We start from the raw sequence: 41,776 nt of genomic DNA, 5'->3' as shown, positions 1-41,776 counted from the left end.
GGTATCCGGCGCCCGGCCGTCCCGGCCCGGCGCCCGGCCGTCCCGGCCTGGTATCCGGCGCCCGGCCGTCCCGGCCTGGTATCCGGCGCCCGGCCGTCCCGGCCTGGTATCCGGCGCCCGGCCGTCCCGGCCCGGTATCCGGTGCCCGGCCGTCCCGGCCCGGTGCCCGGTGCCCGGCCGTCCCGGCCCGTGCCGGTGGCGCCCCCGGCGGCGCCGCCCGCGCGGACGTAGCCGCCGGGGACGGACGGCGGACGTCAGGGGAAGGAGACGACCGTCGACGGCACCGTCGACGTCCCCGAGGTCGGCGCCCCGGTGTCGTTGATGACGCGCGCGTACTGCCCGTTGCCGCCGAGGGAGACGACCAGCAGGCCGTGGAAGCGCACCCCGGGGCGGACGGGGGCGGCGAAGCCGTGGTGCTGCACGATCGTCGGGTCGACGTTGTAGTAGCAGTAGCTGCCCATGCCCCAGCCCTCGTGCGTGGTGACGTCGTCGCCGACGCGGTAGGCGGCGTAGCCCCGGATCGAGCCGTTCTGAACGGCGGCCTGGTTCGGGGCGTCGTACGCCTTCTCGTTCTGGAAGAAGACCGTACGGCCGCGCTGGCCGAACCACTGCACGTCGTACTTGTTGAAGTGCTCCACGAACAGGCCGGTGGCCAGGACGTCGTCGCCGTTGACGACCAGGCCGTAGTCGGCGCGGTTGGTCTCCCAGCCGACGCCCTCGCCGTGGTCGGCGCGCCAGAGCCAGGTGTGGTCGATGATCGTGTGCCGGCTGTTGACGACCATGCTGGTGGTGGCCTTGCCGGGGCCCGCGCCGCCGATGCGGACGAAGACGTCCTGGACGGTGATCGGGTTGGCCGAGTGGTCCCGAGAGGAGCCGCTCGGGCCGATCTCCACCAGGGTCGGGGAGTTGACCGGCCCGGCGTCCACGAGGAAGCCGGCCAGGCGCACCCCGTCCACGTCGGCGACCCGCAGCGCGGTGACGCCGTTGTCGGGGATGATCGTCGCGTACCCCAGGCCCAGCACGACCGTGCCCGCGTCGTTCACCTGGATCGGCTGGTCGACGTGGTAGATCCCCGGCGTCAGCAGCAGGTGCAGGCCCTGCGCGAGCGCCTGGTTGAGGGTGGCGGCGGAGACGCCCGGCTTGGCGACGTAGAACTGGTCCAGCGACAGCGAGGTGCCGCGCGGCGTGCCGTTGCCCCAGGTCACCCCGCGGGCGTCGGTCCGCTTCTCCGGCAGGAAGACGCGGTACTCGCTGCCGTTCAGGTACAGGAACGGCTTCTCGCGGGAGACGGGAGTGGTGGCGAGGGTGGTGTAGGGCGGGTCGGGGAAGCTCTGCGCGGGGGCGCCCTCGACGCCCGAGAACACCATGTTCCACACGGCGTTGAGCCAGCTGCCGACCACGCTGTCACGGGTGTACCACTGCTGCTGGGAGTACGGGCCGACCTGCCCGTCGATGCGGCTGTCGGCGATGTAGCCGCCGCTCGCCCAGCCGTAGCCGTCGGGCGCGAGGTTGAGCCCGCCGCGCACGTGCATCCGGCGGAACGGGGCCGCCTGGGAGACCGCCCAGCGGTTGGTGCCGTTCACCGGGACGAGGGCGAGGTTCTCCGCCGAACGCCAGAAGTTCTGCGTGGCGTTGCCGTTGAACCAGCCGGCGTCGACCGTGACGTCGCCGTTGATCGTCGTGTCGTCGGGGGACAGGCCGAGACCGGCGATCGAGGTGTAGAAGCCGATCTGGGCGTTGAGGCCGTGGTAGGTGCCGGGCTTGAACAACAGGGCGTAGCGGCCGGTGCCGAACTGCGCCGACTCCTGCTGCCGGAAGATCTCGTCCAGTCTGGCCTGGATGCCGGGTGTGGACGGGTCGAAGACGATGACGTTCGGACCGAGGTCGCCGCCGCCGGGGAGGGCACGCGGAGACGGGCGGGCGGCGCCGCGGGAGGGGGCCGCGGCGGACGCGGGGGTGGCCAGTCCGGCCAGCACGGGGGCGGCGGCCGCGGCGCCGAGGACGGTGCGGCGGCGCACCGCCGAGCGCTCGGGAGTGGGGGGACCTGCGGGGACAGGGGACATGGGGGCGACTCTCTCCTTGTTCGGGAAATGAACGGGATGGAGGTGGGGGGAGCGCTCTCTTGGCGTGAATGCTTCATCCGTGTGAACCAGGCGTCAAGACCTGTGGCAGGAGTACCTGTTGCGTCGCCTGATGTTGCGTCACATACGCCGCAAACGTCGTGTTCTGCGGCTCTTCCGTCGCTATGGGGCCGCGTCCGTGTCCGAGCAGTGCGTTCAAGAGATGGGGGAAAGCGTGCGCTGCTCCTCTGACTTCCGCGCCCTCGCGCCCGCCGCGGAGGGGCCGCCCCAGGGGAAAGTTCCGCCGCGTCCCGGTGCGGGCGCCGAGCCGCTGGTCGCCCGCGCACCGCACCCGGCGCGCGGAAGCCGGCCCCGCCGGGTCCCGGCCCCCGGGCTTCCGTCGGCTCCGCCAGGTCCCGGCCTCCCGGCCCCTGCCAGCCCCCCGGCCTCTGTCGGCCCTCGCCAGGTCCCGGCTCCTGCCAGCCCTCCGCCAGGTCCCCCCGGGCCCGCGCGGGCGGGCAGGGCGCGGGTGCGGCCGGGCAGGGCGCGAGGGCGGCCGGGAGAGCGCTCTACCCGGTGACCGCCTCCTCCCCGTAGGCTGCGGGCATGAGCAGACAGGCCCCGACCCTGGAGGACGTCGCCCGGGAGGCCGGGGTCTCCCGGGCCACCGTCTCCCGGGTCGTCAACGGCGTGCGCAACGTCGACCCCGCCATCCAGGACCTGGTCCGCCGGGCCATCGAACGGACCGGGTACGCCCCCAACCAGGCCGCCCGGTCCCTGGTGACCCGGCGCACCACGACGGTGGCCCTGGTCGTCTCGGGCGCGGGCGACACCTCGGACGCCGAGCAGCACGCCTTCGCCACCCGGGTGTTCGCCGACCCTTTCTTCGGCCGGGTGGTCGGCGGTGTGGTCGGGCACCTGCGGCCGCGGTCGATGCACCCGGTGCTGATGTTCGCCGAGACGCCCGAGGCCCGGCGGGAGGTCGTGACGTATCTGCGCCAGGGCGGCGCGGACGGCGCGCTGGTGGTCTCCACGCACTCCGACGACCCGCTGCCCGCGCTGCTCGCCGAGGCCCGGCTGCCGGCGGTGCTGTTCGCCCGTCCCGGGCGTCCGCTGCCGCTCAGCTACGTCGACCTCGCGCACCGGGACGGTGGCCGGCTCGCGGCCGGGCGGCTGCTCGCCCGGGGCTGCCGGCGCGTCGTCACCGTCGCCGGGCCGCTGGCGGTCCCGGCGAGCCAGGAGCGCCTCGCCGGGTTCCGCGACACCCTGGCCCGGCACGGACACCCGGACGTGCCCGTCGCCGAGGGCGGCTTCACGGTGGACAGCGGCATGGCGGCGATGACCGCGCTGCTGGCCGGACACCCCGACCTGGACGGGGTGTTCACCGCCAACGACCTGATGGCCCAGGGCGCGGTGCAGGTGCTGCGCGACCACGGGCGCCGGGTGCCGCAGGACGTCGCCGTCGTCGGCTTCGACGACTCCAGCGCGGCCGTCTCCTGCCGGCCCCGGCTGACCACCGTGCGCCAGCCGGTGGAGGACATGGCGGCGACGATGGCCCGCCTGCTCGACGAGCACATCCGGGGCGCCCGCACCGAGCCCACATCGGTGATCTTCGACCCGGAACTGGTCGTGCGCGACTCGGCCTAGTGCCGCGGCAGGCGAGGTTCGCCCGTGGCGGAGCGGCGGCCGGTGTGTGCTCTCGGCGGGCCGGCCGGAAGCCCTCGTACGGGACGTACTCGGGCTTCCGGCCGGTGCGGCGAGAGTGGGTGCCCGGCGTCGCGACGGGGCGAACGTCGCCTGCCGCGGCACTAGGAGCGGAGGTCAGGCGCCCCCTGGCCGGGGCCCGAAACCTGGCCGAGACCCAACCGTTGCACAACGCCCGTCCGGCCCGTCCCGCCCGGGCCCGGATCATCGGCCCAGGTCACAGCCGGTGCGAGCGCCGCACCCGCGGGTCCGGCCGCCGCGCGCGGCCGCCGTACGGGGCAAGAGACCGTGCCGCACATCTTGACGGCCCTTTCTCTTGAGGTTTAACTCACGTCCTAAATTAAGTCATGAGGGGGTTCGGGGCGTGAACGCGAACGGGCGTCACGCGCCATGGGCCGTCCCTCGGTCTTCTCGACTCCCGGAAGGGACCCCAGGAGCCATGCGCAGCATCCGAGCCGCGGCCGTAGGCGCCGTCACCCTGTCTCTCGCTCTCGCCGCCTCGGCCTGCGGAGGCGGTTCCGCCTCGGGCGGCGGGTCGAACGACTCGCCCAGGACACTGACCTACTGGGCGTCGAACCAGGGCGCCAGCATCGAGGTCGACAAGAAGGTCCTCCAGCCCGAGCTCGACAAGTTCGAGAAGCAGACCGGCATCAAGGTGGAGCTGGAGGTGGTGCCCTGGTCGGACCTGCTCAACCGGATCCTCACCGCCACCACCTCCGGCCAGGGCCCGGACGTGCTGAACATCGGCAACACCTGGAGCGCCTCCCTCCAGGCCACCGGCGCGCTGCTGCCCTGGGACGACAAGAACTTCGACAAGATCGGCGGCAGGGACCGCTTCGTGGAGTCCGCCCTCGGCTCCACCGGCGTCCAGAGCCAGGACCCGGCCGCCGTGCCGCTGTACTCGATGGCGTACGCGCTCTACTACAACAAGAAGATGTTCGCCGACGCGGGCGTCACCCGGCCGCCGGCCACCTGGGACGAGATGGTCGAGACCGGCCGGAAGATCTCCAGGGACGGCAAGTGGGCCCTGGGCGCCGAGGGGTCGAACCTGTCCACCAACATCCACCAGGTCTTCGTCCTCGCCAAGCAGCACGGCGCCGACTTCTTCACCGCCGACGGCAAGCCCGACTTCACCTCCGACGGCGCGGTCGCGGCCGTGAAGCAGTACGTCGACCTGATGGCCCAGGACAAGATCGTCGCGCCCGGCAACGCCGAGTACGCGCAGAACCAGTCGCTGAGCGACTTCGCCAAGGACAAGACGGCGATGGTGCTCTGGCAGACCGCCTCCGCCACCTTCGCCTCGATGGGCATGAAGGAGGACGAGTGGGGCGTCGCCCCGGCCCCCGTCCAGTCCGGCACGCCCGGCACCGGCACGAGCACCAACTCCATGGTGGCCGGCATCAACATGGCGGTGTTCAAGAACACCGACAACGTCGACGGCGCCACCGAGTTCGTGAAGTTCATGACCAGCGACGCCGAGCAGAAGATCCTCAACAAGGCCTACGGCTCCATCCCGCCGGTCAAGGCGGCCCAGACCGACCCGGCGTTCAACACCCCGGCCACGGCCGTCCTGCGTGAGACCCTCGCCACCAGCGCCGCCGCGCTGCCCCAGGTCCCGGACGAGTCCCAGTTCGAGACGGCCGTCGGTACGGCGGTCAAGGAGCTGTTCGCCGAGGCCGCGGCCGGCCGGCCGGTGACCGCCGAGTCGGTGAGGGCGAAGCTCGCCAAGGCCCAGCAGCAGATGCCGACGAAGTGAGCACGGACACCCCCATGACGACCACCACCGCCTCGGCACGGCCCGGTGAGCGGACGGTCGGCAAGAGCTCCCCCGGTGCGGCGCGCGGCCCCCGCCGCCGCACCGGGCGGATCCGCCGGATCGGCCTGCCCTACCTGCTGCTGCTGCCCGCCCTGGTCCTGGAACTCCTCGTCCACCTGGTGCCGATGGTCATCGGCATCGCGATGAGCTTCAAGGAACTCACCCAGTTCTACATCCGGGACTGGAGCCTCGCCCCCTGGACCGGCGTCGACAACTACCGCCTGTCGGTGGACTTCGACGCCCCCGTCGGCCGGGCGCTGCTCGACTCGTTCCTCGTCACCTGCGGCTTCACGGTCCTGTCCGTCGGCCTGTGCTGGTTCATCGGCACGGCCGCCGCGATCTGCATGCAGGACGCCTTCCGCGGCCGGGGCCTGCTGCGCGCGCTGTTCCTGGTGCCGTACGCGCTGCCCGTGTACGCCGCCGTCATCACCTGGGCGTTCATGTTCCAGCACGACAACGGCCTGGTGAACCACGTCCTGCACGACCAGCTCGGCCTCACCGACCAGCCCTCCTTCTGGCTCATCGGCGACAACAGCTTCATCGCGCTGCTCGTCGTCTCGGTCTGGAAGGGCTGGCCGTTCGCCTTCCTGATCGTGATGGCCGGCCTGCAGAACATCCCCAAGGACCTGTACGAGGCGGCGGCCCTGGACGGCGCCGGCGTCTGGCAGCAGATCCGCCGCATCACCCTGCCGTCGCTGCGCCCGGTCAACCAGGTGCTGGTGCTGGTGCTGTTCCTGTGGACGTTCAACGACTTCAACACGCCCTACGTCCTGTTCGGCAAGGCGGCCCCGGCCGCCGCCGACCTGATCTCCATCCACATCTACCAGTCGTCGTTCGTCACCTGGAACTTCGGCACCGGCTCCGCCATGTCGGTCCTGCTGCTGCTCTTCCTGCTCGTGGTGACGGGCGTGTACCTGCTGCTGACGTCCCGCGGCCGGAGGTCCCCCCATGCCTAGGTCCCCGATGGCGGCCCCCCGCTCCTTCCTGTGGACCCGCCGGGTCTTCCTGACCCTGCTCGCCGGGTTCGTGCTGCTGCCGGTGTACGTCATGGTCTCCAGCTCGCTGAAGCCGCTGGAGGACGTCTCCAGCAGCTTCCGCTGGCTGCCCAGCGAACTGACCCTCCGCCCGTACGTCGACATCTGGTCGACGGTCCCGCTCGCCAAGTACTTCGTGAACTCGCTGATCGTGGCCGGCGCGGCGACGGTCTGCTCGGTGGTGATCGCGGTGTTCGCCGCCTACGCGGTCAGCCGCTACGACTTCCCCGGCAAGCGGGTCTTCTCGGTCACCGTGCTGTCGACGCAGATGTTCCCGGGCATCCTCTTCCTGCTCCCGCTGTTCCTGCTCTACGTCAACATCGGCAACGCCACCGGCATCGCCCTGTTCGGCTCGCGCGGCGGTCTGATCCTCACCTACCTCACGTTCTCGCTGCCGTTCTCGATCTGGATGCTGATCGGCTACTTCGACTCGGTGCCGCGCGACCTGGACGAGGCGGCGCTGGTGGACGGCTGCGGCCCGCTGCGGGCCCTGGTGCGGGTCGTGGTGCCCGCCGCGATCCCCGGCATCGTCGCGGTCGCCGTCTACGCGTTCATGACCGCCTGGGGCGAGGTGCTGTTCGCCTCGGTGATGACCAACGACACCACCCGCACCCTGGCGGTCGGCCTCCAGGGCTACTCCACGCTCAACGACGTGTACTGGAACCAGATCATGGCCGCCTCGCTCGTGGTGAGCGTCCCCGTGGTCGCGGGCTTCCTGCTGCTCCAGCGCTACCTCGTCGCCGGGCTGACGGCCGGAGCCGTCAAGTGACCCACCCTCCTGTCTCCGAAGGGACTTCCGTGACCATCGACCTCGCCGCACTCCCGCACGACTTCCTGTGGGGCACGGCCACCTCGGCGTACCAGATCGAGGGAGCCGTGGCGGAGGACGGCCGCTCGCCGTCGATCTGGGACACCTTCTCGCACCTCCCGGGCAAGATCGACAACGACGACCACGGCGACCTCGCCTGCGACCACTACCACCGCTGGCGGGAGGACATCGACCTGATGCGGCGGCTGGGCACCAACGCCTACCGCCTGTCGATCGCCTGGCCGCGGGTCGTCCCCGGCGGCGACGGCCCGGTCAACCCCAAGGGCCTGGCCTTCTACGACGAACTGATCGACGCCCTGCTGGAAGCGGGCATCACCCCGTCCGTCACCCTCTACCACTGGGACCTGCCGCAGGTGCTCCAGGACCGCGGCGGCTGGCCGGAGCGGGAGACGGCCGAGCACTTCGCGGCGTACGCGGCCGTGGTGGCCGAGCGCCTCGGCGACCGCGTGACGCACTGGGCGACGCTCAACGAGCCCCTGTGCTCGGCCTGGATCGGCCACCTGGAGGGCACGATGGCCCCCGGCTGGACGGACCTGACGGCGGCGGTCCGCGCCTCCTACCACCTGCTCCTCGCGCACGGCCTGGGCATGCAGGCCATCCGGGCGGCCGCCCCGCACGCCCAGGTGGGCATCGTCAACAACCTCTCCACGGTCCACGCCGCCACGGACCGCCCGGAGGACGTGGCGGCGGCCCACCGCATGGACGGCCACACCAACCGCTGGTGGCTGGACCCGGTGCACGGCCGCGGCTTCCCGCAGGACATGCGCGAGGTCTACGGGGTGGACCTGCCGGAGCAGCCGGGCGACGCGGCGGTCATCGGGGGCGAGCTGGACTGGCTGGGCCTGAACTACTACTTCCCGCAGACGGTCGCCGACGACCCCTCCGCCCCCGCCCCGTTCGTCCGCACCGTGCGCCGCGACGGCGTCCCGCGCACCGGCATGGACTGGGAGATCGACGCGAGCGGCATCGAGGCCCTGCTGCTCCGCCTGACCTCGGAGTACGGCCCGCGCCGGCTGTACGTCACGGAGAACGGCTCCTCCTTCCCGGACGTGGTCCGCCCGGACGGGACGGTCGACGACCCCGAGCGCCGGGCCTATCTGGAGGGGCACCTGGCGGCGTGCGCCTCGGCGGCCCGCAAGGGGGCCCCGCTCGCCGGGTACTTCGCCTGGTCGCTCCTGGACAACTTCGAGTGGGCGTACGGCTACGCCAAGCGGTTCGGTCTGGTCCACGTCGACTACGCGACCCAGCTCCGCACGATCAAGGGCTCGGGCCACCGGTACGCGGAGATCGTCCGCGACCACCTCGGCCGGGTGCGCAAGGCCGCGTAAGGCGGCCGCGGGGGGCGTACGACCCCGTGGTGGGCGCGAGCGGGGGAGTCCGCGCCCACCACGGCTGCACGGCTCGTAATGTCAGGTACGCGACAGCCAGGCCTCGCGCAACGGCACCGACTAAACCCCCTTCTGCACCGAGACGGCCGGCACGGGCGGCCCGGTCACCGCCCCCACGTACCCGCAGGAGGTGACGGCCCGCTACGTCCGCATGCGCGGCGTCGAGCGGGCCACCCCCCGGGGCTACTCCGTGTTCTCCTTCCGGGTCCACGGCGGCGAACGGCCCCCGCGTCCACGACCCGCACCAACCTGGCCCTGCACCACCCGGCGTACGCGAGCTCCTGCCCGCACGCGGGCAACTCCCCGGCGTTCGTGACGGACGGCGGCCGGCCGCGGCCGGCCTCAAGGCCGACGCCACCCGCCGGTCCGGCGACTGGAACGCCGACCGGTGGCTCGCGGTCGACCTCGGCGCCTCCTCGGCGATCGGCACGGTCGACCTGTACGGGGAGGCGGCGTACGCGGTCGACTACGAGCTCCAGGTCTCCGACCCGCGATCCGGTCCACGCTGCGCCCATGGCGGCACTGGGGGCAGCAGGAACAAGCAGAAGAGCCCGGAGATGTCGTGGTGACACAACGGCCCCGCGGCCCAGCGGAGACTCAGAGCAACGAAAGAACGCCCCGCCGCGCGGTGCGAAGGCCGCGGCGGGGCGATGGGGTGCTGAGCCCGGTGGATCCGTCAGACGTCGTACAGGTTGACGGTGACTGACCCCTCGTCGGTGGAGATGGTGTAGCTGCCGGAGCCGTCGACCGGCACGCAGCCGTCGGCGAGGACGTCGTCTTCGTTGATGCCGGTGTCGTCCTCGCCGACGAAGGCGCACACCTGGGTGACGGGGTGGTCGACGTACCTCGTCGTGTAGGGGCCGTCATCGGGGTAGCGCGGGAGGGTGGGGGTGTTGAGGTCCACGTCCGGGTGCTCCCACAGTGCGGTCTGCCGGCCCCAGGGCGCCTCGAGCCAGATCCTGCCGTAGGGCTCGGGCAGGTCGTTGTTGTCCCGTTCCTTGGGGTTGGAGAAGTCGATCGAGTACAGGACGAGTCCAGGTGCCGCCGCCTGTGCGGAGGTGGCCGCCCCGCCGAGCAGCATGAGTGCTGCCGAGGCAACGGCCGCCAGTCGACCCGCGGACTTGTGACGCATACGTCTCCCCTTTCGCTTTGCGTAGTCACTCAACTACCAAGAGCGACTTTAGGGGTGAGCGGCGTCCGATCGTCGGGGACGAGGACCAAACCGCTCAACGGACTGACACGGGTGCTCACCTCGCCTGCCCTGGCCGCCGCGGGCCGTGTGCGCCCGCTCGGTTGCAGCGCGGGAACTCGCACCACTTCTCCTGCACGCTGCCATGCGCTCGGAGGCGCAGTGCCAAGTCGGTGAGCAGGCCGGTTTCCGTTGCCCGTGCGGGGCTGTTCAGCACGTCGCCACGACCGACCCCCACCTGGTCGCACGCCTCACGGGCGAACTCCACGAGCTGCTCGCCCTCCCCCCATGACGAGGGTGACTACGCCTCGGCAGTCGCCGAACTCGGCATGGAGATCGGTCCGCCCGAGCCGTTCTCCCACGGCGCCTGGTTGCAGTCGCTGGCGACAAGGTTGTCCAGCACCTGATCCCGGGGGGAAGGCCGTGGCCGGACGCAGTGCGTCGTTGGCTGGTTTCCTCGGGCCTCCTTGTTCCCCGCCCGGTCCCCCTTGGATCATGTGCACCGTTGTTGCCCGCGTCCTGTGCCCGCGAGTGCGGTGCGGGGCAGGCACACGGAAGGGCCTCAGCGGTACGCGAACGGAACGGGGGGTTGCAGTGCTGCGCGGACGTCGAGCCGGTCTGCAGAGAGCCGGTGTCCTATGAGGCATCGTCTGCAAGTGATGCTTCAGATCCTGCTGGCGCTGGTCGCCTGCCTGCTGGGCATCGCCACCAACTACGCCACCAGCACGGATGACGCGCCCTGGGTGCTGGAGTTCATCCGGCGGGGGTCCGTGCCGGCCATCGGACTGCTGATCGTCGCGATGGTGATCGGGCAAGTCGTCGTGTACCGGCTGGAGAATCCGGCGCCCGAGCCGACGGAGTGGCCCCGTGACCGGATCCCGTACCCGGGGCTGGACGCCTACAGCGAGGAGGAGGCGCCCGTCTACTTCGGCCGGGAGGCGCAGGCCGCCGAGCTGACGCGCAGGCTGCACGCCCCCGCGCCCGGTCCGGTCGACCGGTTCCTGTTGCTGACCGGCGCGTCCGGCAGTGGCAAGTCCTCGCTCGTACGGGCCGGGGTGCTGCCCCGATTGCGCCGACGTCGGTGGACGATCGTGCCGGCGTTCTCGCCGGGGTCGAATCCACTGCACGCCCTGGCCGCTTCGCTGGCGGTGGCCGGTGGGGGCCGGGAGCCGGCCGGCACGGTGCTGCGACGGTTGCGGCACGGGCCGGACAGTCTCGGGGCGGAGATCGCACGTCTGCGCGGCGGGCAGTTCCAGCGGGTGCTGCTGGTCATCGACCAGTTCGAAGAACTCGTCACCCTCGCGAGCGAGCGGGAGCAGGCCCAGTTCTTGGCGACGCTGCACGCGTGCCTGCGGCAGGAACCTTCTGTCCGCGTCCTGGCCACCTGCCGGGTGGACCTGCTGGGGCGGCTGCTCGGCACCGGTCACGCGCAGCTCCTCCAGCACCCGGTCGCCCTCGGTACGTTGAACAGGGCACAGCTCGCACGCGTGGTCGAGCGGCCGGCCGATCTGGTGGGCATGTCGTTCGCTCCCGGTCTCGTGGAAACGATCCTGAACGACACCGGCACGGACGACGCGCTCCCCCTTCTCGCCTATCTCCTCCAGGAGCTGTACTTCGCCTGCGGGCCCGGCGGCACGGTGACGGAGGAGACGTACCGGCAGCTCGGAGGCGTGGCGGGGGCGCTGGCGCGGCAGGCCGACAGTACCGTGGCGGCGCTTGGCACCCCGGACGGCATCGACTTCGCGCTGCGGGTCCTGCTGAAGTTCGTCACGCTGGAGGAGCGGGATCTCGCCCGCCGTCCCGTACGGCTCGCGGAACTGACCGACCGGGAACGGCATGTGGTGGACGCGTTCATCGACGCGCGCCTCATCCGCTCCGACGCCCCGGAAGGAGCGGCGGGGGACACGTACGCCGAGGTCACGCATGAGGCACTGTTCCGCCAGTGGGCGCCTCTGCGTCAGGAGGTCGAGGCGCGGGCGGAACGGCTGCGGGAGCGGGCCGAGCTGGAGAGGTGGGCTGCGGACTGGGAGCGGTCCGGTCACAGCGTGGATTACCTCCTCACCGGGGAACGGCTCGCCGTCGCGCAGAGATGGCTGGTGGCGCTGGAGGAGGCCGGGCAGGCGTCGGCGCCCGCCCGTGCGCTCGTCGACGCCTCTCAGCGCCGGGACCTGGCCTTCCTCAGCCGTGTCTCGGACAGCATCGGCCACCAGGTGCTCACCGGTACGGAGATGGAGCCCGAGCGTGCGCTGCTCCTTTCCCTGGCCGCGCTCGGTGAGTGTGCCCCGACACCGGCGGCGCGGCGCGGCCTGATGGCGGCGCTGGCCGCGGGCCACGCTCGTATCCGGCTGGACGGGCATACCGACACGGTCCGCGACATCGCCTGGTCCGCCGACGGCCGGTTGCTGGCCTCCGCGTCCAGAGACGGTACTGCCCGTGTGTACGACGCGGCGTCGGGGCGTCAGCTGTCCGTCCTGCCGTGCGACGGAGCCATGGTCGAATCGGTGTCCTTCTCTCCTGATGCGACCCGCCTGGCAACCGCCGGCCGTGACCAGGTCGTACGCGTCTGGGACGTCGCGTCCGGTGAACCGGTCCGGCAGCTCACCGGCGCCGGAGACATCGGCCGACAGGTGGCGTGGTCGCCGGACGGGTCGCGGGTCGCCGCCACGTTCAAGGACCGGGCGGTACGGGTCTGGGAGGCCGGCTCGGGGCGTCTCGTGCAGGAGCTGCGCGGCCACACGGGCGACGTCTGGGGCGTGGCGTGGTCGCCGGACGGCTCGTGGCTGGCCACCGCGTCGCACGACCGGACGGCGATCGTCTGGGACGTGGGGACCGGGGCGGCCGCGACCACTCTGACCGGGCACACGGAGTTCGTCGAGGGTATCGCGTGGTCGCCGGACGGCGAGTGCCTGGCCACCGGGTCCGGTGACCACACCGCCCGGATCTGGGACGCCCGTACCGGGACCTTGCGGCTGCTGCTGCGCGGTCACACCGACTACGTGTGGAACCCCGCCTTCTCGCCGGACGGCCGGCTGCTCGCCACCCCCTCCTCCGACCGGACGGTCCGCATCGTCCGTACCGAGGACGCGAAGGAGGTGGCGGTGTTGCGCGGGCACACCGACACGGTGTGGACCGTCGTGTGGTCGCCGTCGGGCACCCGGCTCGCCACCGCGTCGACGGACGGTACCGGCCGGGTGTGGGACCTCCATCCACAGGGCGCCGAGTCCGTCCTGGTGCAGGGGCACGACGGGCCGGTGAACCAGGCCGTGTGGTCCGGCGACGGCACCCGGCTCGCCACCGCCTCGGACGACGGAACCATGCGGGTGTGGCGCGCGCAGGACGGTGCGCACACGGGACCGGTGACCATGCCCGGCGAACGCGTGTGGAGCGTGGCCTGGGCTCCGCACGGCGACCGTCTCGCCCTCAGTACGGCGGACGGCCTGTTGCGTGTTCTCGACGGTGCGGGCGGCACGGTCTTCGACCTGCGGGGTGAACCCGTCGAGGGCTGCTCGTGGTCTCCGGATGCCCGGCGGATCGCTACCGGCGGGCACGACGGCACCGTGCGCGTTCTGTCTGCCGTGAACGGCACGGAGCTCCGCACGCTGACCGGGCATCAGGATTGGGTGGGGCGTGTGGTCTGGTCTCCGAGCGGCGGGAAGCTGGCCAGTTGCTCCGACGACCGCACCTGCCGTCTGTGGGACACCTCCGACGGCGCTCAGCTGACCGTGCTCCGGGGCCACGGCAACTACGTGGAGGACGTGGCCTGGTCGCCCGACGAGACACGTGTGGCCACGGCGTCCGGTGACTGGACGGCCGCTGTGTGGGATGCGGCGACGGGGCGCCGTATCGACGTGTTGACGGGCCACGAAGGGCGGGTCCGCACCATCGCCTGGTCCCCGGACGGCCGTCGCATCGCGACCGGGTCGGACGACCGGACGGTACGGCTCTGGTCGGCGAGCACGCACGAGGAGCGTGCCGTCATCGGCGTGCACCGAGCCAAGGTGACCTCGGTGGCGTGGTCCCCGGACGGCTCGCTGCTCCTCACGGCCTCCGCCGACGGGACCGCGCGGGTGTGGCCGGCGGACCCGGACTACGACCGGCTGGAGGCGCGGGCGCGTGGGCGGGTCTTCCGCACCCTGGACGCGGAGGAGCGGCGGCAGCACTTGCTGCCGCCCGATCCTTCGAGTCAGTAACGCTGCTCGACCGTACGGTCGTCGGTGCGCACGAGGTAGTCGTCCGGGTCGAGGCCCATCGCCTTGCGCTCGGGCGACGCCCAGTACATCGCGTTGCGCTCAGCGAAGGTCTCGGGACCTTCGTAGGAGACCAGCCAGACGAACTGGTTGCGCTCCCGGTCCACCCAGGCCCCGCCGATCTCGAAACCCAGAGCCAGCCGCAACGGCACGATGTCGCTGCGCCACCGCTCCACCCACTCGTCGAGCAGCCCGTCCCGGACGGTGTACGTACGCAGCTGCGTGGTCCTTGGCATCGAGCGCGCTCCCGCTGTCGGGTCGAAGCAACCGGTGAGCTGACCGGAGGTCTCTTCAGCCTGGCAGTGCGGACCTCCGAGCGGCCCGCCCAACGGTATGCCATGAGGCAAGTGCGTAACCAGCGCTTCCGACTGAGCTGCGCGCAGCCATGTCGCGGGTCAGCGTGTGGGGGCCCGCTGACCTTGGGCCGCGCGCTCGGTGGGGTCATTTCACTGGAGGGCGGGTCACTCTCACGGACGCCCACACCGTCTTGCCGGGGCCGCGGCGGCGGTCGATGACGCCCCATCCGTCGGCCAGGGCGGCGACGAGCAGGAGGCCGCGGCCGGACTCGGCGTCGGGGGCCGTGGGGATGGTGATGACGGGCCGGCGTTCAGCGCGGGTGTCGGAGACCTCCAGGCGCAGCCGCTCGCCGTCCGCCTCGGCGGCCGGCCGGACATGGAAGTCCCGGCCGGGCACCCGCCCGTGCCGTACGGCGTTGGCGCACAGCTCGGCGGTGATCAGCGTCAACCTCTCGTTGACGTCGCTGTCGTAGGCGTGGCCCCAGGAGTCCAGGCAGTGCGAGACGAACAGCCGGGCCAGGCGGGCGCCCCGCGGGGTGGAGGTGAAGGACATGGCGAACTCTGTGGCGTCCGTAGGACCAGGGGGAGGGAAGAGCGAGGAGTGCATGGGCTCAGCGTTGCGACCGTGCCCGGCTCGCCACCAGCAGGGAAGCTTTTACGGCGGGGTGCTGTACGACAGGGAGGGCGCCGGTACGCGGTGCGGGGGAAGCGGTGCAGAGTCGGGAAACGGATACGGTACGTGTCCCTAAGGTGAGCGAAGAGTGAGGTGGTGCGCCGTACGGCCGGCTTCTGTACCGGTGTCTCGGCGTGGACGGGTGAGGTGAGATGACACCGTTGACGGGGAACGGCGAGAACGAGACGGGCATCCTGCGGTGCTTCGGGCAGCAGGTGCGGCTGCTGCGGACGAGCCGGGGGCTGACGCGGGCGGAGCTGGGTGTGAAGCTCGGGTACGGCGAGGACATGGTCGCGTCGGTGGAGCTGGGGCGGCGCATCCCGAGGCCGGAGTTCATCGAGCGGGCCGACACGGTGCTGGAGGCCGGCGGTCTGCTGACGGTGATGAAGGAGGAGGTGGCGCGGGCGCGGTACCCCGCCTTCTTCCGGGATGCGGCGAGGTTGGAGGCGGAGGCGGTTGAGCTGCATGTGTATGCCAGCAAGGCCGTGCCGGGTCTGTTGCAGACAGACGAGTACGCGCGGGCGGTCTGCGAGATGTGGTTGCCTCTGCTGGACCCTGAGACCGTCGACCAGCGTGTGGGCTACCGTCTCGCTCGCCAAGTGATCTTTGACTGTCAGCCGTCCCCCACGATCAGCTTCGTCATCGAGGAGCATGTGCTGCGTAGGCCCCTCGGTGGTCATGCGGTCATGCGGGGCCAGTTGGAGGAAGTGCTGCTGCGCGCGCAACAGAGGAACGTGGTCGTTCAGGTCATGCCGATCGGATGCGTGGAACACGCGGCCCTGGACGGGCCGTTCACGCTCTACGAGACGCACAAGGGCCAGCGGCTTGCGTACGTTGAGGCACGCAACGACAGCCGACTCTTCAGCGAGCGGAGGTCGGTGCGCGAGTACGAGGAGCAGTACGGCATCCTTCGTGCTCAGGCCCTGACCCCACGCGAGTCCCTAGGGCTCCTCAAAAAGATGCTGGGAGAGCTATGAACGCGGAAGAAGCGACACACGGTGAGACCAATCTGCCCTGGCGTACCAGCAGTTACAGCACGGGGTCGGGGGGTGAGTGCGTCGAGGTCGCACTTACGGATGTCGGCGTGCACGTGCGTGACACGAAGTGTGTGGCCCGGTGTGGGCCTGTGCTGAGGGTTGGTCCGGTGGCGTGGTCTGCGCTGCTTGGGGCGGTGTGAGCTTGTTGTCGTGTGAGCCCGCCCGCCTGATCGCCAGGCGGGCGGGCTGAACGGCAGGTCCTGGCAGCCGGTCGGCGTTGCCGGGCCGCTGGAGCCGGGGCGTTACCAGACGACCGGCTCCGACACCCGCCCGGCCTCGGCGGCCCCTCTGGCCATCACCTTGGCAGCAATCCGGTCAGCAACCCCGCAGGCAGCTCCGCGAGCAACCCCGCAAGCAGCCGCCCCCGCCGCCCTCCGAACCCTGACCACCCGCCCGACCCGCGAGGTCCGCCACAGCCACCGCACGTCCCGCCCGAACGACCACACCAGCGATCCCAGCGCCAGCCCCACCACCACCGCGTTCGCCTCCCACGGCATCAGCCCCGCCCCCGCCACCAGCAGGAACACCCCCTGCACCGCGGCCACCGCCTTGCGCGCCGTGCTCGGCGGCAGCGGCGCGTCCAGCCACGGCAGGAAGCGGGCCGCGGCGACGAACGCGTACCGCATGCCGCCGATCAGCAGCACCCACGGCCCCAGCTCCATCGACACGTACACGCTCAGGACCAGGATCAGGAACGCGTCGACCTCCATGTCGAACCGCGCCCCGAACGCCGACGACGTGCCCGTGCGCCGGGCGACCCTGCCGTCCACCCCGTCGAGGACCAGCGCCACCGCCGTCAGGCCGACCAGCGGCGCGACCGGAGGCGAGCCCGCGAAGGAGTCGGCGACCAGCGCGGTCACCCCGCCGGCCAGGGTGGCCCGGCCGAGGGTGACCCGGTTGGCCGGGCCGAACGGCCGCAGCCCCGACCGGCGCAGGGCCCGCGAGAGCGTCGCCCAGCCGGCGACCGCGAAGGCGAGGCCGGCCAGCCAGCCCGCCGGCCCCAGACCGGTCACCGATCCGAGCAGGGCCAGCAGCAGGAGCTGCACGCCCGCGCCCGCCGCGATCTCCTGCTGGACCGGCCTCGCGCCATACGTGTTGTTCAGGGCCACCGCACATTCCTCCGGCCGGATGACAGAGTCGATCAAGGCCGCGTACTGTGCGCGGCCTGTGCACACTCGGTACGTGCACCGACGGCCGATCGTTCAGGAGGCACGCCGATGACCCGCACCGCACGCGCGTTCTGGCTCGACTCCCCGGGGCGCGGGGAGATCCGGGACGCCGAGCTGCCGGCCCCCGCCGCGGACGAGGTGCTGGTCCGCACGCTCTGGTCCGGGGTCAGCCGCGGCACGGAGACGCTGGTCTTCCGGGGCGGGGTGCCGCGCAGTCAGCACACCGCGATGCGGGCGCCGTTCCAGGAGGGCGGCTTCCCGGGCCCGGTCAAGTACGGCTACCTCAACGTCGGCGTGGTCGAGGAGGGACCGGCCCACCTGGCCGGCCGTACCGTCTTCTGCCTCTACCCGCACCAGACGCGGTACGTCGTCCCCGCCGGCGCCGTGACACCGGTGCCAGAGCACGTGCCCGCGTCCCGGGCCGTGCTCGCCGGCACCGTGGAGACGGCCGTCAACGCGCTGTGGGACGCGGCGCCGCTGGTCGGCGACCGGATCGCCGTGGTCGGCGGCGGCATGGTGGGCTGCTCGGTGGCCGCGCTGCTGGCCCGCTTCCCCGGCGTGCGGGTGCAGTTGGTGGACGCCGACCCCGGGCGGGCCGAGGTCGCCGAGGCGCTCGGCGTCGGCTTCGCCGAACCCGCCGGCGCCCTCGGCGACTGCGACCTCGTCGTGCACGCCAGCGCCACCGAGCAGGGCCTCGCCCGGTCCCTGGAACTCCTCGCCGCCGAGGGCACGGTGATCGAGCTGAGCTGGTACGGCGACCGGCGCGTCGCCCTCCCGCTGGGCGAGGCCTTCCACTCCCGGCGCCTGACGATCCGCGCCAGCCAGGTGGGCACCGTCTCCCCGGCCCGCCCCGGCCGGACGTACGCCGACCGGCTCGCCCTCGCCCTCGACCTGCTCGCCGACCCGGCGTTCGACGCGCTCGTCACCGGCGAGTGCGCCTTCGAGGAACTCCCCGACGTCCTGCCCCGGCTCGCCTCGGGGGAGATCCCGGCGCTCTGCCACCGGGTGCGGTACGCCGGCCCCGCCCCGGCCGGGACGGCCTGACCTCTAAAGAGACGTACGAGCCGCTGAACAAGGGAAGGACAGGAGCCGTACTACTCGGCATCCGTGCCCCGCACCTGGAGGGTCGTCCGTTGTTCAGTGTCACCGTCCGCGATCACATGATGATCGCCCACAGCTTCCGCGGCGAGGTCTTCGGCCCCGCGCAGCGCCTGCACGGAGCGACGTTCCTGGTGGACGCCACGTTCCGGCGGGAGCAGCTGGACGACGACAACATCGTCGTCGACATCGGACTGGCCACGCGGGAACTGGGCGCCGTCGTCGCCGAGTTGAACTACCGCAACCTCGACGACGAGCCCGGCTTCGCCGGGACCAACACCTCCACCGAGTTCCTGGCGAAGGTGGTCGCCGACCGGCTCGCCGACCGCGTGCACCGGGGCACGCTGGGGGAGGGCGCCAAGGGACTCGCGGGCATCACGGTCACCCTCCACGAATCGCACGTCGCGTGGGCGAGTTACGAGCGTGGCCTGTGACCGGCACCACCGTGCGCGAGCTCTCCCACGTGCCCGCCCAGGCGGCCCCCCGGAACGGCGAGATCATCCCCATGTCGCTGCGGACCGTGCACTTCGTCGTACCGGGCGGGGTGGACGACCCGGCCGCGCCCAGCGGCGGCAACGTCTACGACCGGCGGGTCTGCCTGGACCTGCCCGGCTTCGGCTGGCGGGTCCACCGGCAGCCGGCGGACGGTGACTGGCCGCGGCCGGGCGCCGCCGCCCGCACCGGCCTCGCGCGCACCCTGCGCGACCTGCCGGACGGTGCGGTGGTGCTGCTCGACGGGCTGGTCGCCTGCGGCGTACCGGAGATCGTCGTCCCCGAGGCCGAACGGCTGCGGATCGCCGTCCTGGTGCACCTGCCGCTCGGCGACGAGACCGGCCTCGACCCGGCGGTGGCCGCGGACCTCGACGCCGGGGAGCGCACGGTGCTGCGGGCCGCCGGCGCGGTGATCGCCACCAGCGACTGGGCGGCCCGCCGGCTCGTCGCCCACCACGGACTCGCCCCGGACCGCGTCCACGTCGCCGCGCCCGGCGCCGACATCGCACCCCTGGCCGCCGGCACCGACGGCGTCTCACGCCTGCTGTGCGTGGCCGCCGTCACCCCGCGCAAGGGCCAGCACCGGCTGGTCGAGGCGCTCGCCGGGATGACCGACCTGCCGTGGAGCTGCGTGTGCGCCGGCGGGCTCGGCCAGGACCCGCGGTACGTCGCGCGGCTGCGGGACCTGATCGGCCGGTACGGCCTGGAGGACCGCGTCCACCTCGTGGGCCCCCGGTCGGGCGCCGATCTCGACGCCGCCTACGCCGCCGCCGACCTGATGGTCCTCGCCTCGTCCGCCGAGACCTACGGCATGGCGGTCACCGAGGCGCTCGCGCGCGGCATCCCGGTACTGGCCACGGACGTCGGCGGCCTGCCCGAGGCGGTCGGCCGCACGCCCGACGGCCGCGTCCCCGGCATCCTCGTCCCGCCGCGGGACCCCGCCGCGCTCGCCGCCGGGCTGCGCCACTGGTTCGGCGAGGCCGACGTCCGCCACCGCCTGAGATCCGCCGCCCGCGGCCGGCGCGCCGCCCTGGCCGGCTGGGCCACCACCGCCCAGCACCTGGCCGGCGTCCTCGGCCGCCTCCCCGACCAGCCCCGGAGGGCGGCATGAACACCACGACGACACCCGGCCGGGGCACGGACGACGACGGGGCCGCTCCCGCGGGGCTGGGGCCGGACGCGGGCGGGGCCGGCGTCATCCCCGGTGCCGGGCCCGCGGCACCTGGTCCGGGTGAGCGGGCCACGCTGCGGCTGCGGGACCGCGGGGCCGGGGACGCGCGGCCCCGGTACGCCCCGGAGTGGCTGGAGCTGCGGGAGGGGGCCGACGCCGCCGCGCGGTCGGACGAGTTGCTGGATCCGCTGCGCGCGCGGCCGGCCGGGGGGCTGGTCGTGCACGACCTGGGCTGCGGCACCGGGTCGATGGGGCGGTGGCTCGCGCCCCGGCTCGCCGGGGCCCAGCACTGGATCCTGCACGACCGTGACCCCTTCCTGCTGCACTTCGCCGCCGCCGCCTCCCCGCGGTCCGCCGCCGACGGCAGCCGGGTCACCGTCGAGACCCGGCGCGGCGACGTCGCCCGCCTCACCCCACACGCCCTCGCCGGCGCGTCCCTGGTGACCGCCTCCGCCCTGCTCGACGTCCTCACCCGCGAGGAGGCCGGGGCCCTCGCCGCCGCCTGCGCCGGGGCCGGCTGTCCGGCGCTGCTCACCCTGTCCGTGACCGGCCGGGTCGGCCTCGCCCCGCGGCATCCGCTCGACGCGGAGATCACCGAGGCGTTCAACGCCCACCAGCGCCGGACCGGCCTGCTCGGCCCGGACGCGGTCACGGCCGCCTGCGAGGCGTTCGCCGGGCACGGCGCCACGGTCCACGTCAGGCCCAGCCCTTGGCGGCTCGGCCCCGGCGACGCCGGACTGACCGCCCAGTGGCTGCGCGGCTGGGTCGGGGCCGCCGTCGAACAGCGCCCGGAGCTGGCGGCGCCGGCCGCCGCGTACCTGGCCGCCCGTCTGGAGGCGTGCGCGGCGGGCGAGTTGCGCGTCACCGTCCACCACAGCGACCTGCTGGCCCACCCGGCGGGCGGCACCTCGTGAGCGCGCCGGTGCCGGGCGTCCCCGCGGCGGACCGCGTCCCCCCGCGCACCCGCCACCGCCGCACCGCCCGGGCCCTGCGCACCCACCTCGGCACCCTGGCCGGCGCCGCCGTCCTCGCCGTCCTGCTGTGGCGCGCGGGCACCGGCGTGTTCCTGGAGGGGCTGCGCCGGATCGACGCCGGCACGCTGCTGGCGGCGCTCGGGATCGGCCTGCTGACCACCGCGTTCAGCGCCTGGCGCTGGCAGTTGGTGGCGCGCGGCCTGCACCTGCGGCTGCCGCTGGGCACGGCGCTGGCCGACTACTACCGCGCCCTGTTCCTCAACGCCGCCCTGCCCGGCGGGATCCTCGGCGACGTGCACCGGGCGGTACGCCACGGGCGCAGCGCCGGTGACCTGGCCCGCGGCGTCCGCTCGGTGGTCCTGGAACGGGCCGCCGGCCAGGCCGTGCTCGCGGTGGTGGGGCTGGCGGTCCTGCTGACCGTCCCGTCCCCGGTGCTCGCCGGGACCCGGCGCGTCGCCCTGCTGCTGGCGTGCGCCGCGGCCGGCGCCCTGGCGATCGGCCTCGCCCTGCGCATGCACCGGGCGCCCGCCGCCCGCCGGCGCCGCGTCCTCCTCGCCGAGGCCCGCCGGGCGTTGCTCTCGCACCGCAACGGCCCCGGCGTTCTCGGCTCCTCCGTCGTGGTCCTCGCGGGGCACGTGGCGATGTTCCTGCTGGCCGCCCGGGTCACCGGCACCGCCGCCTCCCTCGCCGCCCTGCTGCCGCTCGCGGTGCTGGCCCTGCTCGCGATGAGCCTGCCGGTGAACGTCGGCGGATGGGGGCCGCGGGAGGGCGTCACCGCCTGGGCGTTCGGCGCCGCCGGGCTGGGTGCGGGCGACGGGCTGGCCGTCGCGGTGGTGTACGGCGTGCTGAGCTTCGCGGCGAGCCTGCCCGGCGTCCTCGTCCTGGCCGCCCGTTGGTACCGGGGCCCGAGGTGCGGTCCGGGCTACTCCGCCCCCCGCCCGGCGTCCGCGCCCAGCAGCGAGAAGTACGCCCCGAACGACTCCGCCAGGCTCGCCAGCAGCACCTTCCCCTTGTCCGCGGCTCCCAGGGAGGGACGGCCTATGACGCCCGAACCGGTATAGCCGGACATCCCCAGGGTGAGCAGATGGCGCCGGTCGTCCGCGACGAAGTCGGCGGTCTCCTGACCGGGCCTGACCCATTCCGGATGAGCGTGCAGGAGGATGGAGGTCTCGATCTCCCCCGCGTGCATGTCGCTCTGGAGCGAGCTGCGCACCCCGGCCCGCTCCCGCGCCGTCTCCCAGTCCTCCGCGGCCGGGAACAGCGCCATCCGCTCACCGCGCGCGGAGGACTCCTGAACGACGTTGCCCAGTACGTAGTTTCCGCCGTGCCCGTTGACGAGGACCAGCGCCTCGACGCCCGACCGGCGGAGCGAGTCGGCTATGTCCCGTATCACCGCGTGAAGGGTCACCGAGGAGATGCTGACGGTCCCCGGCCAGGCCGCGTGCTCGTGCGAGCAGGAGATCGTCACCGGCGGAAGGAGGTGCACCGGGTACCTGTCGGCGATCCCCCGCGCGACGGCGCAGGCGACGAGCGTGTCGGTGGCCAACGGCAGGTACGGGCCGTGCTGTTCGAAGCTGCCCACGGGAAGGACGGCGACCTGCCGGGAGACACCGGCCGCCCGTGTCCGTACGTCCTCCGTGGTGTCCCCGGGCACCAGACCGTGCCGCACCGCGCCGGGTCCCGCCGGCCGTATCCCCGAACCACTCATGTCCCACGGCCTTTCGTCTCTGCTGAGGAACCAGATCATGACAGAAAACATCGGCGTCATCGGCAAGAAGCCGGCCCACCGCAGCGGCGTGGAACGCGTCGTCGACGCGCCCCTGCCCACGCTGTACGGACAGTTCCGGGCGGTCGGCTACCTGGACCACGACCGGGGCGTCGAGCAAGTGGCCCTCGTCCACGGCGACATCGGTCCGGGGGACGTCCTCACCCGGCTGCACTCGGAGTGCCTCACCGGTGACGCCTTCGGCTCCCGGCACTGCGAGTGCGGCGACCAGCTCGCGTCGGCGCTGCGGGCCGTCGCCGCCGAAGGGCGCGGTGTCGTCGTCTACTTGAGAGGGCACGAGGGCCGCGGCATCGGCCTGCTCGCCAAGCTGCGCGCGATGGCGCTCCAGGCGGAGGGCCTGGACACCGTCGAGGCCAACCTCGCCCTCGGCCTGCCGGTGGACGCCCGCGACTACGGTGTCGCCGCGGGAATCCTGCGCGACCTCGGGGTGTCCTCGGTGCGGTTGATGTCGAACAACCCGCGCAAACGCGAGGCGCTGCTGCGGCACGGCATCGAGGTCGCCGAGCAGGTGCCGCTGCTGATCCCGCCGTGCGAGAACAACATCACGTACCTGCGGACGAAGCGGGAGCGGCTGGACCACCACCTGCCGCACCTGGACGCGGTCGCGCACCGGTCCTGACCTGGACCGCGCGGTCCGGGCGTGACCACGGCCGCGGCGCCGCCCGCCCCCACCGGCCCGGGCGGTGCCCCGGTTCAGTCGTCCTCGACCGCCTCGTGGACCAGGCGCTTGAGGTCCGGGAAGATCGTGTGCGAGGTCCGCGGCCGCACCTGGGTCATGAACTGCACGGTCAGGTCCCGGCCCGGATCGACCCAGAACGTCGTGGTGGCCACTCCGCTCCAGCCGAAGGTGCCGAGCCCGGCCGGGGCCACCGTGCGGTCCGGGTCGATCACCACGGAGACCCCGAGACCGAAGCCGACGCCGTCGTTGCCCGGCTCGTCGTGGGCCGGGCGGCTGCCGAAGGAGCGCAGGTCGGCGCCGCCGGGCAGCTGGTTGGTGGTCATCATGTCCACCGTCTGCGGGGCGAGCAGCCGCACCCCGTCGAGTTCGCCCCGGCGGCGCAGCAGCTCCATGAAGCGGTGCACGTCGTACGCGCTCGCCACCAGGCCGCCGCTGCCCGACAGGAACCGCGGCCGGCCCCGCAGCGGCAGTCCCGGGATCGGCTCGATGCCGGTGCCGTCCTCCTTCTCCCCGTACATCTCGGCCAGCCGGACCGCCTGTGCGTCGCTGACCTGGAAACCGGCGTCCGGCATCCCGAGCGGGCCGAAGATCCGCTCGGCGAAGTACCCGTCGAGCGGCTGCCCCGACACCACCTCGATCACCCGCCCGAGCACATTGCTGGCGACGGAGTAGTTCCACTGGGTGCCCGGCTCGAACTGCAGCGGCAGGCTCGCGTACACCTCGACCGCCTCGGCCAGGTCGGCGCCCGGCGGCACCGACGACTCCAGTCCCGCCTCGCGGTAGAGGGCGTCGACGGGGTGCGTGTGGTAGAAGCCGAAGGTCAGGCCGGCGGTGTGGGTCATCAGGTGCCGGATCAGTATCGGCCCGCGGGCCGGGCGGGTGCGGGTCCGCGCCCCCGACCCGCTGTCGTACACCCGCGCGTCGGCGAAGGCCGGCAGATGCCGGGCGACCGGGTCGTCCAGCGACAGCCGCCCCTCCTCCACCAGCATCAGCGCGGCGACCGAGGTGACCGGCTTGGTCATCGAGTAGATCCGCCACAGCGTGTCGGCCTCCACGGGCAGGCCGGCGGCGATGTCGCGGTGGCCGTGCACGGCGAGGTGGGCGACCCGGCCGCCGCGCGCGACGGAGACCAGATGGCCGGGCAGCCGGCCCTCGGACACGTAGTGCGCGAGGTGCCGGTCGAGCCGGTCCAGTGCCTTGGGGTCCAGCCCCGCCTCGCGCGGTTCCACCTCTTGCCACAGCAGTGCCATCGCTCTCCCTCCGCTTCCGTTCGTCGAGGCGAGTCCGGAGATACCCCGACCGCGCGCCCTCAGACCTCATCGTCGCGCAGCCGTGCGCCGACGCCCGGACGGGGAATGTCCGGCCGCGCGGTGGAGGTTGACCGGGGCATGAGTGAGGACGCACTGCTGAAGCTGCTCTCCGACAACCACCACGGGGTGCTGGTCACCCTCCGCCGCGACGGCCGACCTCAGCTGTCGAACGTTCTGCACGCCTACGACCCCGAGGAGCGGACCGTGCGGATCTCGGTCACCGACGACCGCGCCAAGACCCGCAACCTGCGCCGCGACCCCCGCGCCTCGTACCACGTGACCACGGCCGACCACTGGGCCTACACCGTCGTCGACGGCACGGCCGATCTCACGCCGGTCGCCGCGGACCCGCACGACGACACGGTCGAGGAACTCGTCCGCCTCTACCGCGCCGTCGAGGGCGAGCACGCCGACTGGGACGACTACCGCGCCGCCATGGTCCGCGACCGCCGCCTCGTGATCCGGCTGCGGGTCGAGCGGGTGTACGGCGCTCCGCCCCGGGGCTGACCGCGGGTCCGGCGGCCATGTCGCCCGGCCGGCCGGCCCGCCGCCGGCCCGCCGCGCTCAGCGTCCCGGTGCGGCCAGCACGGCAGCGGCGAGGGCGGCGCAGGCCAGCAGGGTGCAGGCGCAGGCCGCGTGGCGTCTGAGGAGGGTGCGCCGCAGGTGCGCGTACCGCGCCTCGTAGGCCCGGTGCAGCCGCTCGGCCCGGTCGGCGGAGCGGCGCAGGATCCCTCGGGTGACCTCCAGGCGCTGCTCGACCAGACGGTGCCCCAGGTCCTCGGCCTGGGCGGTGGTCAGCCACGGCAGCCGGGCGCACAGTTGTTCGGCCTCGCGCCGTGCCGCCTCCCGCTCGGCGCACGCGACGAGGTAGCCCTCGGCCTCGTTCGCGAGGGCGTCGGCCAGTCGGCGCCGCTCCCCGCCGGACGGTGTCCTCACGTCCGGCCCCCCTGGCCGGGGTCCGGTTCCACGATGTCGCGCCGGCCGGTGTACTGCTGCTGCTCCAACTCGGCGATCTCGGGGTGGTGCAGGTCGAAGGCGGGGGACTCGGAGCGGACCCGGGGCAGGGTGGTGAAGTTGTGCCGGGGCGGCGGGCAGGAGGTGGCCCACTCCAGGGAACGGCCGTACCCCCACGGGTCGTCCACCTGCACCCGCTCGCCGTACTGGGCGGTCCGCCAGACGTTGTAGAGGAACGGCAGGGTGGACAGGCCGAGCAGGAACGCGCCGATGGTGGAGACCGTGTTGAGGGCGGTGAAGCCGTCGGCGGCGAGGTAGTCGGCGTAGCGGCGGGGCATGCCCTCGGCGCCCAGCCAGTGCTGCACCAGGAACGTGGTGTGGAAGCCGGCGAACAGGGTCCAGAAGTGGATCTTCTCCAGGCGCTCGTCGAGCATGGTGCCGGTCATCTTGGGCCACCAGAAGCTGAACCCGCCGAACATCGCGAAGACGACGGTGCCGAAGACGACGTAGTGGAAGTGCGCCACCACGAAGTACGAGTCGGTGACGTGGAAGTCCAGCGGCGGCGAGGCGAGCAGGACGCCGGTCAGGCCGCCGAACAGGAAGGTCACCAGGAAGCCGGACGCCCACAGCATGGGCGGCTCGAAGGACAGCGAGCCCTTCCACATCGTGCCGATCCAGTTGAAGAACTTCACTCCGGTCGGCACGGCGATCAGGAAGCTCATGAAGGCGAAGAACGGCAGCAGCACCGCCCCGGTGGCGAACATGTGGTGGGCCCACACGGTCACGGAGAGCCCGGTGATGGAGATGGTGGCGGCGATCAGGCCGGTGTAGCCGAAGATCGGCTTGCGGGAGAAGACCGGGATGATCTCGGTGATCACCCCGAAGAACGGCAGGGCCAGGATGTACACCTCGGGGTGGCCGAAGAACCAGAACAGGTGCTGCCACAGCAGCGCCCCGCCGTTCTCCGGGTCGAAGACCTGGGCGCCGAACTTGCGGTCCGCCTCCAGCACGAGCAGCGCCGCCGCGAGGACCGGGAAGGCGAGCAGCACCAGCACCGAGGTGAGCAGCACGTTCCAGGTGAAGATGGGCATCCGGAACATGGTCATGCCGGGCGCCCGCATGCAGATGATGGTCGTCATGAAGTTGACCGCGCCGAGGATCGTGCCGAAGCCGGACAGCGCCAGCCCCATGATCCACAGGTCACCGCCGACCTGCGTGGTGCGCTCGCCGCCGCTGAGCGGGGTGTAGGCGGTCCAGCCGAAGTCGGCGGAGCCCTCGGGGGTGAGGAAGCCGGCGAGCACGATCAGCCCGCCGAACAGGAAGAGCCAGTACGACAGCATGTTCAGGCGGGGGAAGGCGACGTCCGGGGAGCCGATCTGGAGCGGCATGACGGCGTTGGCGAACCCGGCGAACGTCGGAGTGGCGAACAGCAGCAGCATGATCGTGCCGTGCATCGTGAACGCCTGGTTGTACTGCTCGTTGGAGAGGATCTGGATCCCCGGGCGGGCCAGCTCCGCCCGCAGCGCCAGCGCCAGCCCGCCGGCGATCATGAAGTACAGGAACGAGGTGATCAGGTACAGGTGCCCGATCTTCTTGTGGTCCGTGGTGGTCAGCCAGGCCACCACCACCCGCCCCCGGCCGCGCCGGCCCTCGACCGGCACCAGCGTGGCAGGCTCCGCCTCTACGGCCATCAGAACCCCAAACAGTGTGAAAAGGTAAAGAATCGTGTGAGATCGTGCGGTATTGCCCGAAGTCACCACGATGGCGCACCCAGGGTGGTCATGCACGCTCATCCCCCCCTCGACCGGCCGTGTCGGCTCCTCGCCCACCGCCCGCGGAGCCGGGGCGGCACCCGCCCGGAAGGACAGACACATGAACGACCGACCGCAGGCCAACGGCACGGACACCGGCGGCTCCGGCCCGGCCCGCGACCGTTTGCTCGGCATCTATCTCAACGACCACCTGGCCGGCGCCGCCGCGGTCACGGACCGGGCCCGTTCCCTGGCCGCGGCGCTGAGCGAGACGCCGTCGGGCCCGGCCCTGCACGCCCTCGCGCGGGAGAGCGCCGAGGACCGGGGGAGCCTGCTCGGGATCATGCGCGCCCTCGGCGTCCCCGTGCGGCGCCACAAGCTGGCCCTGGGCAGGACCGCCGAGCGGCTGGGGCGGCTGAAGAGCAACGGCCGCCTGGTGAGCCGGTCACCGCTGACCTCGCTGGTGGAACTGGAGGCCCTGCGCCTGGGGGTGCTCGCCACGTCCGACGCCTGGCGGACGCTGCGCCGGCTGGCGGAGACCGACGGCCGCCTCGACGCCCGGCTGCTGGACGGGCTGCTGGCCCGGGCCGAACGCCGGCAGGCCGAGCTGGAGGAACTGTGCCGGCGCCAGGTCACGGAGACCTTCGCGCGGGCCTGACCGGGGCGGTGGCCCGTGTGGCGCCGGGCCCCCTGGGCACCCGGGCCGGACGAGGCGCGGGACCCGGAAGCCGCGACGACGAAAGGTGGACCATGAGCGAGGTTTTCCCCTACGACAGCGCCGGCGAGGTGCCCCTGAAGGGCTACGCGGCGCTCGCCGGCACGTTCACCGCGGGCGTCGCGCTGTTCGCGGTGACCGCGCGCCGTCGTGGCGTGCCGCTGCCCGACCGGGTGCCGCCCTGGGACCTGGTGCTGCTGGGGGCGGCCACGTTCAAGGCGTCCCGGCTGCTGACCAAGGACCGGATCACCAGCTTCCTGCGCGCCCCCTTCACCCGCCGGGAGGAGGACGCCCACGCCGGGGAGGTCATGGACGCGCCGCGCGGCAGCGGGGTCCGCCGTGCCGTCGGGGACCTGGTCGTCTGCCCCTTCTGCACCTCCGCCTGGGTGGCCGCCGCCCTGGTCGGTTCCTACGTCGGCGCGCCCCGGGCCACCCGCCTGCTCTGCGCCGGCCTGGGCGCCGTCACCCTGAGCGACTGGCTCCAGTACGCCTGGAGCGCGACGGACCAGCGCGTGGCGGGCGCGGAGGGCTGAGCACCGGGAACGCCCGCTGCCGTGACGCGCGCCCGGCCGACCCGACCGGGGCCTGACCGGTGGCAGCCGCCGGGAGCGCCGCGTGCCGTGGCAGCCGCCGGGGACGCCCCGGCCGGTGCGCACGCGCCGGGTGCCGCCGACCGTGCGCACGGCGGGCCGCCCCCGCCCAGGGCCGGCCGGCGTGCGCGGGGCGGGCTGGACCTCCCGGGCGGCGGGCGGCGGGCGACGTGGCGGCGGCGCCCAGGTCAGGCCGCGAGGGTGGGCGTGGGCACCACCCGCAGCGCCCTCGCCGGAGTGCGCACCGGACGGACCCGGTAGGTTGTCTTGGTCGGGTCGACGACCGGCTCGCCGAGGGTGATCCGGCCGGCCGCGTGCAGCCGGTCGCACTCGTCGGTGGGCAGGGCGACGTAGCAACTGCCCCGGCCCGTCGCCGGGTCGTACGGCCGCCAGTAGCTGTAGCGGCGGCGGCCGCCGGCGTGCACGGTCACGAACACCGGCGTGCTCGGGTCGGAGATGATGCGCGCGATGTCCGCGCCGACCGGACCGACCGGTGCCGAGGACCGGCTGCCGGAGACGAGCCGGGCCGGACGTCGGCCCTGCGAGGCGTGCGCGTGGTCGGAGGTGAGCGGCATCATCGGGACCTTTCGCGGGTGGCTGCTCGAGACCTACTACCCGGCTCGGCCGTTGTTGATCTCTCAACGCCGCATTCTTCAGCACGCCACTGACAATGCCGGGCCCCCGGGGCCGGGGCGGTCTACCGCGACCTCGGCGTCCTGCGCGACCGCGACCCGTACGGCGTCTGCCGCCGTTGCCGCACCCGGACCGGTGGCCGGGTCTTCTTCGAGCCGGTCCGGCGCGACGGCGGCCGCCGCGGCAACGGCGCGCGGAACGCCCCGGTCCGGCCGCCCGCCCAGCACGCCGCGAGAGCGGTCACTGGCGGCTGATCGTCCGGCTCACGCCGGCGGCGACCGTGGTGGCCAGGATCCAGCCGGTCAGCACCAGGACGTAGGCCAGCGCCTGGTAGCGGCCCTCCGGGGCGAACGCGGGCTCCTGGCCGAAGGAGATCACCGGCAGCAGCAGGTCCAGCGTGTAGAACACCGGGTGGAAGGCGGGCGCCTCGGACGGCTTCAGCGCGGGCGGATGGTGCAGGGCGTACACGAGGGAGCCGACGCACAGCAGCGACAGCAGCCACCCCGCCGCCCGCAGCGGCCGGTAGCCGTAGCCGACGGTGGCGTCCTGCAACAGGCCCCACAGCCGGCCGGCCCCGGAGAGCGTGGCGCGGTGACGGCGCTCCTTGGCGAGCCGGACCGCCCGGGCGGCGCGGTCGTCGCCGATCCGCTGGTAGCCGGCGGACAACTGCTCGTAGGCGTGCGGCACGTAGCCGTCGCCGTCGCGTTCCAGCATGGGCAGGCGGCGTTCCGCCGGCTCGTGCGGGATGAGGGAGGTGTAGGTCAGGCTGCTGAGCAGGACCCGCTCCGGCACCATCGCCGAGTCCAGGAACAGCACCTCCAGCTGGGCGCGGCGCAGGTTGAGGGTGCCGTCCAGGGGCGGGCCGTTGCGCAGCCACAGCTCGCCGATGGTGCTGCTGCTCGCCCGCAGCGCCGCCTCGCCGGGGTTGGACAACTGCGTGTACGACAGGTCCAGGCGCCCCCCGATCCGCGCGCCGCGCAGGCTCATCCAGCCCCGTACCCGCGCGTACCGCACCAGGACGTGTCCGCCGACACCGAGCGTCTCGGCGTCCAGGGCCGCGTGCCCGAGATGGCTGAGCCGGACCTCGTTGAGGTTGACCGTCCCGCCGATGCCGGCGCCGCTGAGCCGTATCTCGCCCTCGACCCGCAGCCCGGGCGCCCACAGGTCGTCGCCCACGGTCACCTGGTTGAGCTGGAGGGCCGGCGTCTGCGGGTCCGGCGCGCTGATCTCGGCGCCCTCCAGGTACAGGCTTCCGGCGATCTGCGCCCCGCCGAGCCGCACCACCCCCCGGAACCGGGACCGGGTCATGCGCAGGATGCCCTCGACGTGCACGCCGTGCGCAACCAGGCCGGGCAGTACCGACTCGCTGATGTTCAGCTCGCGCAGCCGGCAGCCGTACAGGCGGGGCACCTCGTCGAAGTGGCAGTGCCGCAGCCGGGCGGGGACCTCGATCGTCGCGTACTGCAGGTCGAGCACTCCCGTGACGCGGGCGCCCGCCAGGCTCAGCAGCGCCGTCTCGCCGTCCTCCCGGGGCCCGTTGAGCAGCAGCGAGCGCAGCACGGCCGCCCGGACGGTGCGCTCCGGCCCCCACGCGCTGCCCGCCGCCGGGTCCGCGTCCTCCGTGGTGCGCAGGTCCACGTCGGTCCCGCGCGGGAAGGCCCGCCACACCCGCAGTTCGGCCGGGGTCAGATCGTCGGTCTCCATCGCGGGCGACTCTGGCCCGGCCGAACCGCCGGTGTCAACACGGCACTTACGGCCGTACGTTCCACTCCGCGACGACCGGCCGGCCGTGCTCCGTCGACAGCCGGCTCACCGTGCCCGTCGCCAGCTGGAACAACCGCCCGCCGGCGGGCGGCAGCCCGAGCCGGCGGGCCGCGAGGACCCGCAGGAAGTGGGCGTGTGCCACCAGCACCACGTCACCGCCGGCGAGCGCGTCGCCGACCCGGGCCAGCACCCGGTCGGCGCGCGCGCCGACCTCGGCCGGGGACTCGCCGGGGTGCCCCTCCGCGCCCGGCGGCACCCCGTCCGTCCACAGGTCCCAGCCCGGACGCGTGCGGTGGATCTCCCGGGTGGTGACGCCCTCGTAGCCGCCGTAGTCCCATTCGTGCAGATCGGGGTCCGGTACGGCCCTGTTGACGCCCGCCAGTTCGGCGGTGCGTGCCGCGCGGCCCAGCGGGCTGGTCAGCGCCAGCGCGAAGGTCCGGCCGGTGAGGAGGGGAGCGAGGGACGTGGCCTGTTCCTCGCCGTGCCCGGTCAGGGGCAGGTCGGTCCAGCTGGTGTGCTGTCCCGTGACGCTCCACTCCGTCTCACCGTGGCGGACCAGCAGCAGATCCCCCACGCCGGTCACTTCTGCGAGGACTCGACGGCGTGGCCGCCGAACTGGTTGCGCAGCGCCGCGATCATCTTCATCTGCGGCGAGTCCTCCTGCCGCGAGGCGAACCGCGCGAAGAGGGAGGCCGTGATCGCGGGCAGCGGCACGGCGTTGTCGATCGCCGCCTCCACCGTCCAGCGGCCCTCGCCGGAGTCCTCCGCGTAGCCGCGCAGCTTCTCCAGGTGCTGGTCCTCGTCGAGGGCGCTGACCGCGAGGTCGAGCAGCCAGGAGCGGATGACGGTGCCCTCCTGCCAGGAGCGGAAGACCTCCCGGACGTTGTCGACCGAGTCGACCTTCTCCAGCAGCTCCCAGCCCTCGGCGTAGGCCTGCATCATGGCGTACTCGATGCCGTTGTGGACCATCTTCGCGAAGTGCCCGGCGCCCACCTTGCCCGCGTGGACGTAGCCGTACGGGCCCTCCGGCTTGAGCGCGTCGAAGAGCGGCCGCAGCGCTTCGACGTGCTCCTGCTCGCCGCCGACCATCAGCGCGTAGCCGTTCTTCAGGCCCCACACGCCGCCCGAGACGCCCGCGTCGACGAAACGGATGCCGTGCTTGCCGAGCTCCGCGGCGTGCTTCTCGTCGTCCGTCCAGCGCGAGTTGCCGCCGTCCACGACGGTGTCACCGGGCTTGAGGACGCTCGCCAGCTGGTCGATGACGCTCTGGGTGACGGCGCCCGCGGGGACCATGACCCAGACCACGCGCGGCGCGGCGAGCCGGTCGGCGAGCTCGACCAGGTTGTCCACGTCGGAGAGCTCGGGGTTGGTGTCGTACCCGACGACCTCGTGGCCGGCGTTGCGCAGGCGCTCGCGCATGTTGCCGCCCATCTTGCCCAGACCAACAAGACCGATCTGCATGTCAGCTCACTTCCTGAATTCGCGGTAGGCGGCCACGAGCGCGGCCGTGGAGGGGTCGAGACCGGGCACTTCCGCGCCCCCGGTCAGGGCGGGCTCGACGCGCCGGGCGAGGACCTTGCCGAGTTCCACGCCCCACTGGTCGAAGGAGTCGATGTGCCAGACGGCGCCCTGGACGAACACCTTGTGCTCGTACAGCGCGACCAGCTGTCCGAGGACCGACGGGGTCAGCCGCGGGGCCAGGATCGTGGTGGTCGGGTGGTCGCCCTGGAAGGTGCGGTGCGCCACCTGCTCCTCGGGCACGCCCTCCGCGCGGACCTCGTCGGCGGTCTTGCCGAAGGCGAGCGCCTGCCCCTGCGCGAACAGGTTGGCCATCAGCAGGTCGTGCTGGGCCCGCAGCTCGTCGCTCAGCTCACCGGCCGGGCGGGCGAAGCCGATCAGGTCGGCGGGAACGAGCCGGGTGCCCTGGTGGATCAGCTGGTAGTAGGCGTGCTGCCCGTTGGTGCCGGGCGTGCCCCACACCACCGGCCCGGTGTGCCACCCCACCGGGCGCCCGTCCCGGTCCACCGACTTGCCGTTGGACTCCATGTCGAGCTGTTGCAGATAGGCCGTGAACCGGGAGAGGTAGTGGCTGTACGGCAGCACCGCGTGGGACTCGGCCGCGAAGAAGTTGCCGTACCAGATGCCCAGCAGGCCCATGATCAGCGGGGCGTTGGCCTCGGCGGGCGCGGTGCGGAAGTGCTCGTCGACGGTCCGGAACCCGTCGAGCATCTCCCGGAACCGCTCCGGGCCGATCGCGATCACCAGCGGCAGGCCGATCGCCGAGTCGTAGGAGTAGCGTCCGCCGACCCAGTCCCAGAACTCGAACATGTTGTCCGGGTCGATGCCGAACTCGGTGACCTTCCCCGCGTTCGTCGACACGGCGACGAAGTGCCGGGCGACCGCCTTGGCGTCGCCGTCGAGGCCGGCCAGCAGCCACGAGCGCGCCGAGGTGGCGTTGGTGATCGTCTCGATCGTGGTGAACGTCTTGGACGCCACCACGAACAGCGTCTCGGCCGGGTCCAGGTCGCGGACCGCCTCGTGCAGGTCGGCACCGTCGACGTTCGACACGAACCGGAACGTCAGCGAGCGGTCGGTGTACGCGCGCAGCGCCTCGTACGCCATCGCCGGGCCGAGGTCGGAGCCGCCGATGCCGATGTTGACGACGTTGCGGATGCGCCGGCCGGTGTGACCGGTCCACTCCCCGGAGCGGACCCGGTCGGCGAAGGCGCCCATCCGGTCCAGGACGGCGTGCACCCGGGGGACCACGTTCTCGCCGTCGACCTCGACCACCGCGTCCCGCGGCGCGCGCAGCGCGGTGTGCAGCACCGCCCGGTCCTCGGTGGTGTTGATGCGGTCGCCGCGGAACATGGCGTCGCGCAGTCCGGCCACGCCGGTGGCGGCGGCCAGTTCCCGCAGCAGCACGAGCGTCTCGTCGGTGATCAGGTGCTTGGAGTAGTCGACGCGCAGGTCACCGACCCGTACGACGTACCGCTCGGCGCGCCGGGGGTCGGCCGCGAACAGGTCGCGCAGGCGGGGCCGCCGCATCGCCTGCGCGCGGTGGTCCTCCAGGGCGGTCCACTCGGGCCGCCGCGTCAGCACGGGGGTGTCAGACATGGGAGAGCGTCTCCTCGGTGCCCTCGCCCCGCAGGGCGACGGCGTACATCTCGTCCGCGTCGAGGCGCCGGAGCTCCTCGGCGATCAGTTCGGAGGTGGCGCGCACCTTCAGCGCCAGGGTGCGCGGCGGCTGGCCCGGCAGGGACAGCGTGGCCAGCGGGCCCTCGGGCCGGTCGATGACGATCTCGCCGCTCTCCGTGCCCAGCCGGACGCCGGTCACCACCGGGCCCGTGGTCTCCACCCGGTCGACCGGGACGTGCAGCCGTGCCTCCAGCCAGCGGGCCAGCAGCTCGGCGCTGGGGTTGTCGGCCTCGCTCTCCACGGCCGCCGCGGTGATCCGCAGCCTGGCCTGGTCCAGGGCCGCCGCCAGCATCGAGCGCCAGGGGGTCAGGCGGGTCCAGGCCAGGTCGGTGTCGCCGGGCGCGTAGGACCGGGCCCGCGACTCCAGCGCGGCCAGCGGTGCCTGCACGGCGTACATGTCGGTGATCCGGCGCTGGGCGAGCGCCCCCAGCGGGTCCTCCGCGGGCACCTCGGGGGCGTCCACCGGCCACCACACGACGACCGGGGCGTCCGGCAGCAGCAGCGGCAGCACCACGGAGTCGGCGTGGTCGGACACCTCGCCGTGGGTGCGCAGCACCACCGTCTCGCCGGTGCCCGCGTCGGCGCCCACCCGCACCTCGGCGTCGAGGCGGGACTGCGTGCGGTCCCGGGAGGTGCGGGCGTGCCGCTTGATGACGACCAGGGTGCGCGAGGGGTGCTCGTGCGAGGCCTGCTCGGCCGCCTTGACCGAGTCGTAGGCGTTCTCCTCGTCCGTGACGACGACCATCGTCAGGACCATGCCCACAGCGGGCGTGCCGATGGCGCGGCGACCCTGCACCAGCGCCTTGTTGATCTTGCTTGCCGTGGTGTCGGTCAGGTCGATCTTCATGGCCTGCGCCAGCTCCGTCCGTCTCGTGCGAGCATCTCGTCGGCTTCCTCGGGACCCCAGCTGCCCGCGACGTACCGCGCGGGCCTGCCGTGCGCGGCCCAGTACTCCTCGATCGGGTCGAGGATCTTCCAGGACTCCTCCACCTCCTGGTGTCGCGGGAACAGGTTGGCGTCACCCAGCAGGACGTCCAGGATGAGCCGCTCGTACGCCTCCGGGCTGGACTCCGTGAAGGACTCGCCGTAGGCGAAGTCCATGGTCACGTCCCGGATCTCCATCGACGTGCCCGGCACCTTCGAACCGAACCGGACCGTCATGCCCTCGTCCGGCTGCACGCGGATCACGATCGCGTTCTTGCCGAGCTCCTCGGTGGCGGTGGAGTCGAAGGGGGAGTGCGGCGCCCGCTGGAAGACCACCGCGATCTCCGTGACCCGGCGGCCCAGGCGCTTGCCGGTGCGCAGGTAGAAGGGCACGCCCGCCCAGCGCCGGTTGTCGACGTTCAGCTTGATCGCGGCGTAGGTGTCGGTGGTGGAGGCCGGGTCGATGCCGTCCTCCTCCAGGTAGCCGCGCACCTTCGCGCCGCCCTGCCAGGCGGCCGTGTACTGGGCGCGCACGGTGTGCCGGCCGAGGTCCTCCGGCAGCTTCACCGCCTTGAGCACCTTCAGCTTCTCCGTCAGCAGCGACGAGGCGTCGAAGGAGGCGGGCTCCTCCATCGCGGTCAGCGCGAGCAGCTGGAGCAGGTGGTTCTGGATCACGTCCCGGGCCGAGCCGATGCCGTCGTAGTAGCCCGCCCGGCCGCCGATGCCGATGTCCTCGGCCATGGTGATCTGCACGTGGTCCACGAAGGACCGGTTCCAGATCGGCTCGAACATCTGGTTGGCGAAGCGCAGCGCCAGGATGTTCTGGACGGTCTCCTTGCCCAGGTAGTGGTCGATCCGGAACACCTGCTCCGGGTCGAACACGTCGTGCACGATCGCGTTCAGCTCCTGGGCCGACGCCAGGTCGTGGCCGAACGGCTTCTCGATCACCGCGCGCCGCCAGGAGCCCTCCGGGGCGTCGGCCAGCCCGTGCTTCTTCAGCTGCTGGACGACCTTGGGGAAGAACTTCGGCGGCACGGACAGGTAGAAGGCGTAGTTGCCGCTGGTGCCCCGCGAGGCGTCCAGCTCCTCCACGGCGGAGTGCAGCTGCTTGAAGGCCTCGTCGTCGTCGAAGTCGCCGGGGATGAACCGCATGCCCTCGGCGAGCTGCTGCCAGACCTCCTCGCGGAACGGCGTCCGCGCGTGCTCGCGCACCGCGTCGTGCACGACCTCGGCGAAGTCCTGGTCCGCCCAGTCCCGGCGGGCGAACCCGACGAGCGAGAAGCCCGGCGGCAGCAGACCCCGGCTGGCCAGGTCGTAGACGGCCGGCATCAGCTTCTTGCGGGACAGGTCGCCGGTGACGCCGAAGATGACCAGCCCCGACGGGCCGGCGATCCGGGGCAGGCGGCGGTCCCGCGCGTCGCGCAGCGGATTGCTCCAGTCGGGGGAGGGGCCGGCCGGCGCGGGCCCGTCCCCGGCGGCCGGCTCCCCGGTGGCCGGGGCGCCGGCCGGTGCCGACGCCTCCTCGACACCCTCTTCGCTCGTGGTCGGTTCCGTGCTCATTCCCCGTCAACTCCCTTACCGGTCAGCGACTTCGTCACCGCGTCCAGCAGCTCCTGCCAGGCCGCCTCGAACGTGGCGACCCCCTCGTCCTCCAGTTGCCGCACCACCTCGTCGTAGGAGATCCCCAGCCGCTCCACGGCGGCCAGATCGGCCCGCGCCTGCGCGTAGCCGCCGCTGACCGTGTCGCCGTGGATGTCGCCGTGGTCGGCGGTGGCGTCCAGGGTGGCCTCCGGCATGGTGGTGACCGTGCCGGGCGCGACCAGGTCCTCCACGTACAGGGTGTCCTTGTACGCGGGGTCCTTCACCCCGGTCGAGGCCCACAGCGGGCGCTGCTTGTTCGCCCGCGACCCGGCCAGCACGGTCCACCGGTCACCGGAGGGCGTCGCACGGCCGGCGGAACCGAACACCTCCTCGTACGCCGCGTAGGCGAGCCGCGCGTTGGCGAGCGCCGCCCGGCCCTTGAGCGCCAGCGCCCCGGGGGTGCCCAGCACCGTCAGCCGCTTGTCGATCTCGCTGTCCACCCGGGAGACGAAGAAGGACGCCACGGAGTGGATGCCGGCCAGGTCGATCCCCGCCGCCTGCGCCCTCTCCAGGCCGCCCAGGTAGGCGTCCATGACCTCGCGGTAGCGCTCCAGCGAGAAGATCAGCGTGACGTTGACGCTGATGCCGGCGCCGATCACCTCGGTGACAGCGGGCAGGCCCGCCCCGGTGGCCGGGATCTTGATCATCACGTTGGGCCGGTCCACCAGCCAGGCCAGCTGGCGGGCCTCGGCCACGGTCGCGCGGGTGTCGTGCGCGAGGCGCGGGTCGACCTCGATGGAGACCCGGCCGTCCCGGCCGCCGGTGGCGTCGTACACCGGGCGCAGCACGTCCGCGGCGGCCCGGACGTCGGCGGTGGTCATCATGCGCACGGCCTCGTCGACCGTGACGCCGCGCACGGCGAGGTCGGCGAGCTGCTCCTCGTACCCCTCGCCGGAGCCGATGGCGTCCCGGAAGACGGACGGGTTGGTGGTGACGCCCACGACGTGCCGGGTCCGGACCAGCTCGGCGAGGCCGCCGGAGGTGATCCGCTCGCGTGACAGGTCGTCCAGCCAGATCGACACGCCCTCGTCGGACAGTCGCTTGAGTGCTCCCGCGGTCGCGGATGCTCGGGTCACAGTGATCATCTTCTTTCTGGCGATCGGATCAACCACGCGCGGCGGCCAGCGATTCCCGGGCCGCGGCGACGACGTGCTCGGCGGTGAGGCCGAACTCGGCGAACAGGGTCGCGGCGTCGGCGGAGGCGCCGAGGTGTTCGAGGGAGACGAGGCGTCCTGTGTCACCTACGAAGCGGTACCACGTCAGACCCACCCCCGCCCCGACAGCGACACGCGCCTTCACGGACGGCGGCAGCACCCGCTCGCGGTAGGCGCGCGGCTGTTCCTCGAACCACTCCGCGGACGGCATCGACACCACCCGGGTGGGCACCCCGGCATCCTGGAGCCGTTCGCGCGCCGCGACGGCCGGCTGCACCTCATGACCGGTGGCGATCAGGACCACCTGCGGCGTGCCGCCCTCGGCCTCGAACAGCACGTAACCGCCGCGCGCCGCGTCCTCGTTCGGCTCGTACGCCGGTACGGCCTGAGGGGTGAGGGCCAGGCCGTGCGGGGCGGGGTCGGCCCGCTGCACGGCATCGGCCGCCGGCGGGCGGGCGGTGTCGACGGCACGCCGGTCGAGTTCGGTCCGCTCCGGGCCGCCGGGAGCGTCGGGTGTGTGCGCGCTCATCTGTAGCCAGTCCTCTTCAAAAGGTCACGGAAACCAGCGTTCTGGCTGGTCGGACGCGTTCGACCTTAAAAGTCTGACTTTTTTGACGGAAGGTTGGGATGTGCCAGCCTGTGGTGAAAGTGGGACACCCCACGGGCATCGGGACGGCACGAGAAGGACATGGCGGACAGACACATCCAAGGTGAGGACGGGCAGGACGGCATCCGGACCCTCGCCTTCCCGGCCGAACGCAGCGTCTGCGGCGTCGGCATGCGCGTCGGATCGATGGATCCCGGTCACACCTGGCACTCCGACGCTCCCCTCGACCGCATCCACCGCATCGACTTCCACGCCGTGATGATCTTCGACGGCGGACCGGTGCGGCACATGGTCGACTTCACCGAGTACGAGGCGAGCGCCGGCGACGTGCTGTGGATCCGCCCGGGACAGGTACACCGCTTCACGGCCACGAGCGGGTACCTCGGAACGGTGCTCACCATGCAGCCCGGCTTCCTGCCCCGGACCACGGTGGAGGCCGCCGGCCTGTACCGGCACGACCTCCCGCCCCTGCTGCGCCCCGACGCACCCCGGCTCGCGGCCCTGCGCGCCTCACTGGCCCAGCTGCGGCGCGAGTACGAGGACGCGGCCACGCTCCCGTTGAGCCTGCACACCGCCCTGCTGCGCCACTCGCTCAGCGCGTTCCTGCTCCGCCTGTCCCATCTGGCGGCCAGCTCGGCGGCGGCCGCGCGGCGGGCGGACACCACCTTCACGCTCTTCCGGGACGCGGTCGAGCGGGACTTCGCCACCAACCACAGCGTCAGCGCCTACGCCGACGCCCTCGGCTACTCCCGCCGCACCCTGGTCCGCGCGGTCCGCGCCGCCACCGGCGACACCCCCAAGGGCTTCATCGACCAGCGCGTCGTGCTGGAGGCCAAACGCCTCCTCGCCCACACCGACCTGCCCATCGGCCGGGTCGGCGCGGCGGTCGGCTTCCCGGACGCGGCCAACTTCTCCAAGTTCTTCCACCAGCACACGGAGCTGACCCCGGCCGCCTTCCGGGCGGAGCTGCGCTGACACGGCGACGGGGCCCACGCGCCGCGTGGACCCCGCCCGGAACGGTGCGGCCGCTAGCGGCCGAAGGTGAACCAGTTGACGTTCACGAAGTCGGCCGGCTGGCCGCTGGTGAAGGTGAGGTAGACGTCGTGGGTGCCGGTGACGCCGGGGATGTTGGCCGGGACCGTCCGCCAGGACTGCCAGCCGCCGGTGTTGCCCAGGGCGATGCTGCCGACGGGTGCGTTGCCGCGGCTGTCCAGGCGCACCTCGACCAGTCCGCTCACCCCCGCTCCGGCGCCGCTCGCGACCCGGGCGCTGAACTGCCGGGCCGGGGTGGAGCCGAAGTTGACGCCCCGGTAGAGGGCCCAGTCGCCGTTGGCGAGCGCGCCGATGTTCTGGCCGCCGCCCGTGTCGGTGGTGCCCTCCGTCATCGTGCCGGACTGCCCGTCGTGGGACTCGGCCTGGATGGTGCCGTAGGCGTCGCGGTTGCCGGTCGGCGGGGGCGTGGTACCGCCCCCGCCGGCCGACAGCACCTGGACGTAGTCGACGACCATCGGGTGACCGGGGACCGTGGCGGCGTCCGGGCCGCCGCCGAAGGCGTCCACGAAGCCGCCGCCCATCGCCACGTTGAGGATGATGTAGTAGCCGTGGTCGGTGGCGTTGGCCCAGGTGGCCGCGTCGACCTGGTTCTCCCGCACGGTGTGGTAGTGGGTGCTGTCGACGTAGAAGCGGATCTCCTCCACGGCGGTGGAGCGGTCCCACTCCATGCGGTACGTGTGGAAGCCGGACTGGCAGGTGGCGCCGGGGCAGGCGGTGGAACCGCCGATGCCCGTGGTCTCGTTGCACGGGCCGCCGGGTGAGGTGCCGCAGTGCATCGTCGCCCAGACGGTGTTCATGCCCTGGACGTTCTCCAAGATGTCCAGTTCGCCGACGCCCGGCCAGTTCCAGTAGTTGCCGCGGAACGGGGCGCCCAGCATCCAGAAGGCGGGCCAGTAGCCGCGGGCGGCCGCGCCGGTGACGTTCGGCATCTGGATCCGCGCCTCGACGCGCAGCCTGCCGCCGGCCGGGGGCTGGAAGTCGGTGCGGTTGGTCTCGATGCGGCCCGAGGTCCAGTTGCCGGCCGCGTCGCGGCGCGGGGTGATGCGGAGGTTGCCGCTGCCGTCGAGGGAGACGTTGCTGGTGCTGTTCGTCATCGTCTCGATCTCGCCGGTGCCCCAGTTGGCGGGGCCGCCCGGGTAGCCCTTGCCGGTGGCGTACTGCCAGTTGGCCGTGTTGACGCCGGAGCCGGCGGCCCCGTCGAAGTCGTCGACGAAGACCTGCGTCCAGCCCGACGGGGGCGGCGGCGCGGCCGCGGTCGCGGTCGGCGTCACGGCCGTGGCGGCGAGCGCGGCCAGGCCCAGGGCGCTCAGGACGGCGACGAGGGCCCGCCGGTGGGGCCTGCGTCTGCCGGGGGTGCCGGAGGTGTCGCTCATGGGGGTCCTCCCGGTACGGAGTGGGGATGCGCGGGTGCCCGTCCGAGAGCGCCGGTGGGGGGTTGAGAGCGCTCTCAGCCAAGGGTTGCGCGGCCAATGTGCTCCCGGCCGACCCGGCCGTCAAGAGGTGCAACCGAGAAAGTCCTTGCGGGGCGCGGGAGTTCACATGATGAAGGCGGAGATGCTCGGTATGTCGGTCCGGGATGGGGGTGCCGGGTGGCGGACCTCGGGCGGGCGCGGCGGGCGACGGGGTCCGGGGCGGCGAGGCGTCGGGTCCGGGTGGCGGGTCCGGGGCGCGCGGCGAGCAGCAGCGGGTGGACCGGCAGCCCGTCCGCGTCCACCTCGACCGTCCGGCCGGTGCCGGGCCGGGTCCGCCGCACGGGCGCCGTCCGCGGCCGGTCCACCACCGTGCCGCGCGGCGCCCACGGCTCGTCCCGCGCGGTCGCCACCCGCGGTGCCGGCCGGGGCCG

Annotated in this window: 35 protein-coding genes and 3 pseudogenes; 19 read left to right on the top strand and 19 right to left on the bottom strand. The window is 72.9% G+C overall.

Annotated features, from left to right (window positions below):
* Window positions 1-254 precede the first annotated feature (254 nt).
* Window positions 255-2,063: a pectate lyase-like domain-containing protein gene (locus ACFF45_RS28655; RefSeq protein WP_381349543.1), complete on the bottom strand. Its 1,809-nt coding sequence runs from the start codon at window positions 2,061-2,063 to the stop codon at window positions 255-257.
* 603 nt (window positions 2,064-2,666) lie between these two features.
* Between ACFF45_RS28655 and ACFF45_RS28650 the strand changes: the two genes are divergently transcribed.
* From ACFF45_RS28650 to ACFF45_RS28625, 6 genes and pseudogenes are all read left to right on the top strand, one after another.
* Window positions 2,667-3,707, top strand: coding sequence for a LacI family DNA-binding transcriptional regulator (locus ACFF45_RS28650; protein ID WP_381349542.1), 1,041 nt, complete (start codon window positions 2,667-2,669; stop codon window positions 3,705-3,707).
* A gap of 496 nt (window positions 3,708-4,203) precedes the next feature.
* Window positions 4,204-5,520 (top strand): ABC transporter substrate-binding protein, encoded by a 1,317-nt coding sequence (locus ACFF45_RS28645; protein ID WP_381349541.1) that lies wholly within the window; start codon window positions 4,204-4,206, stop codon window positions 5,518-5,520.
* Between the two features lie 14 nt (window positions 5,521-5,534).
* Window positions 5,535-6,536 (top strand): carbohydrate ABC transporter permease, encoded by a 1,002-nt coding sequence (locus ACFF45_RS28640; protein ID WP_381349540.1) that lies wholly within the window; start codon window positions 5,535-5,537, stop codon window positions 6,534-6,536.
* 7 nt (window positions 6,537-6,543) lie between these two features.
* Complete coding sequence (locus ACFF45_RS28635) at window positions 6,544-7,383, top strand: carbohydrate ABC transporter permease (protein ID WP_381349550.1); 840 nt, start codon at window positions 6,544-6,546, stop codon at window positions 7,381-7,383.
* 29 nt (window positions 7,384-7,412) lie between these two features.
* Window positions 7,413-8,771, top strand: coding sequence for a GH1 family beta-glucosidase (locus tag ACFF45_RS28630; RefSeq protein ID WP_381349539.1), 1,359 nt, complete (start codon window positions 7,413-7,415; stop codon window positions 8,769-8,771).
* A 97-nt stretch (window positions 8,772-8,868) separates the two neighbouring features.
* Window positions 8,869-9,319, top strand: a pseudogene (locus ACFF45_RS28625) (discoidin domain-containing protein); the annotation flags it as partial.
* A 188-nt stretch (window positions 9,320-9,507) separates the two neighbouring features.
* Here ACFF45_RS28625 and ACFF45_RS28620 read toward each other — a convergent pair.
* A complete protein-coding gene (locus tag ACFF45_RS28620; RefSeq protein WP_381349537.1) occupies window positions 9,508-9,963 on the bottom strand; it encodes a hypothetical protein in 456 nt (151 codons plus the stop codon).
* Between the two features lie 716 nt (window positions 9,964-10,679).
* Between ACFF45_RS28620 and ACFF45_RS28615 the strand changes: the two genes are divergently transcribed.
* Window positions 10,680-14,210 carry an nSTAND1 domain-containing NTPase gene (locus ACFF45_RS28615; RefSeq protein WP_381349548.1) on the top strand — a complete coding sequence of 1,177 codons (3,531 nt, stop codon included), beginning with the start codon at window positions 10,680-10,682 and terminating at the stop codon, window positions 14,208-14,210.
* Here the strand turns inward: ACFF45_RS28615 and ACFF45_RS28610 are convergent.
* Window positions 14,204-14,503 (bottom strand): NIPSNAP family protein, encoded by a 300-nt coding sequence (locus ACFF45_RS28610; protein ID WP_381349536.1) that lies wholly within the window; start codon window positions 14,501-14,503, stop codon window positions 14,204-14,206. The two genes, ACFF45_RS28615 and ACFF45_RS28610, sit on opposite strands and share 7 nt — an antisense overlap.
* 205 nt (window positions 14,504-14,708) lie before the next feature.
* Window positions 14,709-15,116: an ATP-binding protein gene (locus tag ACFF45_RS28605; RefSeq protein ID WP_381349534.1), complete on the bottom strand. Its 408-nt coding sequence runs from the start codon at window positions 15,114-15,116 to the stop codon at window positions 14,709-14,711.
* Window positions 15,117-15,388: 272 nt separating this feature from the next.
* Here ACFF45_RS28605 and ACFF45_RS28600 point away from each other — a divergent pair, with 272 nt between their 5' ends.
* Both ACFF45_RS28600 and ACFF45_RS28595 read left to right on the top strand, forming a co-directional pair.
* Window positions 15,389-16,213 (top strand): helix-turn-helix domain-containing protein, encoded by an 825-nt coding sequence (locus ACFF45_RS28600; protein ID WP_381349533.1) that lies wholly within the window; start codon window positions 15,389-15,391, stop codon window positions 16,211-16,213.
* A complete protein-coding gene (locus ACFF45_RS28595) occupies window positions 16,210-16,413 on the top strand; it encodes a DUF397 domain-containing protein (RefSeq protein ID WP_381349531.1) in 204 nt (67 codons plus the stop codon). The genes ACFF45_RS28600 and ACFF45_RS28595 overlap by 4 nt, the downstream gene beginning before the upstream one ends.
* A 102-nt stretch (window positions 16,414-16,515) precedes the next feature.
* Here ACFF45_RS28595 and ACFF45_RS28590 read toward each other — a convergent pair whose 3' ends face one another.
* Window positions 16,516-17,382, bottom strand: coding sequence for a CDP-alcohol phosphatidyltransferase family protein (locus ACFF45_RS28590; protein ID WP_381349546.1), 867 nt, complete (start codon window positions 17,380-17,382; stop codon window positions 16,516-16,518).
* A 108-nt stretch (window positions 17,383-17,490) separates the two neighbouring features.
* Between ACFF45_RS28590 and ACFF45_RS28585 the strand changes: the two genes are divergently transcribed.
* The 5 genes and pseudogenes from ACFF45_RS28585 to ACFF45_RS28565 form a co-directional block, all read left to right on the top strand.
* Window positions 17,491-18,486, top strand: coding sequence for a zinc-dependent alcohol dehydrogenase (locus ACFF45_RS28585; RefSeq protein WP_381349530.1), 996 nt, complete (start codon window positions 17,491-17,493; stop codon window positions 18,484-18,486).
* Between the two features lie 89 nt (window positions 18,487-18,575).
* Complete coding sequence (locus tag ACFF45_RS28580; protein ID WP_381349528.1) at window positions 18,576-18,974, top strand: 6-pyruvoyl trahydropterin synthase family protein; 399 nt, start codon at window positions 18,576-18,578, stop codon at window positions 18,972-18,974.
* A gap of 71 nt (window positions 18,975-19,045) precedes the next feature.
* Window positions 19,046-20,143 (top strand): glycosyltransferase family 4 protein, encoded by a 1,098-nt coding sequence (locus ACFF45_RS28575; protein ID WP_381349545.1) that lies wholly within the window; start codon window positions 19,046-19,048, stop codon window positions 20,141-20,143.
* Window positions 20,140-21,117 carry an SAM-dependent methyltransferase gene (locus ACFF45_RS28570; protein WP_381349527.1) on the top strand — a complete coding sequence of 326 codons (978 nt, stop codon included), beginning with the start codon at window positions 20,140-20,142 and terminating at the stop codon, window positions 21,115-21,117. Before ACFF45_RS28575 ends, ACFF45_RS28570 begins: the two co-directional genes overlap by 4 nt.
* Window positions 21,042-21,980 (top strand): annotated as a pseudogene (locus ACFF45_RS28565) (lysylphosphatidylglycerol synthase transmembrane domain-containing protein); the annotation flags it as partial. The gene ACFF45_RS28570 and the pseudogene ACFF45_RS28565, both read left to right, overlap by 76 nt.
* 119 nt (window positions 21,981-22,099) lie before the next feature.
* Here the strand turns inward: ACFF45_RS28565 and ACFF45_RS28560 are convergent.
* Window positions 22,100-22,885, bottom strand: a complete 786-nt coding sequence (locus tag ACFF45_RS28560; protein WP_381349526.1) for a creatininase family protein — start codon at window positions 22,883-22,885, stop codon at window positions 22,100-22,102.
* Between the two features lie 37 nt (window positions 22,886-22,922).
* On the opposite strand from ACFF45_RS28560, the gene ribA reads away from it, so the two are divergent.
* Window positions 22,923-23,582, top strand: a complete 660-nt coding sequence (gene ribA, locus ACFF45_RS28555; RefSeq protein WP_381349524.1) for a GTP cyclohydrolase II — start codon at window positions 22,923-22,925, stop codon at window positions 23,580-23,582.
* A gap of 74 nt (window positions 23,583-23,656) precedes the next feature.
* Here the strand turns inward: ribA and ACFF45_RS28550 are convergent, their stop codons facing one another.
* Complete coding sequence (locus ACFF45_RS28550) at window positions 23,657-24,892, bottom strand: serine hydrolase domain-containing protein (RefSeq protein ID WP_381349523.1); 1,236 nt, start codon at window positions 24,890-24,892, stop codon at window positions 23,657-23,659.
* Between the two features lie 138 nt (window positions 24,893-25,030).
* On the opposite strand from ACFF45_RS28550, the gene ACFF45_RS28545 reads away from it, so the two are divergent.
* Window positions 25,031-25,459 carry a PPOX class F420-dependent oxidoreductase gene (locus ACFF45_RS28545; protein ID WP_381349522.1) on the top strand — a complete coding sequence of 143 codons (429 nt, stop codon included), beginning with the start codon at window positions 25,031-25,033 and terminating at the stop codon, window positions 25,457-25,459.
* 57 nt (window positions 25,460-25,516) lie between these two features.
* On the opposite strand, the gene ACFF45_RS28540 is transcribed toward ACFF45_RS28545, so the two are convergent.
* The gene (locus ACFF45_RS28540; protein WP_381349521.1) at window positions 25,517-25,888 is read right to left on the bottom strand and encodes a hypothetical protein; all 372 of its coding nucleotides are present in this window, start codon (window positions 25,886-25,888) and stop codon (window positions 25,517-25,519) included.
* Window positions 25,885-27,597 (bottom strand): aa3-type cytochrome oxidase subunit I, encoded by a 1,713-nt coding sequence (gene ctaD, locus ACFF45_RS28535; protein ID WP_381349520.1) that lies wholly within the window; start codon window positions 27,595-27,597, stop codon window positions 25,885-25,887. The genes ACFF45_RS28540 and ctaD overlap by 4 nt, the downstream gene beginning before the upstream one ends.
* Window positions 27,598-27,778: 181 nt before the next feature.
* Here ctaD and ACFF45_RS28530 point away from each other — a divergent pair, with 181 nt between their 5' ends.
* Both ACFF45_RS28530 and ACFF45_RS28525 read left to right on the top strand, forming a co-directional pair.
* On the top strand, window positions 27,779-28,315 hold the full coding sequence (locus tag ACFF45_RS28530) for a hypothetical protein (protein WP_381349519.1): 537 nt from the start codon (window positions 27,779-27,781) through the stop codon (window positions 28,313-28,315).
* A 92-nt stretch (window positions 28,316-28,407) separates the two neighbouring features.
* Window positions 28,408-28,905, top strand: a complete 498-nt coding sequence (locus tag ACFF45_RS28525; RefSeq protein WP_381349518.1) for a DUF1360 domain-containing protein — start codon at window positions 28,408-28,410, stop codon at window positions 28,903-28,905.
* A gap of 245 nt (window positions 28,906-29,150) precedes the next feature.
* On the opposite strand, the gene ACFF45_RS28520 is transcribed toward ACFF45_RS28525, so the two are convergent.
* From ACFF45_RS28520 to ACFF45_RS28480, 9 genes and pseudogenes are all read right to left on the bottom strand, one after another.
* Complete coding sequence (locus tag ACFF45_RS28520) at window positions 29,151-29,540, bottom strand: hypothetical protein (RefSeq protein WP_381349516.1); 390 nt, start codon at window positions 29,538-29,540, stop codon at window positions 29,151-29,153.
* Window positions 29,541-29,835: 295 nt separating this feature from the next.
* On the bottom strand, window positions 29,836-31,299 hold the full coding sequence (locus tag ACFF45_RS28515) for a membrane-associated oxidoreductase (RefSeq protein ID WP_381349515.1): 1,464 nt from the start codon (window positions 31,297-31,299) through the stop codon (window positions 29,836-29,838).
* Window positions 31,300-31,345: 46 nt separating this feature from the next.
* Window positions 31,346-31,933: a histidine phosphatase family protein gene (locus tag ACFF45_RS28510; RefSeq protein WP_381349513.1), complete on the bottom strand. Its 588-nt coding sequence runs from the start codon at window positions 31,931-31,933 to the stop codon at window positions 31,346-31,348.
* A gap of 5 nt (window positions 31,934-31,938) precedes the next feature.
* On the bottom strand, window positions 31,939-32,820 hold the full coding sequence (gene gnd, locus ACFF45_RS28505) for a phosphogluconate dehydrogenase (NAD(+)-dependent, decarboxylating) (protein ID WP_381349511.1): 882 nt from the start codon (window positions 32,818-32,820) through the stop codon (window positions 31,939-31,941).
* Window positions 32,821-32,826: 6 nt separating this feature from the next.
* Window positions 32,827-34,473 carry a glucose-6-phosphate isomerase gene (gene pgi / locus ACFF45_RS28500; RefSeq protein ID WP_381349510.1) on the bottom strand — a complete coding sequence of 549 codons (1,647 nt, stop codon included), beginning with the start codon at window positions 34,471-34,473 and terminating at the stop codon, window positions 32,827-32,829.
* Window positions 34,466-35,401 (bottom strand): glucose-6-phosphate dehydrogenase assembly protein OpcA, encoded by a 936-nt coding sequence (gene opcA, locus ACFF45_RS28495; RefSeq protein WP_381349508.1) that lies wholly within the window; start codon window positions 35,399-35,401, stop codon window positions 34,466-34,468. The genes pgi and opcA overlap by 8 nt, the downstream gene beginning before the upstream one ends.
* Window positions 35,398-37,038 (bottom strand): glucose-6-phosphate dehydrogenase, encoded by a 1,641-nt coding sequence (gene zwf, locus ACFF45_RS28490; protein ID WP_381349507.1) that lies wholly within the window; start codon window positions 37,036-37,038, stop codon window positions 35,398-35,400. The genes opcA and zwf overlap by 4 nt, the downstream gene beginning before the upstream one ends.
* Window positions 37,035-38,204 (bottom strand): transaldolase, encoded by a 1,170-nt coding sequence (gene tal, locus ACFF45_RS28485; protein ID WP_381349506.1) that lies wholly within the window; start codon window positions 38,202-38,204, stop codon window positions 37,035-37,037. The genes zwf and tal overlap by 4 nt, the downstream gene beginning before the upstream one ends.
* A gap of 19 nt (window positions 38,205-38,223) precedes the next feature.
* A pseudogene (locus tag ACFF45_RS28480) lies at window positions 38,224-38,691 on the bottom strand (transketolase-like TK C-terminal-containing protein); the annotation flags it as partial.
* A gap of 270 nt (window positions 38,692-38,961) precedes the next feature.
* On the opposite strand from ACFF45_RS28480, the gene ACFF45_RS28475 reads away from it, so the two are divergent.
* The gene (locus ACFF45_RS28475; protein ID WP_381349505.1) at window positions 38,962-39,855 is read left to right on the top strand and encodes a helix-turn-helix domain-containing protein; all 894 of its coding nucleotides are present in this window, start codon (window positions 38,962-38,964) and stop codon (window positions 39,853-39,855) included.
* Window positions 39,856-39,908: 53 nt separating this feature from the next.
* On the opposite strand, the gene ACFF45_RS28470 is transcribed toward ACFF45_RS28475, so the two are convergent.
* Window positions 39,909-41,306 (bottom strand): glycoside hydrolase family 16 protein, encoded by a 1,398-nt coding sequence (locus ACFF45_RS28470; protein ID WP_381349503.1) that lies wholly within the window; start codon window positions 41,304-41,306, stop codon window positions 39,909-39,911.
* Window positions 41,307-41,776: the final 470 nt, after the last annotated feature.

The sequence above is a fragment of the Streptomyces cinereospinus genome, from assembly GCF_042430725.1.
In the GTDB taxonomy this organism is placed as follows: domain Bacteria; phylum Actinomycetota; class Actinomycetes; order Streptomycetales; family Streptomycetaceae; genus Streptomyces; species Streptomyces cinereospinus.
The sequence above is the reverse complement of the archived record's forward strand: the minus strand, read 5'-3'. Positions and strand labels throughout refer to the sequence as shown.

Excerpts from the sequence above, each read along its gene's own strand:
- ACFF45_RS28655 (WP_381349543.1), bottom strand. The coding sequence starts at position 2,063 with ATGTCCCCTGTCCCCGCAGGTCCCCCCACTCCCGAGCGCTCGGCGGTG.
- ACFF45_RS28650 (WP_381349542.1), top strand. The coding sequence starts at position 2,667 with ATGAGCAGACAGGCCCCGACCCTGGAGGACGTCGCCCGGGAGGCCGGG.
- ACFF45_RS28645 (WP_381349541.1), top strand. The coding sequence starts at position 4,204 with ATGCGCAGCATCCGAGCCGCGGCCGTAGGCGCCGTCACCCTGTCTCTC.
- ACFF45_RS28640 (WP_381349540.1), top strand. The coding sequence starts at position 5,535 with ATGACGACCACCACCGCCTCGGCACGGCCCGGTGAGCGGACGGTCGGC.
- ACFF45_RS28635 (WP_381349550.1), top strand. The coding sequence starts at position 6,544 with ATGGCGGCCCCCCGCTCCTTCCTGTGGACCCGCCGGGTCTTCCTGACC.
- ACFF45_RS28620 (WP_381349537.1), bottom strand. The coding sequence starts at position 9,963 with ATGCGTCACAAGTCCGCGGGTCGACTGGCGGCCGTTGCCTCGGCAGCA.
- ACFF45_RS28615 (WP_381349548.1), top strand. The coding sequence starts at position 10,680 with ATGCTTCAGATCCTGCTGGCGCTGGTCGCCTGCCTGCTGGGCATCGCC.
- ACFF45_RS28610 (WP_381349536.1), bottom strand. The coding sequence starts at position 14,503 with ATGCCAAGGACCACGCAGCTGCGTACGTACACCGTCCGGGACGGGCTG.
- ACFF45_RS28605 (WP_381349534.1), bottom strand. The coding sequence starts at position 15,116 with ATGTCCTTCACCTCCACCCCGCGGGGCGCCCGCCTGGCCCGGCTGTTC.
- ACFF45_RS28600 (WP_381349533.1), top strand. The coding sequence starts at position 15,389 with ATGACACCGTTGACGGGGAACGGCGAGAACGAGACGGGCATCCTGCGG.
- ACFF45_RS28595 (WP_381349531.1), top strand. The coding sequence starts at position 16,210 with ATGAACGCGGAAGAAGCGACACACGGTGAGACCAATCTGCCCTGGCGT.
- ACFF45_RS28585 (WP_381349530.1), top strand. The coding sequence starts at position 17,491 with ATGACCCGCACCGCACGCGCGTTCTGGCTCGACTCCCCGGGGCGCGGG.
- ACFF45_RS28575 (WP_381349545.1), top strand. The coding sequence starts at position 19,046 with ATGTCGCTGCGGACCGTGCACTTCGTCGTACCGGGCGGGGTGGACGAC.
- ACFF45_RS28570 (WP_381349527.1), top strand. The coding sequence starts at position 20,140 with ATGAACACCACGACGACACCCGGCCGGGGCACGGACGACGACGGGGCC.
- ACFF45_RS28560 (WP_381349526.1), bottom strand. The coding sequence starts at position 22,885 with ATGAGTGGTTCGGGGATACGGCCGGCGGGACCCGGCGCGGTGCGGCAC.
- ribA (WP_381349524.1), top strand. The coding sequence starts at position 22,923 with ATGACAGAAAACATCGGCGTCATCGGCAAGAAGCCGGCCCACCGCAGC.
- ACFF45_RS28550 (WP_381349523.1), bottom strand. The coding sequence starts at position 24,892 with ATGGCACTGCTGTGGCAAGAGGTGGAACCGCGCGAGGCGGGGCTGGAC.
- ACFF45_RS28545 (WP_381349522.1), top strand. The coding sequence starts at position 25,031 with ATGAGTGAGGACGCACTGCTGAAGCTGCTCTCCGACAACCACCACGGG.
- ctaD (WP_381349520.1), bottom strand. The coding sequence starts at position 27,597 with ATGGCCGTAGAGGCGGAGCCTGCCACGCTGGTGCCGGTCGAGGGCCGG.
- ACFF45_RS28530 (WP_381349519.1), top strand. The coding sequence starts at position 27,779 with ATGAACGACCGACCGCAGGCCAACGGCACGGACACCGGCGGCTCCGGC.
- ACFF45_RS28525 (WP_381349518.1), top strand. The coding sequence starts at position 28,408 with ATGAGCGAGGTTTTCCCCTACGACAGCGCCGGCGAGGTGCCCCTGAAG.
- ACFF45_RS28520 (WP_381349516.1), bottom strand. The coding sequence starts at position 29,540 with ATGATGCCGCTCACCTCCGACCACGCGCACGCCTCGCAGGGCCGACGT.
- ACFF45_RS28515 (WP_381349515.1), bottom strand. The coding sequence starts at position 31,299 with ATGGAGACCGACGATCTGACCCCGGCCGAACTGCGGGTGTGGCGGGCC.
- gnd (WP_381349511.1), bottom strand. The coding sequence starts at position 32,820 with ATGCAGATCGGTCTTGTTGGTCTGGGCAAGATGGGCGGCAACATGCGC.
- pgi (WP_381349510.1), bottom strand. The coding sequence starts at position 34,473 with ATGTCTGACACCCCCGTGCTGACGCGGCGGCCCGAGTGGACCGCCCTG.
- opcA (WP_381349508.1), bottom strand. The coding sequence starts at position 35,401 with ATGAAGATCGACCTGACCGACACCACGGCAAGCAAGATCAACAAGGCG.
- zwf (WP_381349507.1), bottom strand. The coding sequence starts at position 37,038 with ATGAGCACGGAACCGACCACGAGCGAAGAGGGTGTCGAGGAGGCGTCG.
- tal (WP_381349506.1), bottom strand. The coding sequence starts at position 38,204 with ATGATCACTGTGACCCGAGCATCCGCGACCGCGGGAGCACTCAAGCGA.
- ACFF45_RS28475 (WP_381349505.1), top strand. The coding sequence starts at position 38,962 with ATGGCGGACAGACACATCCAAGGTGAGGACGGGCAGGACGGCATCCGG.
- ACFF45_RS28470 (WP_381349503.1), bottom strand. The coding sequence starts at position 41,306 with ATGAGCGACACCTCCGGCACCCCCGGCAGACGCAGGCCCCACCGGCGG.